The organism is Streptomyces sp. AC550_RSS872 (assembly GCF_019049285.1).
In the GTDB taxonomy this organism is placed as follows: Bacteria; Actinomycetota; Actinomycetes; order Streptomycetales; family Streptomycetaceae; genus Streptomyces.
In genome coordinates this window covers 57,672-113,373 of sequence record NZ_JAGMUL010000018.1, presented here as the reverse complement: position 1 = coordinate 113,373, position 55,702 = coordinate 57,672, and the positions used below count along the sequence as shown (strand labels likewise).

Here is a 55,702-nt window from a genome sequence, read left to right as displayed (position 1 = left end):
GGGCCCCGGCGGCAGCTCGGCGAGCCGGTCCAGGCAGGCGTCGGCGAGGTCGAGAGCGTTGTGGGTCTGCTCCAGCAGGCACTCGAACCGGGCGAGGCAGTCACTCTCCTCGCGGGTCACCACCTTCAGGACGTCCCCCAGCTCGCCGTACGCGAGATAGGGCTCGTCGCGGCGCAGGTCGAAGTCGACGCCGGAGGCGCGCGCGATCGGCCCGCTCACGCCGTACGCGTGCACGGCCTGCGGCGTGAGGGCGCCCACGCCCCGGGTGCGCCCCCGGAAGATCTCGTTGCCGAGGACCAGGTCGTCGAAGCGGTCCATGCGGGAGCGCACGTCGGCGACGGCGCTACGCGCGCGCGTGGTCCATCCGGCCGGCAGGTCCTCCTTCAGGCCGCCGACCCGGTTGAACATGTAGTGCATGCGCCCACCGGAGACCTCCTCCATGACGTGCTGGAGTTCCTCGCGCTCGGTGAAGGCGTAGAAGATCGGCGTGATCCCGCCCAGCTCCAGCGGGTACGACCCCAGGAACATCAGGTGGTTGAGGACCCGGTTGAGCTCCGCGAGCAGCGTCCGCGTCCACACGGCCCGCTCGGGCACCTCCATGCCGAGCATGCGCTCCACGGCGAGGACGACGCCCAGCTCGTTGGAGAAGGCCGACAGCCAGTCGTGACGGTTGGCGAGCATGATGATCTGGCGGTAGTCGCGGGCCTCGAAGAGCTTCTCCGCGCCGCGGTGCATATAGCCGATCACCGGCTCCGCGTGCTGGATGCGCTCGCCGTCCAGGACGAGCTTGAGGCGCAGCACGCCGTGCGTGGACGGGTGCTGCGGGCCGATGTTGAGCACCATGTCGGTGCTCTCCGCGGCGCCGCCGATACCGACCATGGTCTCCGTCGTAGGAGTCATGGACACAGTCTCTCCTACGTACGCTGGCCTCATGGAGACGGGGAGCCCACAGAACACGGGGACAGCGGGGGACGATCAGGCGGCGGCCGAGCCGGGGTGGACCGGGCTGCCACCGGGGCTGCTCCGGATGCGCCGACTGCTGCTGGTGGTGTGGCTGGGGCTGCTGACGGTCGGGCTCGGCCTGCTGCTCGGTCTGCTCGTCGGCCCGGCCTGGGCCGCCTTCGCGCTGCTGCCGCTGGCGCTGATCGCCTGGGGCTGGGTGATGCTGGGCCGCAACTGGCGTTCGTGGCGGTACGCCGAGCGCGCCGACGACCTGCTGATCAGCCGGGGCGTGCTGTGGCGCGAGGAGACGGTCGTACCGTACGGCCGGATGCAGCTGGTCGAGGTCACGTCAGGCCCCGTCGAGCGGCACTTCGGGCTGGCCAGCGTGCAGCTGCACACGGCCGCCGCCGCGACCGACGCCACGATCCCCGGCCTCGACCCGGCGGAGGCGGAGCGGCTGCGCGACCGGCTCGCCGAGCTGGGCGAGGCCCGATCGGCGGGCCTGTGACGACGCCGGGCGTCGACGACGCCGTACGCGAGAAGCGAACCGTGACGGATCGGCGGCTGCACCCCGTGACGCCGCTCAGGCGGGCGTGGGCGCCGGTCGCCGTGCTCATCGGGTGGGCGGTGCACGACCCCGACCAGGCGCAGCGCCAGCTGACCCGGCTGACCACGACCACGATCCTGATCGCCCTCGCCGTGCTCATCCCCGCGGCGGCCCTGTACGGCTTCCTGACCTGGTGGTTCACGCACTTCGCGGTGACCGACGGCGAACTGCGCATCCGTACCGGACTGGTGTTCCGGCGCACCGCGCACATCCGGCTGGAACGCATCCAGGCCATCGACATCACCCAGCCGCTGCTCGCGCGCGTGGCGGGCGTCGCGAAGCTCAAACTCGACGTCATAGGCACGGACAAGAAGGACGAACTGGCATTCCTGGGCCAGGACGAGGCACGTGCGCTCCGCGCGGAACTCCTCGCGCGCGCCGCCGGTTTCGCGCCCGAGACGGCGCACGAGGTGGGCGAGGCGCCGTCCCAGGAGCTGCTGCGCGTACCGCCGGGCGTCCTGGCCCTCTCCCTGGTCCTGACCGGCGCCACCTGGGGAACGCTGGCCGCCGCGGTCGTCGTGCCGACCATCCTCTGGCTGATGACGGAGAGCGTCTGGACGGTCCTCGCGACCGCCGTGCCGCTGTTCGGCGCGGCGGGGGCGAGCAGCGTGGGGCGGTTCGTGGCGGAGTACGACTGGACGGTGGGCGAGTCCCCGGACGGGCTGCGTCTCGACCACGGCCTGCTCGACCGGGCGCACGAGACGGTCCCGCCCGGCCGTGTCCAGACCGTGCGCATCGTCGAGCCGCTGCTGTGGCGGCGACGCGGCTGGGTGCGGGTGGAACTGGACGTGGCCGGCTCGTCCAACTCGGTCCTGCTGCCGGTCGCCCCGCGCGAGATCGCCGCATCGGTCGTCGCGCGCGTGCTGCCCGGAGCGACCGTCCCGCCCCGCGCCGCCCTGTCGCGTCCGCCGCGGCGGGCGGGCCGGTGCGTGCCGGTGTGGTGGCGCGGGTACGGTCTCGCCGTCACGGACGCGGTCTTCGCCGCCCGGACGGGCCTCCTGCGCAGAAGCCTGGCCCTCGTACCGCACGCGAAGGTCCAGAGCGTCCGGCTGGCCCAGGGGCCGTGGGAGCGGCTGTGGGGCGTCGCCGACGTCCACCTGGACACGGGGGCCAACAAGACCGTGACCGCGCGCCTGAGGGACGCCCAGGAGGCCGCGGAGCTGCTGGAGGCGCAGGTGGAGAGGTCCCGAACGGGCCGCAGGGACGCACGGCCGGACCGGTGGATGGCCTAGGGGTGCTGTCCGGGGACGTCAGGAAACCGCGCTGCGCAGCCCCTGGACGTCGATCTGTTCCGTCTCGTCGTGCGCCGTCAGATCGATGACCTGGCCGATGCCCCGGGCCTCCTCGTCCGCCGGCTTGAACTCCGCCTCGGACTCCGCCTTGTGCAGGGCGAGGGCCTCCTGGCCCACGACGTCGGCGAGGTCCTCGTTCTGGACGGACTCCAACGCGGAGGGCGCCGCCCCCCTCTTCGTGCCGAAGAAGTCGAAGTCACCCTCGATCGCCGCACGCCGTGCGGGCGTCGCCGGTACGACGGCCACGGCGGTCGGCGCGATGAAGTGCCCCGACGGCTGCTGGGCCGGAGGCAGGGCGGGCTGGGTGGCCGGGGCGACCGTGCCTGCGGGGGTGAGGGCGGCCGCGCGCTCGTGCCCGTCGACCGCCTCGGGCTTCCCCTGGGCGTCGTCCTCCAGTGCGGGTGCCTTCTCGGAGTCACCGGAGTCGGCGGGCTCGGTGGCGCGGACCTCGGTGGCGCCTGAACCGGCCTGCACGGACTCGCCGTCGGAGGGGGCGTCGCCCTTCGGGGGGTCGTTCTTGGGAGGGTCGTCCTTCGGGAACTCGCCCTTGGGGGCCTCGGATGCCTCGGTTGCCTTGGAGTCCTTGGCGCCCTTCGCGCCCTTCGCGTCCTTCGCGTCCTTCGCGTCCTTCGCGCTCTCGGGCGCCTTCGGCTCGTTCGACTCCTCCGGCTCGTTCGTGTCCTTCGGCTCGTTCGTGTCCTTCGGCTCGTCCGAGGACTCGTCGTCCTGCTCAGAACCGTCACCCTCCGGCGTCACCGAGGCCTCGTCGCCGTCGAACCGCGCCAGCGCCTCCTTCGCCCGCAGGAACAGCCGGGACCCCTCCGGCGAGAAGACCTCCGGAGCCGCCGGCTTCTCCTCGGCGCCCTCGTCCCCCTTGGCCGCCGGCGGGGCCGAAGCCTCGGCAGCGACCGGAACTGGCGGCAACGCGCGCGTGGGCGTGGCCGCCTCAATCTCCAGGACCCGGCGCTCCTCCAGGACGCTCGCCCGCTCGGTCTCCGCGGTGGCGTACCGGCGCAGCAGCGACGCGTGCTCGTTGCGCAGCCCGGCGAGCTCCGTCCGCTTGGCCCGCAGCCGCTGCTCCAGCTTCACCCGCAGCTCGCGCGACTCGTCGAGGTCGCTCTCCAGTTCCGCGACCCGCTCCTCGTGCCGCCACTCGTCGCTCGCACGCGCGCGCGTAAGGTCGGCGACCTGCTTGCCGGCCTGCGTGTCCCAGCGACGCATGACGACCGCGCCGACGACCGCCGTCGCCGCGGCGGCCGCGGCGAGGCCGCGCAGCACCACGGGCTCGGTGAACACCCACGGCGCAAGGGCGCAGACGACGGATACGCCTGCTATCGCCGACGGGGGCAGCAGCCTGTGCAAGGGCGGTGAATGACGGTGACGTCCACGTGGCATGGCCAGAAACTTACCGCGCGTAGGCGAATCTTGGCGCCCCGCCCCGTAAAAACACAGCCATCCCGAGTCGTTCATCCGGCATCAGGAATCAGATCTGTCACCGAATTGACCAAGAACCAAGATCAAAAGGCCTCGCGGCCCGGGTCACCTGCCGCCCAGCCGCCCGCTCATCCACTCCAGCGTCCCCGGAATCTCGCGGCGCCAGGTGTTGAAGTTGTGCCCTCCGTTTTCGAGGATGATCGACGAGATCCGCGTAACGCCGTTCGCCTTCACCCGCTCAATGAACTTCAGCGTGCGCTTGTAGTTGGGTTCTCCGACTTTGCTGCTGCTGACGAGCAGTGAGGTGTCCGGCGCGGGCATGTGCTTGAGGTACCACCCCAGGTTCGCGCGATTGCGCAGGTCCTCGTCACCGTGGAAGAGATCGCCCGTCGTGGGGTCGATCGGCGCGTTGTAGTACGCGGAGAGCCCCGCCCCGGCGGCGTACACCCTGGGATGGTGCATGGCGAGCTTGAGCGCGCAGTAGCCACCCGTGGAGTTCCCGATGATGCCCCAACCGCCCTGCTTCCGGCTCACCCTGTAGTGGCCGCTCACTGCATCGGGCAGGTCCTTCGCGAAGAACGTCTCGGTCTGCGGGCCCCCGGGGATGTCCACGCACTCCGTGTCCCTCGGCGGTGCCACCGTCGGCCGCAGCATCACCAGGATCATCGGCTGCATACGACCTTCCTTGGCAAGCGTGGAGGCCGTACGCGGATAGTTGAGCTTGTCAATCAGCTTCTCCGCCGTACCCGGGTAGCCGGTCAGAACGACAGCGGCAGGGAACGCGCGCTTGCGGTACTGCGGCTGAAAGTATTCGGCCGGCAGATAGACGTACGCGGGCGTGGCGATGTGCGTCGTACGACCCACGATGTCGACCTTCTGGATCTGCCCGCTCACCTCCGGCCGGGCACTGGCCGCCCCCGGCACCCGCCGCGTGTCGACGACTCCCAGCGGGCCACGCCCCGGCGTGTGGTCCACGACGACGCCCTGGCCCTTCTCCTGCCCGAAGAGGTCGGCCCAGCTGGCGTAGAACCCGAAGGACTGGTTGGCGCCGAGACCGACCGCGGCGAAGAGCATCAACTGAGTGGCGAGCAGCAACCCGACCCTGCCCGTCACAGCCCGCCAGCCGCGCCGTGCCAGCCGTGGCCACAGCCACACCGTGCAGACGAACAGCCCTACGGCTGCCAGCACCGCCAACGCCAGCACCTTGTTGCTCGTGAGACCCATCGATGGTTACCTGTCCGCACTTTCCGTCCGGCGCCTCGGCCGCGCGGACACATGCTCCCCGCACTGCCTCCCCCACTCTTTCGCAAGGGCTTGCCCCGGACTTTCCTTGGCTTTTGAAACGGTTTTGGGGAGCCGAGTGAACCTCTCCCCTCGAGACACCGTCCTAGAGGGCGCAATGTCGCCGGATGCCCGAATCGGCACCGGATCCAAGGTCTCTCGCGGAACTATGGGATGCGATGTCTGTCAGGACAGATGTGGAAATGTCGGGCAAGGTTCCTGAACGATCGAGTCAGGTGGGGCGTCTGTCCGGCCGGGTACGGCACGTGCTGCGGGGCCCGCGCCCCGAAGCCGTGCCCGTCCTCGTCGGCAGGGCCGGCGCTCTGGTGGGCCTGCTGAACATCGCCGCAGGCGTCTTCCCGCGCTTCCGGCACAGCCGTATGCACGCCATCGCCGAGGTACTGCCGGGCTCGGTGGGCCCGTTCGCGGCCGCGCTGGCCCTCGCCACGGGCGTGCTGTTGCTGCTGCTCGCCCACGGCCTCAAGCGCGGCAAGCGGCGGGCGTGGCGCGCCGCCGTCGTCCTGCTGCCGGCCGGAGCTGTGGCGCAGTTCACGTACCGCCACTCCCTGGTGGGCGCCCTCATCTCCGTCGCGCTGTTCGTGTTCCTGCTGCGTCACCGCGACCAGTTCGCGGCGCTGCCCGACCCCCGCAGCAGGTGGCGCGCGCTGGCCAACTTCGTGCTCATGGGCGCCGGTTCCCTCGCCCTCGGGCTGGTCATCGTCAACGCCCACCCGAACACTCTGGTCGGCGACCCGAGCCTGGCCGACCGCATCACCCACGTCCTGTACGGCCTCTTCGGCTTCGAAGGCCCGGTCGCCTACCAGGGCAACACCTCCTGGACGGTCGCCTTCTCCCTGGGCGCCCTCGGCTGGATCACCGCGGTCACGACGATCTACCTCGCCTTCCGCCCCGAACACCCCGCGGCACGCCTCACCGAGGACGACGAGGCACGCCTGCGTGGCCTGCTGGAGAAGCACGGCGCCCGCGACTCCCTCGGCCACTTCGCGCTGCGCCGCGACAAGGCCGTCGTCTTCTCCCCCAGCGGCAAGGCCGCAGTGACGTACCGCGTCGTCTCCGGCGTGATGCTCGCCAGCGGCGACCCGATCGGCGACGTCGAGGCCTGGCCCGGCGCCATCGAGCGCTTCATGGACGAGGCCAAGGCCCACTCCTGGACCCCGGCCGTCATGGGCTGCTCCGAGACCGGCGCCGAGGTGTGGACCCGCGAGACCGGGCTCGACGCCCTCGAACTGGGCGACGAGGCGGTGGTGGACGTCCCGGATTTCTCGCTCGCCGGCCGCGCGATGCGCAACGTACGTCAGATGGTCAAGCGCATCGAGCGCGCCGGTTACGAGACCCGGGTACGCCGTGTCCGTGACCTCGGCGAGACCGAGCTGGAGCGCATTCGGCAGGCCGCCGAGGACTGGCGCGGCACCGACACCGAGCGCGGGTTCTCCATGGCGCTCGGCCGCGTCGGCGACCCGGCCGACGGCGACTGTCTCATCGCCACCGCCCACAAGGCCGACGAGGAGCCGGGACCGTACGGCGACCTCAAGGCGATCCTCCACTTCGTGCCGTGGGGCACCGACGGGGCCTCCCTGGACCTGATGCGCCGCGACCGCTCGGCCGACCCCGGCATGAACGAACTGCTGATCGTGGCCGCCCTCCAGGCCGCTCCGAAGTTCGGCATCGCGCGCGTGTCCCTCAACTTCGCCATGTTCCGCTCTGCCCTGGCGCGCGGCGAGAAGATCGGGGCGGGCCCCGTGCTGCGTGCCTGGAGGGGCCTGCTGGTCTTCCTCTCCCGCTGGTTCCAGATCGAGTCCCTGTACAAGTTCAACGCCAAGTTCCAGCCGCGCTGGGAGCCCCGCTTCGTCGTCTACCGCGCCTCCGCCGACCTGCCCCGCCTCGGCTTCGCCGCCATGCAGGCGGAGGGCTTCGTGAACCTGGCGCTGCCGCTGCCGCGCTTCCTGCGCCGCCGCACGACCACCCCACGCCCGTGCGCCCACGCGGTGGCGGAACGGGACGTCCGCGCGGCCTGACACGGCCACCAAGGACAGGCCCGAGCGGGAGCCCCACCCACGCCCCCATCCCGGAGGCTCCCGCTCGGGCCACCGCACGTCGCGGCATCCCCTGGGCCTACGCTGAACGTATGAGCAAGCAGAGCGGACGCGGGCGCGTCACCGGCCTTCCGCAGTGGGACCGCTGCGCGGTCATGGGAGTCGTGAACGTCACTCCCGACTCCTTCTCCGACGGCGGCCGCTGGTTTGACACGACGTCCGCCGTCAAGCACGGCCTCGCCCTGGTCGAGGAGGGCGCCGACCTGGTCGACGTCGGCGGCGAGTCCACCCGCCCCGGCGCCACCCGGGTCGACGAGGACGAGGAACTGCGCCGTGTCGTCCCCGTCGTCCGCGGCCTCGCCGCCGAGGGCGTCACGATCTCCGTCGACACCATGCGCGCCTCCGTCGCCGAGCAGGCCCTCGCCGCCGGCGCCGCCCTCGTCAACGACGTCAGCGGCGGCCTGGCCGACCCCGCGATGATCCCGGTCGTCGCGGACGCCGGGGCCCCCTTCGTCGTCATGCACTGGCGCGGATTCCTCGCGGGCGGGAACGTCAGGGGCGCCTACGCCGACGTCGTCGCCGAGGTCGTCGACGAACTGCACGCGCGCGTGGAGGCCGTGCTGGCCGGCGGCATCGCCCCCGACCGCGTCGTCGTCGACCCCGGACTCGGCTTCTCCAAGGACGCCGAGCACGACCTCGTCCTCCTCGCCCACCTCGACCGCCTCCTCGCCCTCGGCCACCCCCTGCTCGTCGCCGCCTCCCGCAAGCGGTTCCTCGGCCGTGTCCTCGCCGGACCGCAGGGCGCGCCTCCGCCCGCCCGCGAGCGCGACGCCGCCACGGCCGCCGTCTCGGCGCTCGCCGCGCACGCCGGGGCGTGGGCGGTGCGCGTGCACGAGGTGCGCGCCACGGCGGACGCGGTGCGCGTCGCGCGCGCCATCGAGGAGGCGCGCTCCTTCGAGAACGCGCCCGGCTCGGACATCGCGGAAGGAACCCGGTGAGCGCCCCCCACACCGACGTCGAGCAGGTGGAGGCCGCCAACACCGCCTTCTACGAGGCGCTGGAGCGCGGCGACTTCGAGGAACTCTCCTCGCTCTGGCTCACCCCGTCCGACCTGGGCATCGACGAGACGTACCACGACCCGGCCGACGCCGGCGTGATCTCCTGTGTGCACCCCGGCTGGCCGGTGCTCACCGGACGCGGCGAGGTCCTGCGGTCGTACGCGCTGATCATGGCGAACACCGACTACATCCAGTTCTTCCTCACCGACGTACATGTCTCCGTCACCGGCGACACCGCCCTGGTGAACTGCACCGAGAACATCCTCAGCGGCGGCCCCGCACCCGACGGCGACGGGGAGCTCGGCCCGCTCGTGGGCCAACTCGTGGTCGCCACGAACGTGTACCGGCGCACGCCCGACGGCTGGAAGCTCTGGTCGCACCACGCCTCACCGGTTCTGGCCGAAAACGACGAGGCCGAGGACGACGACACCCCGTCCTGAGTGGGTAGGCGACGGACAGGGACGACGCGAGGGACGACGCGCGGGAGCCACCCGCAAGGGGGCCCGCGGGACCCCGCCGGGACCAAGGAGTGGTTGGAATCACGCCTCCCCGGGTAGGGGCGGCTACCAACCCATGAGGCGCCGGGTTCCCCAGGGGAAACACGCGATGAATCCTCCGGCCCCGGCCGGGACCCACGCCCCCGTGGCCCGGCCCTGTCAGTGCCCGCAGGTAGATTCGTTCGAGGCCGGTGTGCCGCCCGCACACGGCATCGACCGGCCGTCACCGACGATTGCAGGAGTGATTCGCGTGGATCGTGTCGCGCTGAGCGGCCTGAAGGCCCGCGGGTACCACGGCGTGTTCCCCGAGGAGCGCGAGGAGGGCCAGACCTTCGTCGTGGACCTCGTCCTGGGCCTGGACACCCGACCGGCCGCCGCCGACGACGACCTGGCGAAGACCGTGCACTACGGCGTCGTGGCGGAGGAGGTCGTGGCCGTCGTCGAGGGCGAACCGGTCAACCTCATCGAGACGCTCGCCGAGCGCATCGCCCAGGCCTGTCTGAAGCACGAAGGGGTCCAGGAGGTCGAGGTCCGCGTCCACAAGCCGAACGCGCCGATCACGGTCCCCTTCGACGACGTGACCGTCACCATCACCCGGAGCCGAGTATGACTGCACCCTTCATCAAGGGCCCCAGCGACCCGACCGTTCAGCCGGTACCCGCCTCCGTCGTCGAGCAGGTCGACGCCGCCGACACCACACTCCACAACCCGAAACGGGCCGTGATCTCCCTCGGCGCCAACCTCGGCAACCGCCTGGAGACCCTGCAAGGCGCCATCGACGCCCTGGAGGACACCCCGGGCGTCCGCGTCAAGGGCGTCTCACCGGTGTACGAGACGGAGCCGTGGGGCGTGGAGCCGGGCAGCCAGCCCTCCTACTTCAACGCGATCGTGGTCCTCAAGACCACCCTCCCCCCGTCCTCCCTCCTGGAGCGGGCGCACGCGGTCGAGGAAGCCTTCCACCGCGTACGGGACGAGCGCTGGGGCGCGCGCACCCTCGACGTCGACATCGTCGCGTACGCCGACGTCGTCTCCGACGACCCCACGCTGACGCTCCCCCACCCCCGCGCCCACGAACGGGCCTTCGTCCTCGCCCCCTGGCACGACCTGGAGCCCGAGGCCCAGCTGCCCGGCATCGGCGCGGTCGCCGACCTGCTCGCCACCGTCACCCGTGTCGGCGTCACCCCGCGCAGGGACCTGGAACTCCAGCTCCCCGAATAGTCGTTAAGGTCAAGACGACCCACACTCCGTGGGGACCCGGGGGAGCCGAAGGGACACCGTGAGAGAGCTGCGCATCAGGATGCTGGCCGGCGTGTTCGTCGTCGCCGGCGTCCTGTCCTGGGCGGGCGCCCGCCTGTGGAACTCCGTCGGGACCCTGCCCAGCGTCCCCCTGGCCGCGCCCATCGTCCTGGCGGTCATCGCCGTGGTCCTGCTGGCCACGGCCCTGTCGATCCGGGCCCGTCTGAGGGCCCAGCGCGAACGCCGCCCCGAGGCCAAGGGCGTCGACCCCCTGATGGCCGCCCGCGCGGTCGTCTTCGGCCACGCCAGCGCCCTGGTCGCCGCCCTGGTCGCCGGTATGTACGGCGGCACAGGCGTCTTCCTCCTGGAGTCCCTCGACATCCCGGCCCGCCGGGATCAGGCCATCTACGCCGGTTTCTCCGTCCTGGCGGGCATCGGCGTGATAGCGGCGGCGATGTTCCTGGAGCGCGTGTGCAAGCTGCCGGAGGACGACGAGCACAATGGCGCGGGGACGGCGCCGACCGTCTAAGCGGCCTGAAGGGCCTGGAGTCGGCCTGGAGTCGACCTGGGGCAGGATCACCGCCGGCCCGTGCCCGCCGTTTCAGCGGGCCATGATCAGGCTCATCGCCTCGTTGCGGGTCGCCGCGTCCCGCAGCTGGCCGCGCACCGCCGACGTTATGGTCTTCGCGCCCGGCTTGCGGATACCGCGCATCGACATGCACATGTGCTCGCACTCCACGACCACGATCACGCCACGCGGCTCCAGGATCTCCATCAGGGAGTCCGCGATCTGCGTGGTGAGACGCTCCTGCACCTGTGGCCGACGGGCATAGACATCCACCAGCCGGGCCAGCTTGGACAGTCCGGTGATCTTGCCGGATGTGGCCGGAATGTATCCGACGTGAGCGACACCACGAAATGGCACCAGATGATGCTCACAGGTCGAGTACACCTCGATGTCCTTCACGAGCACCATCTCGTCGTGCCCGATGTCGAACGTCGTGGTCAGCACGTCCTCGGGCTTCTGCCACAGCCCCGCGAAGATCTCCTTGTAGGCCCGCGCCACCCGCCCCGGCGTCTCCCGGAGGCCCTCGCGGTCCGGGTCCTCTCCGACCGCGATCAGCAGTTCGCGTACGGCGTTCTCGGCACGCTTCTCATCGAACTCTCCGATGCGTCCCTCGCCGTCCAGCGTCACGGGGTCGGTCATGTGGTGCCTCGTTCCATCGCGGGTGGCGCGTGTGGGTCACGCGTCTGAACTGCGGGCATACGAAAATGCCGCGCCCCCCAGGCTAAAACCTGGGGGGCACGGCATCCATTCCGGGCCTGGTGGGGGCACCAGGGCCTGGCGTCAGCTCTCGGGACGGTCCTCGGGGGCCGGCTCGGCCGCCGGGGCGGGCTCCGTGAGCGTCGACTTGGCGGTGGAGATCGCCGGGGTCGCGCCGTTGGCACCGTTCGTCAGTGCGAGCTCCTTCGGGGAGAGCACCGGCGGACGGGTGGACGGCGTGCGGCGGGAAGAGCCGGTCCAGGCGGGACGCGGCGGACGCTTGACGATCGGAGCGAAGATCTCGGCGATCTCCTCCTTGCCCAGCGTCTCCCTCTCCAGCAGCTGAAGCACCAGGTTGTCGAGGACGTCGCGGTTCTCGACCAGGATCTCCCAGGCTTCGTTATGCGCGTTCTCGATGAGCTTCTTCACTTCTTCGTCCACCAGCGCGGCGACCTCTTCCGAGTAGTCGCGCTGGTGAGCCATCTCACGTCCGAGGAACGGCTCGGTGTTGTCGCCGCCGAACTTGATGGCGCCGAGACGCTCGGTCATGCCGTACTGCGTGACCATCGCGCGGGCCGTGGCCGTGGCCTTCTCGATGTCGTTCGCCGCACCCGTGGTCGGGTCGTGGAAGACCAGCTCCTCGGCCGCGCGCCCGCCCAGCATGTAGGCCAGCTGGTCCAGCATCTCGTTGCGGGTCGTGGAGTACTTGTCCTCGTCCGGCAGGACCATCGTGTAGCCCAGGGCGCGGCCTCTCGAGAGGATCGTGATCTTGTGGACCGGGTCGGAGTTCGGGGAGGCCGCCGCGACCAGGGCGTGTCCGCCCTCGTGGTACGCGGTGATCTTCTTTTCCTTGTCCGACATGATCCGGGTCCGCTTCTGCGGGCCCGCCACGACGCGGTCGATGGCCTCGTCCAGCATGTGGTTGTCGATGAGCTTCTTGTCCGAGCGGGCGGTGAGCAGCGCGGCCTCGTTGAGGACGTTGCTCAGGTCTGCGCCGGTGAAGCCCGGGGTGCGGCGGGCGACCGCCGACAGGTCGACGTCCGGAGCGACCGGCTTGCCCTTCTGGTGGACCTTGAGGATCTCCAGACGGCCCTGCATGTCCGGGCGGTCGACCGCGATCTGGCGGTCGAAGCGGCCGGGGCGCAGGAGGGCCGGGTCGAGGATGTCGGGCCGGTTCGTCGCGGCGATGAGGATCACGCCGCCCTTGACGTCGAAGCCGTCCATCTCGACGAGCAGCTGGTTCAGGGTCTGCTCGCGCTCGTCGTGACCGCCGCCGAGGCCGGCGCCGCGGTGGCGGCCGACCGCGTCGATCTCGTCGACGAAGACGATCGCCGGGGCGTTCGCCTTGGCCTGCTCGAACAGGTCACGGACTCGGGAGGCACCGACACCGACGAACATCTCGACGAAGTCGGAACCGGAGATCGAGTAGAAGGGGACGCCCGCCTCGCCGGCGACGGCGCGCGCGAGGAGTGTCTTACCGGTGCCAGGAGGCCCGTAGAGCAGGACGCCCTTGGGGATCTTGGCACCGACGGCCTGGAACTTCGCCGGTTCCTGGAGGAACTCCTTGATCTCCTGGAGCTCCTCGACGGCCTCGTCCGAGCCGGCGACGTCCGAGAACGTCGTCTTCGGGGTGTCCTTGGTGATGAGCTTCGCCTTGGACTTCCCGAAGTTCATGACCCGGGAGCCGCCGCCCTGCATCTGATTCATCAGGAACAGGAACACGACCACGATGAGAACGAACGGCAGCAGGGAGAGCAGGATGCCGACGAACGGGTTCTGCTTCGACGGCGAGACCGTGTAGCCGTCGGGGATCTGCTTCTGCTGGTACTTGTTCTGCAATGTGTTGGCGATGTCGACGCCCTGGTCGCCGATGTAGCTCGCCTGGATCTTGGTGGCGCCCTCGACCTTTTCGCCGTCCTTGAGCTGCGCCTTGACGATCTGTTCGTCGCCGGTGGTCAGCTTGACCGACTCGACCTTGTTCTCATTGATCGCTTGAACGACCTGGCCTGTGTCCACCGTCTTGTAGCCGCCGGACGAGCCGACGACCTGCATCAACACGACCACGGCAAGGACGGCCAGCACGATCCACATGACCGGCCCACGGAAGTATCGCTTCACGTCCATCCATACGGAGCGGTGTCGCCCCGTCCCTCCTGCCATAGTGAGTTTGATAAGACAGTTCTTCTGACGGTACCCCAGCTTCGGCGACCGTAGCCGCACGGGAGGGCTGGCAAGCCCGTCTGCATGCTCCAACGGCGCGAGGCCCGCCGGGGTTCCCGATCTTCGTACGGTGCTTGGGCCCTTCGGGTCCGGTTGCCCGGACCGGCGGACTCAGCCTCCGTAGACGTGGGGCGCGAGCGTACCGACGAACGGGAGGTTGCGGTACTTCTCGGCGTAGTCGAGGCCGTAGCCGACGACGAACTCGTTGGGGATGTCGAAGCCGACCCACTCCACGTCGATGGCGACCTTTGCGGCGTCCGGCTTGCGCAGGAGCGTGCACACCTTCAGGGAGGCGGGCTCGCGGGAGCCGAGGTTGTTGATCAGCCAGGACAGGGTCAGGCCGGAGTCGATGATGTCCTCGACGATCAGGACGTGCCGGCCCTTGATGTCGGTGTCGAGGTCCTTGAGGATCCGCACGACCCCGGAGGACTGGGTGCCGGCGCCGTACGACGACACTGCCATCCAGTCCATGGTGGCGGGGGTGGACAGCGCCCGGGCGAGGTCCGCCATGACCATCACCGCGCCCTTGAGGACGCCGACGATGAGCAGATCCTTGCCCGCGTACTCCGCGTCGATCTTCGCAGCCAGCTCGACCAGCTTGGCGTCGATCTCTTCCTTGGTGATGAGTACCTCTTGGAGGTCGGCACCCATGTCTTTCGCGTCCACCCGCATCACTTTCGGTCGTCCCACCGGCCGGTCCGGCCGCTCACGCGACCCCGCTTGAGGGGGCCGGTGGGAGGTCCGGTTTCAGCCTTGCCGAATCACCAGTCTGCCACCCTGACGCTGGGCGACGACTTTGCCGGGGAGATTGATGGCTCCCTGGCCGCGCCAGCCGGTGATGAGGCGGTCGACTTCCTCGATGTGGCGGGCGAACAGCGCACCCGCGGGCGCCCCGGCCTCGATGGCGGCGCGGCGCAGGATCCGGCGGCGTACGGCGGGCGGCAGCGCGTAGAGCTTGGCGCACTCCAGGAGTCCGGCCGAGTCGCGTACGGCGGCCTCGGCCTGGCGGGCCCAGGCGTCGAGGGCGTCGGCGTCGTCGCGGGAGAGCTGGGCCGTACGCGCGAGGGCCTCGACGACGCCCTTGCCGAGTGCCTTCTCCAGGGCGGGCAGGCCCTCTTGGCGCAGCCGCGAGCGGGTGTACGCGGGGTCGGCGTTGTGGGGGTCGTCCCAGACGGGCAGGGACTGGACCATGCAGGCCTTGCGGGCGGTCTGCCGGTCGAGTCCGAGGAAGGGGCGGCGATAACGGCCGCCGGCCCCCGAGACCGCGGCCATTCCGGACAGGGAGCGGATGCCGGAGCCGCGGGCGAGGCCGAGCAGGACGGTCTCGGCCTGGTCGTCGCGGGTGTGGCCGAGCAGGACGGCGGTGGCGCCGTGGCGGACGGCCGCGTCGTCGAGGGCGGCGTAGCGGGCGTCGCGGGCGGCGGCCTCGGGTCCGCCCGCGCGGCCGACGGTGACGGCGACGGACTCGGCCGGTTCGAGGCCGAGTTCGCGCATGCGCAGGACGACTTCCTCGGCACGCAGGTCGGAGCCGGGCTGAAGACCGTGGTCGACGGTGATGCCACCGGCGCGGATGCCGAGTTTGCGGGCCTCGAAGGCGAGAGCGGAGGCGAGGGCCATGGAGTCGGCGCCGCCGGAGCACGCCACGAGCACGAGCGGGGAGGGGGGTCGCTCGTGCGGGGCAGCGCGCGGGGGCTCCTGCGGAGTGGCATCGGGGAGCCCGTACGGCGGTTCGAGCGCCGTGTCGTACGCGGCGGGTGTGGCGCCGGTCGAGGACGCGGGCAGCACCGCGGGCGGCGTCGCGTGCGCGAACTCGTACGAGGTCGCGCGCGTGCGGCCGGGCGCGGGGGCGTCGGTGGTGCGGCTGTGTTCGGTGAGGATGTCGTGGAGGACGCGGCGGACCGCCAGGCGTATCGCCGCGACCGCAGGATGGGGACCCATGTCCGGTTCCCTTCATGAAATTGTCGGGGGGTGAGCCCGAGTTCGGTCACTCAGAGTGTGTAGATGGTGACAGAACCGGGCCGTTCCCCGAGCATTGCACGCCTACCCATGGCTCACGGTCCCTCGGACGGGTGATTGGAGGGGCGTTCGCCTGCCGTCGGCCGGATTCGGTTCACGACGTTCGTATGAGATGCACGCCTCGGCGCGTATTTCACGACTCCGCCTTGCGGTGCACCCGCGCGATCCAGTCCGCGGGTTTGGCGATCTCCGCCTTGGTCGGAAGGGTGTTGGGGGAGGTCCACACGCGGTTGAAGCCATCCATGCCGACCTGGTCGTGGACGGCTCGTACGAAGCGTTCGCCGTCGCGGTACTGCCTGAGTTTGGCGTCGAGGCCGAGCAGCTTGCGCAGGGCCATGTCCAGCCTCGAGGCCCCCTTGGCGCGTCGCTGCTGGAATTTCTCGCGGATCTCGGCGACGGTCGGGACGACCTGGGGGCCGACGCCGTCCATCACGAAGTCGGCGTGGCCCTCCAGGAGGGACATCACGGCGGTGAGGCGGCCGAGGATCTCCCGCTGGGCCGGGGTCTGCACCAGTTCGACGAAGGAACGTCCGCCGTCGTCCTCCTCGGCCTCGGGCCGGCCGCCCGCAAGGGACTGCGCGGCCTCGCGGATGCGTTCGAGGACGGTCATGGGGTCGACGTCGGTCTCCCCCAAGAACGACTGGATTTCGCCCTCCAGGTGGTCCCTCAGCCACGGCACGGCGCTGAACTGGGTGCGGTGCGTCTCCTCGTGCAGGCACACCCACAGGCGGAAGTCATGGGGCTGTACGTCGAGTTCGCGCTCCACGTGCACGATGTTCGGGGCGACCAGCAGGAGTCGGCCGCCGCCGTTCTCCCCAGCAGGGAGTTCGCGGGTGGCCGGGGCGAAGGTCTCGTACTGGCCGAGGACGCGGGAGGCCAGGAAGGACAGCAGCATCCCGAGTTCTACGCCGGTGACCTTGCCGCCGACGGCGCCGAGGACCGCGCCGCCGGTGCTGCTGCCGCGGCGCTCCTGCATCTTTTCGAGCAGGGGCTTGAGGATCTGGCGGAACCCGGCGACGTTCGCCCGCACCCAGCCGGGGCGGTCGACGACGAGGACGGGGGTGTCGTGGGTGTCCTCCGTGCCCATACGAGTGAAGCCCCGGACGTGTTCCTCCGAGGCCTTGGCATGTCGGCGCAGCTCGGCGACGACGGCCCTGGCCTCGTCGCGGCTCACCTCGGGGCCCGGCCGCACGAGCCGGGTCGCGGTCGCCACCGCGAGATTCCAGTCGACCATCTCGGCACCACCGATGCTCGTCATGTGTCAACCGTACGTGAGCGTTACCACTTGGGGCAGGCCGTGGGGGTTGGTGGGGGCACGGGGTGTTTGACGGGGCTCGGCGTCCGGGCCGGCGTGGCGGGTCGGCAGGGGCCGGGGTCTGCTCGGTCGGTGCCGGCGCTGGCGGCCGTGCCCACCCGTTCCGCCCTGCGGAACGACTGCCCGCGGCGGAGGCGGGGTGGAGGGCGGGGTGGCTGTGGTCAGGCGCAGCCGCAGGACGCCAGCGCCGTTGCCGTCCGGTCCAGGGCCGCTCGGGCCGCTTCCGTGTCGGCGCCTGTGGACAGGAAGGCGAAGGCGAGGAGGTGGCCGTCCTGGTCGACGACTGTGCCGGCCAGCGAGTTCACGCCGTTCAGGGTGCCTGTTTTCGCTCGGACCAGGCCGGCCGCACCGTCTGTGTAGCGGGTGGTGAGGGTGCCGGTGAAGCCGGCCACGGGGAGGCCGGTCAGGACGGGGCGGAGTTCGGGGTGGGTGGGGTCGGCGGCCTTGGCCAGGAGGGCGGTGAGGAGGTCGGCGGTGAGTCTGTCGGCTCGGTCGAGGCCGCTGCCGTCCTTGAAGTCGGTGCCCGTCATCGGCAGCCCGAGCTTCTTCAGCCGGTCCCCGATCGCCTTGCCCGCGCCGTCGAAGTCGGCGCGGGCGCCGCTCGCCACGGCCGTCTGGCGGGCGAGGTGCTCTGCAATGTCGTTGTCGCTGTTGGTGAGCATCCGCTCGACCAGGGAGGACATCGGCGGTGAGGTGACCTCGGCCAGCGGCTCCGACCGGTTCGTCGCCTTCGACGGGCCCGGCGCGGTGGTCTTGACGCCGCGGTCCGCGAGGAGCGCCGCGAACTGGGCCGCCGCGTCCTCGGCCGGGTCCTCGACCCGCTTCACCGGCCCGCTGGTGGAGTCGTTCGTGCGGGCCTCGTCGACCATGAGGGCGCTGACCCGGGCCAGGTTGGCGTTGTCGCCGATGGGGTGCAGCTCAGGACCGGCGTAGAGCGTCTTGTCGTACGAAAGGGTGACCTCGTGTACGTCCCTTTTCTTCAGGGACGTGGCAGTGCGGTCGGCCAGATCGCGCAGGCTCGCCCAGCCGTCGGCGTCCTTGCGGGCCGTCAGCGTGGGGTCGCCGCCGCCGACCAGGACGAGTTCCTTGGTGTCGGGTTCCAGGACCGTGCGGGTGGTGAGGCGGTGGTCGGGGCCCACCGCGGTGAGGACGGCCACCGCGGTGGCGATCTTCGTCGTGGAGGCGGGGGTGAGGGGCTCGGCGGCGGCCTCGCCGTAGAGACGCTTGCCGGTGGCCACGTCGACGACGGCCGCCGTTCTGCGGGCACCGAGCTCCGGGGCGTCCAGGAGCGGGCCGAGGAGGCCTGCCAGGGCCTTGGCGCTCGGGGCGGCCTGCGCGGTGCCGACGCCGCCGCCCAGGCCGGGCAGGACGGAGGCCGCGCTGGGGGCGGGGCGGGGCGCCTGGGCGGCCGTATCGGACGTATCGGAATCACGGCCGTGATCTGCGCCACCCGTGCGCTCCTGGACGGCCGCCCGGTCCCGCTCGGCCGTACGCTGACCGGTGGAGTCCCAGGGGCCGGCGGCGGTCACCACTCCGGCGGCCAGCGCCAGTCCGGCGGTGGCGGCGCCCGCGGTGTACTGCCAGGTCTTCGGCCTCGTCATCCGCGCGGCCTGGGGGGAGACGGCTCGCGCGAGCCGTACGACCCGCGGCTTCGCGGCCGTCGCGGCGCGTGCGAGACGTGGCCGTACGGCGTCCGCAGCCCGTGCCAGACGGGGTCGTACGGCGCCCGCGACCCGCGTCACATGCGGTCTCGCGGCTCGCCACGGCCTCAGCTCTGGCACGACCACCAGCCCCTTTCGCGATCACACACCTGCGTGAGGGACACTTAACCACCAGAACTATGTGCTGATCATGGAGGAGCCACCGGTGGAGTTCGACGTCACGATCGAGATTCCGAAGGGTTCGCGGAACAAGTACGAGGTGGACCACGAGACCGGTCGGATCCGCCTGGACCGTCGACTCTTCACCTCGACCGCCTACCCGACCGACTACGGCTTCGTCGAGAACACCCTCGGCGAGGACGGCGACCCGCTGGACGCGCTGGTCATCCTGGATGAGCCGACCTTCCCGGGCTGCCTCATCAAGTGCCGCGCGATCGGCATGTTCCGAATGACGGACGAGGCCGGCGGCGACGACAAGCTGCTGTGCGTCCCGGCGACGGACCCGCGGGTGGAGCACCTGCGTGACATCCACCACGTCTCCGAGTTCGACCGCCTGGAGATCCAGCACTTCTTCGAGGTCTACAAGGACCTGGAGCCCGGCAAGTCCGTCGAGGGCGCCAACTGGGTGGGCCGCCAGGACGCCGAGATCGAGATCGAGCGGTCCTACAAGCGCTTCAAGGAGCAGGGCGGCCACTGAGCCGTGCTCTCGGCCACGGTCTGAGTGACCGTCGGCTCTCAGCCATGTGAACAGGCTGCACGCGTGCGCGTGCAGCCTGTTCGCGTGTGTGTGCGCATACTGAGTGCGGCAGGAGGTGTCGTACAGGGAGTGCTGCGCACGTGACGGACGCGGAGGACCGCAAGCCGCAGTCGGACGAGGCGAGGATGGCGTTCATCCCGCCCGCCGGCGTCGAGGTGGGAGACAGCGAGTCGGAGACCACGTCCGAGTTCGCCCTCCCCCAAGGGCTGGACGTGCCGCATCCGCCTGTCCAGGAACCCGAGGGGTCGGCGTTCAGGACGCCGAGCGGCTACAGCGTCGAGGACGCCTCGCCCGCGTTCACGCCCGCCGGTGGCATACCGCGGATCAGTCTGACCAAGGACCTGCCCTGGCAGGACCGGATGCGCACGATGCTGCGCATGCCGGTGGCCGAGCGGCCGGCGCCGGAGCGGATGCCGAGGGCGGAGGAAGAGGGCCCGGCCGTCCCGCGCGTGCTCGACCTGACGCTGCGTATCGGCGAGCTGCTGTTGGCGGGCGGCGAGGGCGCGGAGGACGTGGAGGCCGCGATGTTCGCGGTGTGCCGGTCCTACGGGCTGGACCGCTGCGAGCCGAACGTCACCTTCACGCTGCTGTCGATCTCGTACCAGCCCTCGCTGGTGGACGATCCGGTGACGGCCTCGCGCACGGTACGGCGGCGCGGCACCGACTACACGCGGCTGGCCGCCGTGTACCGGCTCGTCGACGACCTCAGCGACCCGGAGAGCCACATCTCCCTGGAGGAGGCCTACGGGCGGCTCGCGGAGATCCGCCGCAACCGGCACCCGTACCCGACCTGGGTGCTGACCTCGGCGAGCGGGCTGCTCGCGGGCGCGGCCTCCGTACTGGTCGGCGGCGATCTGATCGTGTTCGTCGCGGCCGCGCTGGGCGCGATGCTCGGCGACCGGCTGGCCTGGCTGTGCGCGGGGCGCGGGCTGCCGGAGTTCTACCAGTTCACGGTGGCCGCGATGCCGCCGGCCGCGATCGGGGTCGCGCTGACGCTGGCGCACGTCGATGTGAAGGCGTCCGCGGTCATCACCGGCGGGCTGTTCGCGCTGCTGCCCGGGCGGGCCCTGGTGGCGGGCGTGCAGGACGGGCTGACCGGGTTCTACATCACCGCGGCGGCGCGCCTGCTGGAGGTCATGTACTTCTTCGTCGGCATCGTCATCGGAGTGCTGGTGATCCTGTACTTCGGTGTGAACCTCGGCGCCAAGCTCACCCCGGACGAAGCACTGCACGCCTCAGAGCGGCCGTACTGGCAGATCGCCGCGTCGATGGTGCTGTCGCTGACCTTCGCCGTGCTGCTCCAGCAGGATCGGTCCACCGTGCTCGCCGTGACCCTCAACGGGGGCGTCGCGTGGGTGGTGTACGGGGCGATGCACGATGTCGGTGAGTTCTCGCCGGTTGCCTCCACGGCCGTCGCGGCGGGGCTGGTGGGGTTGTTCGGGCAGTTGATGGCGCGGTATCGGTTCGCGTCCGCGTTGCCGTACACGACTGCGGCGATCGGGCCTCTGCTGCCGGGTTCCGCTACGTATTTCGGGCTGTTGGCGATCGCGCAGAACGATGTGGACAAGGGGCTGGGGCTGGTGTCGTTGGCCACGGCCGCGTCTTTGGCCATGGCCATCGCCATTGGGGTGAACCTCGGTGCGGAGATCTCGCGGATGTTCTTGCGGATCGGGTCGCCGGAGAAGCGGCGGGCCGCCAAGAGGACGCGGGGGTTCTGAGCGCCGGACGCCTACTGACTCGGTCCTGCTGGATGTACGGCGGCTACAGGTGGTTCGTGGCTTGTCACGCAGTTCCCCGCGCCCCTGGGGGGTTCAGTAGCCCTCGTTGTAGGGGTACTGCTGGTTCTGCTGGGCGTTGTACTGCTGCTGGTTGCCGTAGCCCTGGGGATACTGCTGGGCGTACGGCTGCTGCTGGTACTGCTGGTCGTAGCCGTACTGCTGCTGGCCGCCCTGCTGGGGCTGGTTGCCGTACTGCTGCTGGGGCTGGGGCTGGTCGTCGGACGGGATGCGGCGGAGCTGGGTCGTCGCGTCGTCCAGCATCATGTGCTGGTGCTGAGCCGGGGTCGGGGCCGCCGGGGCCTCGGCCGCCGCGCGCTTCTTCTTGGCCCGCTCGCGCAGGTACTCGATGATGATCGGGACCACGGAGACGAAGACGATCAGGACGAGGATCGCCTCGACGTTCTTGTTGATGAACTCGATCTGGCCGAGCCAGTAGCCCGCGAGGGTGACGCCGGTGCCCCAGGCGATGCCGCCGATGACGTTGTACGTGAGGAACGTGGCGTACTTCATGCGGCCGGCGCCCGCCACGATGGGGGCGAAGGTGCGCACGATCGGCACGAAACGGGCGAGGACGATCGCCTTGGGGCCGTACTTCTCCATGAACTCGTGGGCCTTGTCCAGGTTCTCCTGTTTGAAGAGCTTGGAGTTCGGGCGGTTGAAGAGCCTCGGGCCGAAGAACTTGCCGATCATGTAGCCCACCTGGTCGCCGATGACGGCGGCCAGCACGATCAGGGTGCACACCAGCCACAGCGGCTGGGTGATGTAGTTCCCCTCGGCCACGAACAGACCCGCCGTGAACAGCAGGGAGTCCCCGGGCAGGAAGGCGAAGAGGCCGGACTCCGCGAAGACGATCAGCAGGATGCCAGGGAGGCTGAACGTCTCGATCAGATAGTCCGGGCTGAGCCACTCGGGGCCGAGCGCAAGCGTGGTCACGGGATCGTGGCTCCTGCGGGGAGGGGGCGGGGGGTTGAAGCTGGCTGCTCAAATTATCAACGCTGCACCGGCCGCCCAGGTTCCATGGACCCCCTCAGGATGCACTGTGCCCCGGCTGGGACAAAGCTGTGGTTCATGGGCATCGAAGAGTACGGCGGCGGACAGGGACCCCGACCCGACGTTCTGGTCGTGACCACGAACGACGTCCCCGGCCACCGCGTCACAGAGGTCATCGGCGAGGTCTTCGGGCTGACCGTGCGCTCCCGGCACGTCGGCAGCCAGATCGGCGCCGGGCTGAAGTCGCTGGTCGGCGGTGAGCTCAAGGGGCTCACCAAGACGCTCGTGGAGACCCGGAACCAGGCCATGGACCGCCTCGTGGAGCAGGCACGCGCGCGTGGCGCGAACGGCGTGCTGGCCTTCCGCTTCGACGTGACCGAGGCGGCCGACGTGGGCACCGAGGTGTGTGCCTACGGGACGGCGGTGGTCCTGGCCCGGGAGTGACCCGTACGGGGTCCCGGGCCAGGGTGCTACGCGGCGTGCCGGGCCGCGTTCGCGAGGATGGCCTCCCTGAGGTGTTCCGCGAGGCCCTCGTGCATCGAGTCGTAGTACGCCTTGAAGCGCTCGTCGGAGACGTACATCTCGGCGAGACCTTTGTGCATCTCGTACGGGCACTCGTAGTACCACGTGCCGATGTGCCCGCGGTGTTCCTCGGCCATGTCCATGGCCCGCTCGCCGGTGGGTGACTCACCGGCGGCCACAAGGGCCGAGTAGCGCTCGCCCCAGTCGTTGACCTCGGCCTGGATGCGCTTCCAGTCCTCCTTGGTGTAGCGGGCCGTGCGGCGCTGTGACTCGGCGTACGCCTCGGTGCCGCCCCAGCGCTGCTCCGCCTCCTCGGCGTACTGCTCGGGGTCCTTGTCCCCGAACACCTCGAACTTCTCCTCCGGCGTCAGATTGATCCCCATCGTGCGTGCCTCCATGGCGTGCTCCACGGCCGCCGCCATCTTCTGGAGCTTCTCGATCCGGGCGGTCAGCAGCCCGTGCTGCCGGCGCAGGTGCGCGCGCGGGTCCGCGGCCGGGTCGTCGAGCAGGGCGGCGACCTCCTCGAGCGGGAAGCCGAGCTCGCGGTAGAACAGGATCTGCTGCAACCGGTCGAGGTCGGCGTCGCTGTATCGCCGGTGGCCCGCGTGGCTGCGCTCGCTGGGTACGAGCAGGCCGATGTCGTCGTAGTGGTGCAGGGTGCGCACCGTCACCGCGGCGAAGCCGGCGACCTGTCCCACGGAGTAGCTCACTTCCGCTCCCTTCTGTCTTACGCACTCCACGGTGAGTCCTCACGTGGCGTGAGGTGCAAGCCCGGCGGCCCGGACCTACCGTCGTATGCATGCCACTGCATCCTGGGAACAGCGAGGCACCCGACGACAAGGGCGGCGGACGCAGGCTCGCCGTCAACCCCTTCTACGGCGAGGCGAATCCGGTCGGCGGTATGACCCAGGCTCCGCCCACGCATCGGCTGCCCGACGCTCCCCTGTCGCCGTCGACGGCGTACCAGCTGGTGCACGACGAGCTGATGCTGGACGGCAACTCGCGGCTCAATCTGGCCACCTTCGTCACCACCTGGATGGAGCCGCAGGCCGGGGTGCTGATGGCGGAGTGCCGGGACAAGAACATGATCGACAAGGACGAGTATCCGCGCACCGCCGAGCTGGAACGGCGCTGTGTGGCGATGCTCGCCGATCTGTGGAACGCGCCGGATCCGTCGGCGGCCGTGGGCTGTTCGACGACCGGGTCGAGCGAGGCGTGCATGCTCGCCGGGATGGCGCTGAAGCGGCGCTGGGCGAAGCGCAACGCCGACCGGTACCCGGGCGCCCGGCCGAACCTGGTGATGGGGGTCAACGTCCAGGTCTGCTGGGAGAAGTTCTGCAACTTCTGGGAGGTCGAGCCCCGCCTGGTCCCGATGGAGGGCGAGCGGTTCCATCTCGATCCGCGGGCGGCGGCGGAGCTGTGCGACGAGAACACCATCGGGGTCGTGGGGATCCTGGGCTCCACCTTCGACGGTTCGTACGAGCCGATCGCGGACCTGTGCGCCGCTCTCGACGCCCTCCAGGAGCGCACCGGGCTCGACGTCCCGGTGCATGTCGACGGCGCGTCCGGCGCCATGGTGGCGCCCTTCCTCGACGAGGACCTGGTGTGGGACTTCCGGCTGCCGAGGGTCGCCTCGATCAACACCTCGGGGCACAAGTACGGACTGGTGTACCCGGGGGTCGGCTGGGCGCTGTGGCGTGACGGTGCGGCGCTGCCCGAGGAGCTCGTCTTCCGCGTCAACTACCTGGGCGGCGACATGCCGACCTTCGCGCTGAACTTCTCCCGGCCGGGCGCGCAGGTCGTGGCGCAGTACTACTCGTTCCTGCGGCTGGGCCGGGAGGGGTACCGGGCGGTGCAGCAGGCCTCCCGGGACGTGGCGCTCAGGGTCGCCGACGCCGTGGCGAAGCTGGGCGACTTCCGGCTGCTGACCAGGGGCGACGAACTGCCGGTCTTCGCCTTCACGACGGCGCCGGACGTGCGGGCGTACGACGTCTTCGACGTCTCGCGGCGGCTGCGCGAGAAGGGCTGGCTGGTCCCGGCGTACACCTTCCCGCCGAACCGTGAGGATCTGTCGGTGCTGCGGGTCGTCTGCCGCAACGGGTTCTCCGAGGACCTCGGCGAGCTGTTCCTGGAGGACCTGAGCCGGGTGCTGCCGGAGCTGCGCCGGCAGCCGCACCCCTCCACCCAGGACAAGGGGGCGGCCACCGGCTTCCATCACTAGGGGGTGTTTCGAAAGTCCTGTGCGGCGCCCGCGGTGTCCGGTGCGTGCTCTCGGCGCGCCGGACGAAAGCCCTCGTACTGGACGTACTTGGGGTTTCGGCCGGTGTGGCGAGAGTGCGTGCCGGGCGCCGTGGGTGCTGTGCGGGACTTTCGAAACACCCCCTAGGCGGCAGTTGGGCGGCTGCTAACGGCTCAGGCGGGCGAACCGCCGTACCGCCAGCGGGAAGAACACCGCGAGCAGCGCCAGCGGCCAGACGATCGCGGCCCCCACGGTGTCCGCGGCCGTGGCGCCGAACAGGTCCCGTACGGCCGTCGCCGTCTGGGACATCGGGTTCCACTCGACGACCGTGCCCAGCCAGCCGGGCATGGAACCGGGCAGGGCGAGGGCGTTGGAGAGGAAGCCGACCGGCCAGACGAGGATCTGCACGGCCTGCACCATCTCCGGCTTGCCGGCGACCAGCGCCAGATGGATGCCGATCCACAGCATGGCGAAGCGGAACAGCAGCAGCAGGCCCACGGCGCCCAGGAAGGCCCCGGGACCGCCGTCCGCGCGCCAGCCCAGCGCGTGTCCGACGCCCATGAGAACGAACAGGGCGAGTGCCGACTGGAGCATGTCGGCCGCCGAACGGCCCACCAGGACCGCCCCGTTGGCCATCGGCAGGGACCGGAAGCGGTCGACGACGCCCTTGTTGAGGTCCTGGGTGACCGCGATCATCGTGCCCTCCAGGCCGAAGGCCATGGTGAGCGCGAGCATGCCGGGCAGGAGATAGTCGATGTAGGAGCCCTGGACGCCCCGGCCGCCGCCGACGAGGTAGCCGAACATCAGCAGCAGCATCACGGGGAAGACCAGGTTGAACACGACCTGCACGGGTTGCCGTGCCCAGTGGGCGAGTTCACGGCGGGTCATGGTCCAGGAGTCGGTCAGAGCGTGGGCGCTCATGCTCATGCGGGCTCCTTCACTCGGTTCTCGTCCCCCGTCAGGTGCAGGAAGACCTCGTCGAGCGTCGGCCGGCGCACTGCGATGTCCTCCGCCTCGATTCCGGCGGCCTCCAGGACACGTACGACACCGGAGAGCGCCGCCATCCGGTCGGTGACCGGGGCGCTGAGGAGGCGCCGGTCGGGGTCGACGCAGACGCCGTCCTTCGGTACGGGCAGCAGGGCGACGGCCGCGCCGAGCTGTCCGGCGTCGCGCAGGACGACGTCGATGCGGGAGCCGCCGGTCAGCGCCTTGAGCTGGTCCGCCGTGCCGTCGGCGATCACGCGGCCGGCGTCGACGACCGAGATGCGGTCGGCGAGTTGGTCGGCCTCCTCCAGGTACTGGGTGGTGAGCAGGACCGTGGTGCCGCCGCCGACCAGGGAGCGGACCGCGGACCAGACCTCGGTACGGCCGCGAGGGTCGAGGCCGGTGGTGGGTTCGTCCAGGAAGAGCACCTCCGGGTCGGTGATGAGTGACGCCGCCAGATCCAGTCGCCGGCGCATGCCGCCGCTGTACTGCTTCACCGCCTTGCGGCCGGTGTCGGCGAGGCCGAAGCGCTCCAGCAGTTCGCCTGCGCGCACGCGCGCGTGGCGGGCGCCGAGGTGGTGGAGGCGGCCGAACATCTCCAGGTTCTGCCGGCCGCCCAACTCCTCGTCCACGGCCGCGTGCTGGCCGAGCAGTCCGATGCGCAGGCGCACCTCGTACGCCTGGCGCAACACGTCGTGCCCGGCCACCTCGACACGGCCGCTGTCCGGCCGCAGCAGGGTGGACAGGATCCGGACCAGGGTCGTCTTGCCCGCGCCGTTCGGGCCGAGGACTGCGTGCACGGTGCCACGCGCGACGGTGAGGTCGAGCCCGTCCAGTGCGTACCCGCCTGCTTTGCCGCCGTACTTCTTGCGCGCCTTTTCGACGGTGATCGCCGCGTCGGCCACTGAGACCTCCTCGCTAGTCAAACTTGACTACACGCTCAAAGTAGACCGGCGCCTGGAGTTAGTCAAACTTGATTAGAGGGCGTCCCCGGGATGGGACTCCCCCGTCGCGTACGGGTTCTCCTCATCCTCGGCCAGCACGCCGACGAACGGGTCCCCCTCGTCGACGAACGTGTACGCGCCGCCTTCGAGCCGCTCGATCAGCTCGCTGGTCCAGTCCCGCTCGGAGTCCGCCGTGTGGACCCACATGTTCATGATCTCGCCGATGTGACCGAGTTGCCCGGGCCCGTCCTCGGGCACGTAGTGGGCCACGACGGAGGCCCGCCACTCCTCGATCCGCCGGGTCCGCTCCTTCAGCAGCGTCACGGCCTCGGCCCTCGGCAGGTCGACCATGAAACCGAGGGCCGCCGTCTTCATGTCTCCCCGCTGGTCGTACGTGACCAGCGCGTCGCGCAGCAGCGTGAAGTACTCCTCGGTGCCCGCGTCCGTGAGTTCGTACTCCGTGCGCGGAGGGCCACCCGCCGTGGACGGCGCGATCTCGTGGGCGTGCAGCAGGCCCTGCTTCGCCATCTGCTTGAGCGCGTGGTAGATCGAGCCGGGCTTGGCGTTGGACCACTCGTGCGCGCCCCAGTACTCCAGGTCGTTGCGTACCTGGTAGCCGTGGGCGCGGCCGTGCATACGGACCGCGCCGAGCACGAGGAGACGGATCGCTGACATGCGGTCCAGGTTATGACCTCGGATTCCGGCGGGAGCAGCCAGGAAGCCTCAGAACGGGAACCCGCTCCGGCCGTGCTGCACCGAGATCCACTTGATCGTCGTGAACGCGTCCAGCATCGTCTCGCCGTTCAGGCGGCCGAGGCCGGAATGCTTCTCGCCGCCGAAGGGGACGATCGGCTCGTCGTGGACCGTGCCGTCGTTCACATGGAACATGCCGGTGTCGATCTGCTTGGCGAAGTTCACGCCCCGCTCGATGTTCCCCGTGTGGACGGCGCCGCTCAGGCCGTACGGGGTGTCGTTGACGAGGCGTACGGCCTCCTCCTCGCCGTCGAACGGGATGAGGAAGGCGACCGGGCCGAAGACCTCCTGCTGGAGCAGGGGGGAGCCGGCGGGGACGCCGGTGAGGACCGAGGGCTCGACCAGGTTGTCCGTCGTCGTGCCGTGCACCAGGGCCGTCGCGCCCTCGGCGATGGCCTGCTCGACGGTGGCCGAAACGGCGTCCGCCTGGGAGGCGTTGATCACCGGGCCGATGACGGTCTCGGGGTCGCGCGGGTCGCCCGCCTTGAGGGTCTTCACCTTGGCGACGAACTTCTCCGTGAACTCCTCCGCGACCGAGCGGTCCACGAGGACCCGGTTCGCGGCCATGCAGACCTGGCCCTGGTGGACGTAGCGGCTGAAGACCGCCGCGTCGACCGCGTAGTCGATGTCGGCGTCGTCCAGGACCACGATCGCGCTGTTGCCGCCGAGTTCGAGGACCGAGCGCTTGAAGAGGGAGGCGCAGACGGTGGCGACGTGGCGGCCGACCTTGTCGGAGCCGGTGAAGGAGATGACCTTCGGGACCGGGTGCTCGATGAAGGCGTCGCCGATCTCCGCGATGTCCGTGACGACGACGTTCAGCAGGCCGGCCGGGAGGCCCGCGTCCTCGAAGATCTTCGCGACCAGCGTGCCGCCGCAGACCGGGGTGTTCTGGTGCGGCTTGAGGACCACGCCGTTGCCGAGCGCGAGGGCCGGGGCGACGGACTTGATCGAGAGGAGGAAGGGGAAGTTGAAGGGGCTGATGACGCCCACCACGCCGACCGGGACCCGGTAGACACGGTTCTCCTTGCCGTCCACCGGCGACGGGATGATCCTGCCCTCGGGGCGCAGCGCCAGGTGCACCGCCTCGCGCAGGAACTCCTTGGCGAGGTGGAGCTCGAAGGCCGCCTTCAGCCGGGTGCCGCCGAGCTCGGCGATGATCGCCTCGGTGATCTCCTGCTCGCGGTCCTCGATCAGCCGCAGCGCCTTCTCGAAGACGGCGCGACGGGCGTACGGGTTGGTCGCGCCCCACTGCTTCTGCGCGCGGGCCGCCGCCTGGTAGGCGTCGTCGACCTCGTCGACCGTGGCTATGGTGATCGACGCCAGCTTCTCGCCGTCGTACGGGTTGAAGTCGATGATGTCCCAGGAACCTGAGCCCGGGCGCCACTCACCGTCGATGTACTGCTGGGCCAGGTCGGTGAAGCAGGACGACATGTGATCCCTCAATCCCTAGCAGACCCGCGATCGGCACGGTCGCCATCGCGCTCGTCTTCACGGTCTGATCACACGTCATCGTACTTGCGTATCAAGAGAGTTGAAGGAGCCCTCGCAGAAGATCACGGCTCTCGTCCGGACCGGGGCTGTCCTGCTGAAGCTCCTTCAGCGCCTTCTCGTACTGGATGACGTCCTCGTGCTTGTCGAGATAGAGCGCGCTGGTGAGCTGCTCCAGATAGACGACGTCGGAGAGGTCGGACTCGGGGAAGCTGAGGATCGTGAAGGCGCCGGACTCGCCGGAGTGGCCGCCGAAGCTGAACGGCATGATCTGGAGCCGTACGTTGGGGCGCTGGGAGATCTCGATGAGATGGTGGAGCTGGCCGCGCATCACCTCGCGGTCGCCGTACGGGCGGCGCAGGGCGGCCTCGTCCAGGACGATGTGGAACTCGGGGGCTCCGCCCTCGTCGAGCAGGTACTTCTGCCGCTCCAGGCGCAGCGCCACGCGCTTGTCGATGTCGGCCGCGCTCGCGCCCCTCATGCCGCGTTTCACGACCGCGCGGGCGTACGCCTCCGTCTGCAACAGGCCATGCACGAACTGCACTTCGTACGCCCTGATGAGGCTGGCGGCGCCCTCCAGGCCGACGTAGGTGGGGAACCAGCTCGGCAGGACGTCGGAGTAACTGTGCCACCAGCCCGCCACGTTGGCCTCGCGGGCGAGAGAGAGGAGCGAGGCGCGCTCCTGCTCGTCCGTGATGCCGTAGAGCGTCAGCAGGTCCTCGACGTCTCGCGTCTTGAAGCTCACCCGGCCCAGCTCCATCCGGCTGATCTTCGACTCGGAGGCGCGGATGGAGTAGCCCGCCGCCTCGCGCGTGATCCCGCGCGCTTCCCGAAGTCGCCTCAGTTGCGAGCCGAGCAGCATGCGCCGCACCACCGATCCTGGCTCTCCCGCGCTCACGTTCGCCAGCCTCCCCAACCGTCTTCAGGGCCCGCAGTCTGCCACTAAATCACTTCGAGCAGTACTCGTCCGATTACAGAGATGGAAAGAAGACAAGGGTTACTGGGCAGGAAGAGGCCAGGCAGAGGGAAGGAGAAGGCAAGGAGTGGACTTGAGTTGGCGGAAAAAATGGCCAACAAGCGGTACGGGAGCGTCCAATTCGGTCACGTGCACGTGCATCTGCCCTTGCATCTGCTCTGCGCATCGGAAACCATGGTCCCGCGCAACCGCTGCATCGCAACGACCGCGAACTCCCGGGAGTGCCTCGCATGGGGACGAATGGATCGACCATGCTCGAGCCGTTACGGCAGGGCCTTCCGCCGCTGGATCCCGCAGCCGTCTCCAACGCCGCCTCCTGTGCGCTGCCCGCTCGCTATGAAGCGGTGCGCGAGGCGCGGAAGTTCACACGTCGCACGCTGGATCAGTGGGAACTGGGCGACCGGTTCGACGATGTGTGTCTCGTCGTCTCCGAGTTGGTGACCAACGCGTTGCGGCATGCGTTGCCGGCGGGGGCGCAGCGGGAGTGCGAGCAGGTGCCGCCGGTGCGGCTGCATTTGATGCGGTGGACCGAGCGGCTGGTGTGTGCGGTGCGGGATCCCAGCCATGACAGTCCGGTCGCGCGCGATTCCGACGACTTCTCCGCGGAGTCCGGGCGGGGGTTGTTCCTCGTCGACTCCTTCAGTGACAGCTGGGGGTGGCAGCCGTTGGCCGGGGCGCTCAGCGGGAAGGTCGTCTGGGCGTTGTTCCTGCTTCCGGCGCGGGGAGCTGTCGTGGGGGCGTCGGGGAAATAGGGGCAGGCGCCCGGCGTTCGCCTGTGCCGGGGGTCGCGGGGGTCGTGTTCTACGCGCGTTGCCAGGTGGATGAGCGCTGGTCGGGCGGGGGCTGAGGGACCGCTCAGCCCGCGACCAAGTGGTCGAACTCGCCGTCCTTGATGCCCAGGAGCATTGCCTCGATTTCGGCCCGGGTGTAGACGAGCGCGGGGCCGTCGGGGAAGCGCGAGTTGCGTACCGCCACGTCTCCGCCGGGCAGGCGCGCGAACTCGACGCAGGAGCCCTGCGAGTTGCTGTGCCTGCTCTTCTGCCAGGCCACCCCGTTCAGATCTGTGGCTGCCATGCCGTTGTACACGTCGTGGTCCACAGATCGCTCCCCGGTGGTGCGGCGGTCAACTGCCTCCGGATCATAGCTGTGTTTCACGTGCACGTGCATGAGCGAATGCACGTGCACGGGGGGTGTTCCTGTGGTTACTCCTGTGACGTATGGGGGCGTGTCCGGGTTCCGGGGTATGAGGGCCGCGCCGCCCGGGGTCAGCGGCTGACGTACGGGAGGAGGGCCATTTCCCTGGCGTTCTTGATGGCCTTGGCCAGTTGGCGCTGCTGCTGGGCCGTCACTCGGGTGACGCGGCGGCTGCGGATCTTGCCTCGGTCGGAGATGAACCGGCGCAGCAGGTCGGTGTCCTTGTAGTCGATGTAGGTGATTCCCGCCTGGTCCAGGGGGTTGGGGCGGGACTTGGCGGGCTTGCGGTCGAACTTGCGGGGCATGGGGGGTCAGACCTCCAGGAGGGTGTCGAAGGCGGGTGGGAGTTGCTTCCAGGCATCGCGTCCGGCGGCGTACTCGGCGTCGGTCAGGAGGCAGGACTCCAGGAGTTGCTCCAGGCCGTCGCGGTCGAGGGCGGGGGACGTGAAGACCAGGTGCTGGCAGCAGTCGCCGTGCTCGGGGTGCCAGTCCAGCGCGGCGGCGGCGCGGCGGATCGGCGGGACCATGTCCCAGGCCGCGTCGGGGAGCGAGGCGAGCCAGGGACCCGCGCTCTCCACGCACAGGGCGCCGCCCGCGGCGTCCCAGTGGAGCAGGACGTCCGGTTTGTCGGCCAGCCAGAAGCGGCCGCGGCTGCGGGCCGCCGCGCAGGTCAGGTCCTCCAGGGCCGCGTAGAGCCGCTCCGGATGGAAGGGGCGACGGCGGTGCCAGACGAGGGTGGTGACGCCGTGGGCGTCGGCCTCGGCGGGGAGCAGGGCGCAGGCGGGGTGCTGGGCCGCGCCGGCCGACTCGACGTCGAAACCGGACAGGGCCGAGCTTGCGAGGAGGGACTGGGGCCGGTTGCGCGGTGGCGGCACCGTCAGGTCGTCCGTGGGGATCGGGACCTGGCGGGCCGTCGGGTGGAGCTGGGCGAGCAGCTCGCGGTCCTCGTCGTCGGCCTCCGGGGAGTCGGCGACGGCGAGGACGGGAGCGTATTCGAGCTGGCGGGCGAAGGTGTCGGCGACCGTGCGCTGGTCGGTCGCCGCGGCCGCGAGGCCCCGTTCGGCGAGGTCGTCGCCGTTGCCCAGGTACGGCAGGACCAGCGCCGGGTCGACCGCGGTGATCACGCCGGTGAGCGTCAGCCCCCCGGCCGTGACCACCTCGGCCATCGCCTTCGGTTCCACCGAGTCCCAGAGTTCGACGACTGCCATGCGGGTCCCGCCGGCTTCCTGGATTCTCAGCAGTTCCGGCACCAGGTCCTCGCGCAGGGCGCAGCAGGCGCAGTCGTTGACGAGGGGGGCCTCGCCGGTGCTGACGAGGCCGGTGGCGTCGCGGATCGTGCGGACGACCGTGCCCGCGGTGGCCGTCGCCAGGTCGTGGTGGAGTACGACGCTGTCGGGGAGGTCGGCGAGCAGCCGGTCGACTGTCGCCCTGCGGGCGTCCACGTGCAGGCCGGCGACGATGACGACGGAGAGCATCAGCCCTTCTTCCCGTAGCGGCGCTCGAAGCGCTCCACGCGGCCGGCAGTGTCCAGGACGCGGGCCGTGCCGGTGTAGAAGGGGTGGCTCACGTTCGAGATCTCGACGTCGACGACCGGGTAGGTGTTGCCGTCCTCCCACTCGATCGTCTTGTCGGTGGGAACGGCGGCGAGCGTCGAGCGGGTGAGGAAGGCGTGGCCCGCGGCTCGGTCGCGGAAGACGACGGGGCCGTAGGAGGGGTGGATTCCGTTGCGCATGCGGTGGCTCAGCGCTCCTCTCGGAAGTCGACGTGGCGGCCGGCGACCGGGTCGTACTTGCGCAGGGTCATGCGGTCCGGGTCGTTGCGGCGGTTCTTTCGGGTCACGTAGGTGTAGCCGGTGCCGGCGGTGGACCGGAGCTTGATGACCGGACGGAGTTCGTTGCGTGCCATGCTGCTATCTTACTGAAAATGAATTCCATTAACAGCAGCCACCGAGGAGAGGTTCGTCACCTGTGTCCGCCCACTGCATGCTGACCGGCGCCCAGCCCGGGTTCGGCAACTCCATTTCCTTCTCGCATCGGCGGACCTCCCGCCGGTTCGACCCCAACATCCAGAACAAGCGCTACTGGCTGCCCAGCGAGGGCCGGTATGTGCGGCTGCGGCTGAGCGCCAGGGGGATCAAGACCGTCGACGTCATCGGCGTCGAGGCCGCCGTCGCCAGGATCCGCGCCCGGGGAGTGAAGGTCTGATGGCCAAGAAGAGCAAGATCGCGAAGAACGAGCAGCGGCAGGAGATCGTCGCTCGGTACGCCGCCCGGCGGGCCGAGCTGAAGGAGATCATCCGCCGGCCGTCGTCCACCGATGCCGAACGGCTGGCCGCGCAGCGTGAGCTGAGCAGGCAGCCGCGGGACGCGAGCGCTACTCGGGTGCGCAACCGAGACCAGGTGGACGGGCGGCCCCGCGGCTACTTCCGTGCCTTCGGTCTGTCCCGGGTGTCGCTGCGGGAGCAGGCCCACGCGGGGTATCTGCCGGGGGTGCGCAAGTCGTCCTGGTAGAGGCGGCGGGCCGGTGGCGCTCGTGAGCCCAGCCGTGGAACGGACTCCCTGGTAACTTGCTGCGGTCGTTTCGGCCACCATGGCCGACTCGGCCGTATGCCGACCGCTACAGCTTGGGAGCCTCCAGTGACCTCGGCGACTTTCTCCCGTACGCGCACGATGCCGGGCCGGCGGATGCGGGCCGTGGCCGTTGCCGCGTCCCTGGCGGGCGCGCTCGCCCTGACCGCGTGCAGCGGCGACGGCGGCTCCGATGCCAAGCCCACGGTCGGCTCCTCGGCCGATTCCTCCGCGACCGCCAGTGCCGACACGGGCGGCGGTACGGGCGGGTCGGCCTCGGCCCCCGGCGAGTTGGAGGGCAGCTGGCTGGCCACGACCGACGGCAAGGCGGTCGTGCTGGTCGTCACCGGCGCCAAGGCCGCGCTCTTCACGACCGGCGGGACCGTGTGCAGCGGGACCGCGGGCGAGCAGGACGGGATGCGGATGATCCGCCTCAAGTGCCCGGACGCCGGCAAGGACCGGGCCGTCGGGATGGTCGACTCCGTCGGCAAGGCGCAGCTGAAGGTCACCTGGGAGGGCGGGCTCGGCGCGGAGACGTACACCAGGGCGGAGGGCGGGAAGCTGCCGACGGGGCTGCCCACGGGCGGCCTCGGTTCGTGATGTTTGATCGGTTACTGTCCGACCCGCCTGTGCGGTGATCGCCACCCGGTCGCCGACGTCTCCTCCAGAGGACCCATGCGCGCCACTTCCCTCACCGTCGCCGCCCTCGCCGCGGCCCTCCTCCTGACCGCCTGCGACGACGGGGACAAGGGCCAGGACAGCAAGGCCGGTTCCGCCTGTGCCGACGAGATGTCGGTGAAGTTCGGGCCCGGCAACGCCGCCCCCGCCGCCGGGGACACCGGCAACGTGCCCGTCACGATCACCAACGCAAGTGGCGCCGAGTGCGTCCTGGACGGGCTGCCCGCCATCGAGTTCGACTCGGGCGACGCCGTGACCGCCGTCGGGGCGGACGAGGCCGCGGGAGTGAAGAAGACGACCCTCGCGAAGGAGGCCTCCACCTCCCTCACCCTCACCTATGTCCGGGGCGAGGGCGGCGGCACCAAGAGCCTCGGCGTGCAGCGGGTGAAGATCCATCTGCCCGGGGCCGGCGAGACGCGCGACTTCAAGTGGTCCTACGGCGATGTCGCGCTGAAGAGCGACGGGCGGACGCCGGACGCCTCGGTGAGCGGGTTCCAGCAGTCCGGCGACTGAGGTCCTTCGGGGATCAGCGCAGGGGGCGGCGAGGGGCTACTTGTGCCCGGTCCGCCGCCTCCGAGCCCTCCACCCAGCCCGCCTCGTCGCTGACGCCGCGCAGGCGGGTCGTGGTCGTCTCCGGGAACATGCCGTCCAGGCGTTCGGTGACGGCCACCTCGCGGGAGGCGAGGACCGGGAGCAGGTCCTGGGTGACCTGGGTCTGCGCCGCCTCGGCCAGGCGCGTGCCGATGCGGTGGGCGTAGGCCGCGAGGAACGACTGCCGGAAGGTCTTCGTACGCTTGCGGCCGCCCGCCCGCTGGGCCGCCTCCGCCCTGGTCATCGCGGTCTGCGCCTGCACGAGGAGCGAGGTGTGGAGGAGTTCGACCACCTCCAGGTCGGCCTCGAAGCCGACGACCGTGGAGAAGGCGAAGGGTTCGTTCCACACGGCACGGCAGTGGTTGGCGGTCGCCACCGCGTCCAGCAGGACGGCCTTCGCCTGTTCGTACGGCGGTTCGACGCCGATCCGCCAGGCGCCGGGCACGTCCTTCGTGGCGTGCGACGCGTGCGTACGGCTCGCGAGGAGGGCGTCGTCGATGCTGTGCCGGGCCATCAGTTCCTGTGCCTTGGCGCTGAGCGCCTCCGCCTCCTGAGGAAAGCCGGTCGCCTCCGCCTTCGCCAGCAGCGCCCGGATACGGCCGAGCATGCGGGACTCGGGGCGGGGCTGCCCGGTGGCGGTCGTGACCGGCTCGTCCAAGGGCTCCAGCGCGGGCAGGCGCAGCAGCAGACGGTACAGCTCCAGGACGGCGGTCGCGTGCGAGAAGCGGTCCGTGCGGGGTGGCGCTTCGGTGGGCAGGTCGTCGAGCTGCGCGGTCCAGCGGGGGCCGCGGGGGCGGTCGTCCGGCCGCTGCGCCCGGATCAGCGCCGAGAGCAGTCGTACGTGCGCGTCGTCCAGCTCCCGCCGCACGAGCCGTACGACATCGGCGGGCTGCCAGCCGCGCCGCCAGGCCGCCGCCACGAACTCCCGCCCGCGCCGGTCGAGTTCCTCGTCCGCCTCGGGGGCGACGGCGAGGAGGGAGGCGCCCGTGTCGAGGGCGGCGTCGGTGTCGGCGTAGAGGGCGTGCTGGAAGGCCCGGTCGACGGGGCCGGGGGTGTCGCTCGGACTGTTCGTGCTGCTCACTCGGTGATGGTGCCACGGGGTGGGCGCGGTCCTGCGGGGCCACCGGGAAAGCCGGTTGTGCGTGGGGTGGGGGCGTGCCTAGTTTCCGGGGGCATGGATGGGATTAGAGCCGTACGTTTTGATCACCCCGACGCCGTGAAGCTCTCCGCCCTCGTGCAGGCCGAGTATGTGCGGCGCTTCGGCTACGACGACATGACCCCGCTGCGTCCGGGCCACTTCGACCCGCCGGGTGGGCTGTTCCTGATCGCGTATCTCGCGGGTGAGGCCGTGGGGTGTGGGGGCTGGCGGGTGCAGGAGGCGGAGGACGAGGGGTATGCGGCCGGGGACGCCGAGCTCAAGCGGATGTTCGTGGTGCCCGAGGCGCGAGGGCGGGGGATCGCCCGGAGGATTCTGCGGTCACTGGAGGACAGTGCGCGGGCGGCCGGGCGGGTGCGGATGGTGCTGGAGACGGGGACTCAGCTGCACGAGGCCGTGGGGTTGTACGTGGCCTGCGGGTATGTGCCGACGGCCGAGTTCGGTCCCTACCGGGGGTACTCCGACAGTCGTTGGTTTGCCAAGGCACTGCGGGAACAGGTGTCAACTGAAGGTTGACAGCCTCGGGGTGTCAACTTACGGTTGACACATGTCGACGAACCCGAGCATCACGTCATCCGTACGTCTCGACGAACTCATCGCGGCCATCAAGAAGGTCCACGAAGAGCCCCTCGACCAGCTCCAGGACGCGGTGATCGCCGCCGATCACCTGGGTGAGGTGGCCGACCACCTGATCGGTCACTTCGTGGACCAGGCCCGGCGGTCCGGTGCCTCCTGGACCGACATCGGCAAGAGCATGGGCGTCACCCGGCAGGCCGCGCAGAAGCGGTTCGTGCCCAAGGAGTCGGCCGACCTCGACCCTCAGCAGGGTTTCGGCCGGTACACGCCGCGTGCGCGCAACACGGTGATGGCCGCCCACAACGAGGCCGTCGCGGCCCGTAACGCCGAGGGGCGGCCCGAGCATCTGGTCCTCGGTCTGCTGGCCGAACCGGACGGGCTGGCCGCGAAGGCGATCACGGCGCAGGGCGTCCTGCTGGACTCGGTGCGCCAGGCCGCCACCGCCGCCCTGCCGCCGGCCGCCGACAACGTCCCCGAACTCGTCCCCTACGGCTCCGACGCCAAGAAGGTGCTGGAACTGACCTTCCGCGAGGCCCTGCGTCTCGGCCACAACTACATCGGCACCGAGCACATCCTGCTCGCCCTGCTGGAGTTCGAGAACGGCACCGGTGTGCTGTACGGGCTCGGGCTCACCAAGGACGCGGTGGAGGAGTACCTCGTCGAGATGCTCTCCCAGTTCCTGAACAGCGGTGTGCAGACGGTCAAGGAGGCCGGCGAGGGCGGTGGCGAGGAAGGCGCGGCGCGGAGCTGAGGGCGTTGTCAGACCCGGGTGCCACACTCGCTGCATGACCGACCGGTGGGCGCTCGCTCCGGCCGAGGACGGTGGCGTGGAGATCGCCCCCCTCGGCCCGGACGGGCTGCCCACGGGGCCGGTGCGCCGGGAGGCGGACCTGGGTGAGGCCGTGCGCGGACGGCCGGAGGTCGCGCGGTGGGTGTGGCGGTCCACCGCCGAGGTCTATCCGCGCCTGCTCGCCACGGGGGTGCGAGTGGAGCGGTGCTACGACATCGAGGACGCCGAGACCCTCCTCCTCGGCCACGAGGGGCGGCACGGAGAACCGAGGTCGGCCGCCGCAGCCCTCGCCCGGCTGCGCCGCCTCCCGGTGCCACCCGATCCGCCCCAGCGGGCGGCCGAACCGGGCTCGCAGTCCCCCCTGTTCGAGCCACAGGCGGTCCATCTGCCGCTGGCCGACCTCGTCGAGGTCTACGCCGACCAGCAGCGCCGGCACGACGCCACCGCCCACCCGGAGCGGATGCGGCTGCTCACAGCGGCCGAGTCCGCGGGGATGCTCGTCGCCGCCGAGATGAACCGGGCCGGGCTGCCGTGGAGCGCCGAGGCGCACCGAGGGGTCCTGCACGAACTGCTCGGCGAGCGGTACGCCGGGGGCGGGGAGCCCCGGCGGCTCGCCGAGTTGGCGGACGAGGTGTCGGCCGCGTTCGGGCGCCGGGTGCGGCCCGATCTGCCGGCCGATGTGATCAAGGCCTTCGCGCAGGCCGGGATCAAGATCAGATCGACCCGGCGCTGGGAGATCGAGTCCCTCGACCATCCGGCGGTGAAGCCGCTGGTCGAGTACAAGAAGCTGTACCGGATCTGGGTGGCCCACGGCTGGTCCTGGCTCCAGGACTGGGTGCGCGACGGGCGGTTCCGACCGGAGTTCCTCGCGGGCGGGACGGTCACCGGGAGGTGGGTGACCAACGGCGGGGGCGGGCTCCAGATCCCGAAGGTCATCCGGCGTGCCGTGGTCGCCGACCCCGGCTGGCGGCTCGTCGTGGCCGACGCCGACCAGATGGAACCCCGGGTGCTGGCGGCGATCTCCCGTGACCCCGGGCTGATGGAGGTGGCCGGCCGGGAGACCGACCTCTACCAGTCCGTCTCCGACCGCGCCTTCTCCGGCGACCGCGCCCAGGCCAAGCTCGCCGTGCTGGGCGCCGTGTACGGCCAGACGTCGGGCGACGGGCTCAAGAACCTCGCCGCGCTCAGACGGCGGTTCCCCCGGGCAGTGGCGTACGTCGACGAGGCGGCGCGGGCCGGCGAGGAGGGGCGGCTCGTGCGGACCTGGCTGGGGCGGACGTGTCCGCCGGCGGCCGGGGCGAGCGACGCCGCCGAGGAGGCGGGCATTCCGGTGCCGGACGCGGAGGACGAACCGGCCGGGGGCGCCGGTCCGCAGGAGTGGGTGCCGGGCTACGCCTCCACCAACGCCCGCGCCCGGGGCCGCTTCGCCCGCAACTTCGTCGTCCAGGGCAGCGCCGCCGACTGGGCGCTGCTGCTGCTCGCCGCGCTGCGGCGCACCTGCGCGGACATGGCGGCGGAACTGGTCTTCTTCCAGCACGACGAGGTGATCGTGCACTGTCCCGAGGAGGAGTCCGAAGCGGTCGTGACGGCGATCCGGGAGGCGGCGGAGCTGGCGGGGCGGCTGACGTTCGGGGAGACGCCGGTGCGGTTTCCGTTCACCACGGCGGTGGTGGAGAGCTATGCCGACGCGAAGTGACCAGCGCCGGACGGCGCCGGACGGTCGTCCAACGACGACTTCGCCGACCGGACTGCGCCGGAGCGGATCACCAATGGCCGGATGTCAGCGGTCTGTTGGCATGGCTTATTGTGATCACTTCATCGGATCCGGCCGACGGCGCGCGCGTACGACGCGCAACTCGGGGGAGTGTCGCCGCCGCGCCGGATCCGGGGATGCCGGGTCCCGGTCGGCGGAGGTGACCGACCGGGACCCGCGTCCCCTCCCCGGCCCCCTCTCAGATGACCGGCGGCCGGCCCAGCCGGCACAGTCCCCACACCGTGCGCCAGCGCATGGGACGCCGCTCGCCCGCCGGTTCCCGCAGCCCCTCCAGGAAGCCGCCGAACCACGCGCGCAGGCCGGCCGGCGAGCTCCGGTTGCGGACGAGGGTGAGGAGCACCCACACCCCGAGGTGCACCGGAATCAGCGCGAGCGGCAGTCGGCGGCGGGTCAGCCAGACGCGGTTGCGGGCGTTCACCCGGAAGTAGATGGCGTGCCGGGCGGGCGAGGTCTTCGGGTGCTGGAGGAGCAGTTCGGGCGCGTAGAGGATGCGCCAGCCGGCGTCGGCGGCCCGCCAGGCCAGGTCGGTCTCCTCGTGGGCGAAGAAGAACTCGGCGGGCCAGTCCCCGGTCTCCGCCAGCATCGCCATGCTCAGCGCGTGCCCGCCACCGAGGAAGCCGGTGACGTACCCGCCCCGCAGGGGGTCGGACCTGCCGATCCTCGGCACGTGCCGCTGCTGGGTCTCGCCCTGTTCGTCGGCGATGCGGAAGCCGACGATGCCGAGCCGGTCGTCGGCCGCGTACAGGTCCCGTACGCGGCGCAGGACGTCGGCGTCGACGAGGAGTCCGTCGTCGTCCAGCTCGACCACGACGTCGACGTCCCCGAAGGCGCGCAGTCGCGCGAGGGCCACGTTCCGGCCACCCGGACAGCCCAGGTTCTCGTCGAGCTCGATCGGCGTGACCTCGCCGGGCAGCCCCAGCCGCTCGGCGAACTCGGGGAGCGGACAGCCGTTGCCGACGACGACGATCCGGACGGGGGCGAGGTCCTGCTTGGCCACGGACTCGAGCAGCGCGTCGACCTCGGCGGGGCGGTTCCCCATGGTCACCACGGCGACAGCGATCCTCGGTTCCGTCATACCCTGCCCTGCCCTCACCTCGTACCGGCTGCGATTACCGCCGCGATGCTAGTGGTTCACGGTAAGGACTTCTTAAGTTCGCCGTACTGCGCGGGGGCCGACCAGGGGCAGGCCCACCCTCCTCACCCATGTCCCGCCCATATTCATGCACAGGAATCCGACTTGTCCCATTCTCTCGCGACGCGCACGCTGGAATCGTGTGGTCACCAGATGCCGCTACGGCCACCATCAGCCTTCAGGGCATCGTCACGGGGTGGAGCGAGGGTGCCCGGCGGCTGCTGGGATACGCCGCCGCCGAGGTCGTGGGGCGGGCCGCGGCCGATCTGCTCGTGGACCGGGAGGCGACCGGCTTCTCCCCCGTCGGCTCCGAGGAATGGAGCGGCACGGCGGCTCTCAGGCACCGCGACGGACACCGCGTCGAACTGACCCTGCATGCGCATCCCTCCCTGGACGGCGGCGGCGCCACCCAGGCGTTCGTCGTCACCGCGACCACGGGAACGGCCGCGTCCGACCGTGACCGGCGGATGGTGGAGTGGGCCTTCGCCCAGTCCTCGATCGCCCTGTCCACCTACAGCGCCTCGTCGGGTTCGTGGCGGCTGAACGCGGGCTCGGAGACCGACCCGCTGGGTGAGGCCCGTTCCGACGAGGGGTTCCTCAGGTGTGTGCGGCGGGTCGCCGAGGAGGCCATGCCGATGCGGTACGAGGGGTTCGCCCCGGCACCGCCCACCCCCACGACCCGGCAGCGCTCCTGGATCGTCGAGCTGTGGCCCGTCCGGAACCCCGTGTCCGGCGACGTGGCCGGGGTCGGCACCGCCGCCTTCGACAGCAGCGAGCAGTACGCCGCCCGGCAGCGGCTGGCCCTGCTGAACGAGGCGGGCTCCCGCGTCGGCACCACCCTGGACGTCGCCCGCACCGCGCAGGAGCTCGCCGATCTGGCCGTTCCGCGGCTGGCCGACTTCGTCAGCGTGGACCTGCTCGACTCGGTCATGCGCGGGGAGGAGCCGGTGCCGGGGATGGTCGACGCCGCCGTGATGCTGCGCCGGGTCGCCCACCAGTCGACGGCCGAGGGCGGGGGCGTGCCCGAGGCGGCCGTCGTACTCGGCGGGATCGACACCTATCCGTCGTTCTCACCGCCGGCCCGCTCCCTGACCAGCGGGCGGCCGGTGCTCAGCGGGACGGAGGACCCCGACTTCGCCCGCTGGGTCGGCGAGCACGAGGCACGGGCCGCCGTAGTCCGGGAGCACGGCTTCCACTCGGTCATGGCGACCCCGCTGCGGGCGCGGGGCATCACCCTCGGCGTCGCGGTCTTCGTCCGCGGCAAGGGCTCCCCGCCCTTCCAGCAGGACGACCTGATCCTCGCCGAGGAACTCGCGGGCCGGGCCGCCGTCGGTGTGGACAACGCCCGCCGCTACACCCGCGAGCGCACCAACGCGCTCACTCTCCAGCGCAGCCTGCTCCCCCGCGACCTGCCGAAACAGGCGGCCGTCGAGGTGGCGTACCGCTATCTGCCCGCCGGTACGGGCGCCGGCGTCGGCGGCGACTGGTTCGACGTCGTCCCGCTGTCCGGCACCCGGGTCGCCCTGGTCGTCGGCGATGTCGTCGGGCACGGCATCCACGCCTCCGCGACGATGGGGCGGCTGCGCACCGCCGTACGCACCCTCGCCGACGTGGACCTGCCCCCGGACGAGCTGCTCACCCACCTCGACGACCTGGTCAGCCATCTCACCTCGGACGACGACAGCGCCGTCCGTGATCTGCCGTACACCGGCGGGATCGGCGCGACCTGTCTGTACGCCGTCTACGACCCGGTCTCCCGGATCTGCACCCTGGCCAGCGCCGGCCATGTCCCGCCCGTGCTGCTGCTGCCCGACGGCACGGTCGACGTCGTACGGCTCACGCCCGGACCGCTGCTCGGCGTCGGCGGGCTGCCCTTCGAGGCGACCGAGCTGGAGCTGCCCGAGGGCAGTCTGCTCGCCTTCTACACGGACGGCCTCATCGCCCGCGACCGCGACATCGGCCTCGGCCTCGAACGGCTCTGCGAGGCCATGTCCTCCCCGGTGGCCTCGCTGGAGATCACCTGCGACGCCGTCCTGCGGGCCATGCTCCCCGAGAGCCCCGCCGATGACGTGGCCCTTCTGATCGCCCGCACCCGCGCCCTGCACGCCGACCAGGTCGCCGCCTGGGCCCTGCCGTCCGACCCCGCGATCGTGGCCGACGCCCGCGCGCAGGCCACCCGCCAGCTCGCGGCATGGGGCCTGGAAGAGGCGGCGTTCGTGACCGAGCTGGTGGTGAGCGAGCTGGTCACCAACGCCATCCGCTACGGCGACGTACCGATCGGCCTGCGTCTGATCCGGGACCGCACCCTGATCTGCGAGGTGTCCGACGCCAGCAGTACCGCCCCGCATCTGCGCCGGGCCCGTACCTACGACGAGGGCGGCCGCGGGCTGCACATGGTCGCCCAGCTCACCCAGGGCTGGGGCACCCGCCAGACGCCCACCGGCAAGACGATCTGGGCCGAGCAGCCCCTACCGGTCGGCTGACCATGACGGGGGAGGTCAGGTGCCGTCGCCGACCGGTGTTTCAGGCCCGCAGCGGGTTGGCGCGCACGGCCGCCATCAGATACCAGGCGGTCGCCCCGAGGTGCCGGTAGGGGTAGTAGCCGAACCCGAACCCGGTGTCGAGCGGGCTGCTGGCCGACACGACCCCGGACCGCTCGGGAAGCGCCCGCCCGCCGACGGTCTGACCGCCCCCGAGCAGATCCTGCGCCCGCTCGATGGAGCCGAGCAGCCGCCGCGCCCGCGCCTCGTCCCCGCGTCCGTGCCGCTCCCGCAGGGCGAGCGCGAGATGAGCCGTCCCCTCGAACCACACGCCGTTGCGGTCGGGCTTGGGCCGGCCTTCGGCGATCGGGGCGTCCTCGTTCGCGACGAGACCGGCCGAGCTGAAGGTGACACCCTCGTACGACTGCCCCGCCGGCACCGTGCTGTTGCGCCGCTCGGCGTGATCGAGGGCGGCCAGCTCCCGCGCGGCCCAGTCCAGCGACCGGGCATGGGTGCGGGAGCCGAGGGCCAGGTAGGTCCAGGTCTGGGTGTCGGCGGGAATCGGCGACTTGTTGACGGTCACCCCGTCATTGGTCCCGGTGTAGAAGAAGCCGCCGTCCGCCTCACACATGTTCTGGAGGAACCCCCGGGCACGAGCACGCCGCTCCAGCCAGACCCCGTCCCCCGTGAGACGGGCAAGCCGCCCGAAGAGGCAGACGAGGTCGGTGTTGTGCTCGGTGGAGGTGAAAGGCAGCTTCTGATTGGCCCCGTCGACCCCGAACTTGTACCCGCCGAGGGGTTCGTCGGTACGCCCGTTCCGCTCGATCCACTCCCCGATCCGCACGGCACCCGCGAGGAACCGCCGCTGCCCGGTCCGCCCCGCGAGGGCGCTCAGCGCGATCCCGGCCCAGGCCATGTCCCCCACGGCCGTCCCCGTGAACCCGAACTGCGTCCCCACGTTGGCGCTGCCGTCCGCCCGCACGAACCCGTCCGGCTGGAGCGAGCCGTCATAGAAGGTGTACGGCCCGACGTTGTACGCCTGCCGCAGCCGGCCGTCGTCGTGCGCCGGGTCGTGCTCCTGCGCGTACAGCAGCGCGTCCCCGAGTGCCACGGCGCGGGCGCGCCCGTCGGCGGTGCGGGCGGCGAGGTGGGCGAGGACCGCGAGGGCGTTGTCGTAGGTGAAGGCGGTGCTGAACAGGCCGGCCTGGTCGGCGTAGCTCTGGGCGAGGCGGATGCCGCCGTGGTCCGGGTAGGCGTCCATGGCGGCGGCGAGGAAGGCGTGGCCGCGGCGCTGGGCGGAGGCCGCGCGGGCATGGGCACCGACTTCGCCCGCCCCGGCCCCGTCGGCATGGGCCGGCCCCACTCCGGCCGCGGTGAGCACGGCGGCGCCGAGACCGGCCCCCAGGAGCGCACGGCGACTGAGCGCCGGGCCTCGCCCTCGTCCCTGTCCGTCGGTCGTGCGGGTCACGCCGGTCATGCCGTTCATGGGTCTCCCTTGCCGGGCCTTGAGAGCGCTCTCACGAGTGCGGGGTCATTCTGCTGGGACGGGTGGGGTGGGTCAACGTTCGTGCGGTGCCGAGCAGTTGACGGGAGGATCGAAGGGCGAGCTCGCCCTCCGGCACCTGGCGGAAGATCCTTGTAGACGATCCTTGTCACAGTCACAGTCACAGTCACAGTCACCGGGACCGGGACCGGGACCGGCAGCACTCCTGGGCCACCGTGACGAAGGCATGCTTCGCGCTTTTCAGTTCGTCCGGCCTCTCATGCCGGCGCAGACAGTCGACGAGGTGTTGTGCCGCCGCGGCGGCGTCAGGCGGGCCTTCCAGGAGCACCCCGCCCAGGGCGCGTTGCAGCAGGACGTCGTCGTCGGCCTGCCCGCGGCCGGTCCGCTCGGTGAGGATCCTGGCCTCCGCGGCTCCGAGGAACTCCGCATAGACCTGACGGCGGCGGGCGAACTCACGGTGGCCGGACTCGGCGCTGAGCGTCATGCGAACCGACTCGAGCAGCGCCTCCGCCTGACGGTCACCCGCGTGCCGTGCCGCCTCGGCCTGCCGGATACCGGCACCGCGGGCGTACCAGCCGGTCACCACACTGCCCGCGATCGCCGATCCCGCGGCGATCAGGGCGATTCCCCAGTCACTCATGCCGCCATCCTCGCGACCGGTCCGACAGACCACCCCGCCCTTGCTCGATGTGCGGCGTGGATCACTCTCGGCTACCCGTGAACAGCGCGCGATAGGATCGGATCATGTCGCCCGCCGACGTGAACGAGCCCGCCCCGACCTGCGGAAACAGCACTTCCCGTCCGCCGGTTCCCAGTAAACTGGGCGACGGGCGACGGGCGACGGGCGACGGGCGACGGGCGACGGGCGACGGGCGACGGGCGACGGGCGACGGGCGGGCGGTTCTGTTCGTGGCTCGGTCGGCGGTGGCTCTGTACCGGCTGCTGGACGTCGTCCCCGTATTCTCCGGTGATGGCCGGATCACGCGCCTGTTCACCCTCGCCCCGGGTTCGGACTTCGGAGCCGACGCGCTCTCCGCGATCGACGCCGTCGGAGGCCGTACGGTGCCGTGGAGCGAAGCGTGCGGTCGTACCCACGACCTGGTCGTCGCCGCGAGCCCGAAGGGCGACCTGAGGCTGCTGCGCGGCCCCCACGTCCTCCTGCCGCACGGCGCGGGCTTCAACAAGTCGCTCCCCGGCGAAGGTTCGGCCGACTCGGCATCCGGGCTGGACCCGGCGTATCTGCGACGAACCGAACCCGACGCTCCGATAGCACTGCACGCCCTGGCCCATCCCGACCAGGTCGCCAGGCTCGCCGCCACGAGTCCGCAAGCAGCCCGGTGCGCGAAGGTGATCGGCGACCTCACTCTGGAACGCGTCCTCGCTTCCGTCCCCCTGCGCGACCGTTACCGGGCCGCGTTGGGCACCGGGGCCCGCAAGCTGCTCGTCATGGTCTCCACGTGGGGTCCCGACTCCCTCCTCCGGCAACGCCCCGGCCTGCCGGCCCGGCTCGCGGCCCAGCTGCCGTACGACGAGTACCAGTTGGCGCTTGTGGTCCATCCCAACGAACGCAGCCTGCTCGGCACGTACGAGCTGACCGAGCGCCTGGCGCCGGCCCTCGACGCGGGGATGGTCCTCCCGGATCCCTGCGAGGAGTGGGCCTCGGTCCTGATCGCCGCCGACGCCCTCGTGACCGACCACGGATCGGCGGCCCTGTACTACTGCGCGGTCCAGGACCGCCCCCTCGTGAGCGTCCACCCGGGCGGCGGCGAGCTGATCCCGGGCAGTCCCATGGACGTACTACTGGGCCGCATACCGCGGTTGGAACACGGCGCGGACATCACCGAAGCACTGCGGGCGTACCGGCCGGGACCCGGGCACGCCGCAGCTCAGGCCGCGTTCGCACCGCCCGGCGATGCCGTGGAGCGCCTGCGCACCGAGGTCTACGCCCTGCTCGGTCTCGCGCCGCCCGCCCAACGCCTCACTCCCCGACTGCTGCCCGCGCCCGTGCCCGCCACGCGCATCCCCGCGGCGTTCGACGTCCGCATCGACACCACCGCGGCGGGTGTCCGGATCACCCGGCACCCGGCCGGCACCGGACCGCCTGGCCACCACCTCGCTGTGGAGCACGGCGCCGCGGACGAGCGGTACACCCGTTCGGCAGGCCTGTTGTACCGTCGTCCGCTGCCGCCGTCCCAAGCCCCCGTGGACCTCGCCTGGACCTCCGACGGCTGGACCCGGCACGCGTTGTCCGCCTACCCGGGCTGCCGTTCGGCCGCGGCGCTGCTGCCGTCCGGCGGCTGCCTGATCAGAGCCCGCGGCCATGAGCAGCCGTACACCGTCCGGATCGACCCTCGGCCCGAGTCAGGCCGGGTCGCACGACTCGACCCGGCCGTCGCCCTGTCGGCCGTGTACGCCCGGCTGCTCTCCCCGCAGCCCGCTCCGGACAGCCACACCGAGCTGAACTGCCTCGTCGGGGACCGGACGTTCCGCATCACCCTCCGCCCGGCCACGGACACCGAGGCGGCGCAGGTGATCTAGGGCCTGCTGTTCGGACGCCGGCACGATCCAGGCGACCGGCCCTAGACGAGGCCGTTGCGCCGACGCAGGGCCCGGGCCGCCGTACGGTGTTCCTCGGCTTCCGCCAAGTTCCCTTCGCCCGTGTCCAGTTCGGCCAGAGCCTCGTGGACGCGTGCCCGGTCCACACCGGCGCGTCGTCGGTCGGCACGCGCCAGGGACTGCTCGTACAGCTCCCTGGCCTCGACCGTACGGCCGAGCTGGTGCAGGACACCGGCGAGGGCGGACGCCGAGCGCCCGATCAGCCTCTCGCGCCGCTTCGCCACGAACCCGGTGTGCGCCTCGGACAACAGCCGACACGCTGTCTCAAGATCCCCCACCTTGGCGCTCGCCTCTCCCATCCGGTACGTCTGGAGGAGGACGCCGTAGGGGTTGGGGATCGCGCGATGCAGGTCGCGGGAGCCGGCGAAGTCGGCCAGAGCGGCACTCCACTCACCCCGTGCGCCCTTGAGCATGCCGCGGGCCTCCACGGCCGAGGCGGCGAGCTTACGGTCCCGGTCGGACTCCCCCAGCAGCTCACCGGCGGACATCGCGCCGTCGAGCTGGGCCGCGGCCTCCTCGTACTCTCCCGACTCCCACAACGGTCTGGCCAGCTGGCAGCGGGTGCGCACCAACCACCCGGCGTTCCCGCCATGCCGGACCGCCGAGTCGACGGCGAGCCGGAAGACCTCGACGACCTCGGACTGGTGGGGATGGTCCAGGGCATGCGTCCACACCGGCTCGGACAGGGCGACGACCTCGGTGTCCAGCCCCCGGCCGTGGGCCAGGCGGGCGCAGGCGAACAGCACATGGCGTTCCTCGGCCAGCCAGCGGGCCGCGCGTTCGGCACGCTGGGCCCGGGCCTCGTCGCTCGTGGCCGCTTCCGGATCCTCCAGCGCGACATCCGGCACACCGGGAACACCGTCGAGCCGATCCACGACGGTCAGCCGGGCGCCGGCGGCGAACCGGTCGGCCAGCTGAGCCTGCCGGACGAGCCAGCGCACCAGCCTCACCTGCGCCTCGGCCACCTCCCCGTCCGCCGTCTCCCGTCGGCAGCGCCGCATCGCATGCGCACGCAGCGGTCCCGGCAGCCTCATCTGGCCGGACTCCGTCAGCGACAACGGACGCAGGTCCAGTAACCCAGCCCGGTCCAGCTCCTCCAGGGCGTCCTGGCAGTCCTCCGGCCCCAGTCCTGACAGAGCGGTGGCGGAGGGGAGCGTGAACGTCTCGCCGGGGTGGTGCGGCAGCAACCGGTAGAGCAGGGCCGCCGGGCGGGACAGATCGGCGTAAGCCGTGTCCCAGACGCGCTCCACGTCGGACACGCCCTTCTCGTCCAACTCGGTCCGGAGATCGGCGAGGAGACGAGAGAGGGGGCGCAGGCGGTGCGTACGCACCCATCGGCCCGCCACGTGCAGCGCCGCGGGCAGCCCGTCGCACAACCGGATCACGGCCCGCGCCGCCTCGGGGTCCGCGGCCAGCCGCTGGTCGGGGACGATCAGCTCCAGCAGTTCCGTCGCGGCCCGCTCCTCCAGTGGCGGGAGCGCCAGATCCACCGCGGCACCTGCCTCGAACTCACGGAGCGGACCGTGGCTCGTGACGATCACCACGCTGTCGCCCGACGCCGGAAGCAGGGGAACGACCTCCGAGGCGTAGCGCACGTTGTCCAGAACGAGGACCAGTTTCGCCTCGGACGTCCTGTTCCAGTACTGCCTGCACCGGGCCGCGTAGGCGGCCTGCACCTGCCCCGGCTCCACGTCGAGCGAGCCCAGCAACCGGGTGAGCACATCACCGGGATCCAGCGCGTCACCGTCCCGGAAGTCATCGAGATCGACGGACAGCACACCGTCGGTCATGGGGTAGCGGTCGAGCAGAGTCCGGGCGATCAGACCGGCCAGCTCCGTCTTCCCCAGCCCGGCGGGCCCGCTCAGCGCGAGAACCAACGGACGGGAACGGCTCCGCCATTCCGCCACGGCACGCAGGGCACGCTCCAGCTCCTCGTCACGGTTGACGAAGTGCACCGGCTCCGGCGGAAGTTCAACCTTCACAACAGTCCCCTCGACCCTCCGCAGCGCACTGCGCGCACTGCACGCACTGCACGCACAGCACGCACTGCCCAACGATCATGCACTCTAGAGACTTTCAGGGTGGGGCGTCCGGTGCAGGCGAAGACCGGAAATGCGCGGCCCCATGCTCGCCGGAGGCTGCTCGGGTCGGCCATGCCCACGAGCGTGGAAATCCATCGGCACATGCGGAGAGTCAGACCCGCCGGTACGTGAGCAGATGAGTCAGCCCCGCCGGTACGTGAAGGGCCGATCTCGCCCTCGACCCCGATTCCAGGCCCCACTGAGACCAGAGCTGAGGCCGCCGGCACCCGCACGGCGCGCGCCGAGCGTCGTCGCCGTGTCCGGCCTCAGGTCCGGGGTCACGCCGATCCGACTGAACGGCCCTCTCACGCAATCGCTCACGCACGCTCCTGCCTGAGGGCCGTAGCGGCCTTCGCCCACAACTCCCCACGGGCGCCAGGCACAGCCGACCCGGATCCAGTAGCCGAGGGCACCGATGATCTCCCGCCGCGGATGCTCGGGTGGGCGCCCCCGGCTTCGGAGGCAGCGCCAGCGACGCCAGCGCTGCCCAACCCGCGAGTGGCAGATCGCCGGGCACACGTTTCGCGCCCCTTCATCCCAGCCTCCACCAGCACAGGGACTACCAAACTCGCCTGCCTTGAAGGGGACTTCTCAGACGCCCTCTATCGTTGCGACGACTCATCAGCGGCCTCGCGGCGGCGGAGACGCAGCAGTATCCCGCCCACAGCCAGCGTCCCCACGGCGCCCGAGGCGATGCCGAGCGCCAAGCCGCCGCCGTAGCCCGGTCCGTCGCCCGATGCCGGGGCCTCGTCCGGAGCCGAGACCTTTACCTCTTCACGCAGGACGATCGCGGGGTAGTTGCACACATAGTCCCGGTCCTTTTCCGTCACGCAGTCGGCGTCCTTGTGGCGCAGCGTGAACGTCACGGGATACGTGCCGGGCTTCAGGTTCTCTCTTATTCGACCCGCACCCACCCAGGCGCGCTCGGTGTCGCCCAGGGTGGTGTCGCCGGCCAGCGCCGGGCTGGAGACCTCCACCGCCGTCGGGTGTGGATTGCCAGGGCGCTCCTTGACCGTGAGTTCCACTGCCGCGCCGGGTTCTGCCGGACCGCTGACGGAGACATATCCCCTTCCGGGGAAGGGGAGTTGATCGGCGTGAGCCGTCCCGGCGGGCCCGAGCAGCATCAGAGGCACAGCAAACGCGGCAAGTCCGCTCTGCACGGACGAGCGTGTGAAGTGGGTCATATGCGCTTCCCCCGTATGAAGTGGTCATACGATCATGACCAACCATGACGCACTCACGCCAGGCGGCATGACGCACGTCTCAAATAGTCCGGCACAGGACCGACTCACGCCCCGGCGGCAAGAATCACCCCTCGTCGCCGCGCGAACTGATGCGAAAGCCGAAGGGAAGAGTCCCGGGGTCCAGCGCGGTCGCGCCCCCGTCCACGGTCAGCACCGTACCGTTGACGAAGGACGCAGCCGGCGACAGCAGCCAGGCGATGGCCTCGGCGACCTCACGGGGCTCGCCGGGGCGGCGTGCCGGCAGCAGCCGGGTGGCCTCCTCGTATGCTCCGTCCACCCCGGCGGAGGCCAGTCCGGCCTCCTCGGCGAACCGGGCCATGCGGCGGTCGGCCATCTCCGTGCGCACCCAGCTGGGGCAGACGGTGTTGGCCCGCAGACCCTGAGGCCCGTAGTCCACAGCCAGCGACCGGCACAACTGGAGCAGTGCCGCCTTGGACGTGGCGTAAGCGGCATTGCGCACCCCGTTACGCAGGGCAGCGACCGAAGCGACCGCGACGACAGATCCCCGGGCTCGGAGCAAGTGCGGCAAGGCCGCCCGCATCAGAAGGAAGGGGCCGGTGAGATTTGTACCAAGCACTGTCTCCCAGTCCTCGTCGGACAGTTCTCCGACACCCCCGCTGCGTGCCACTCCCGCATTGACGACCAACCCGTCGAGTCGACCGAATCGCGAGACGGCAGTTTCGACGAGGTGGACAACAGCGTCCGGGTCGGCGGTATCAGCCGGGCAGGCCAAGGCTCCGGTTTCCTCAGCGACGCGGTGCAGGGGCTCCGGTCGTCGCCCGGAGACGACAACGTCGTGCCCGCCGGCCCGAAGCAGCCGTGCTGTTGCCGCACCGATCCCCGTTCCGCCCCCAGTCACGACCACAACACGCTGATCTGCCATGGGTATTCGGCCTCCTGTCACGATCGGGGTCGGGCAACGTGATCTTACGAGGCTGTGGACTGGCGACCGGAGTCAGTGCGGCCAACGCGACTGCACCAAGCCGAAGCTGAAACCTGCACCTACGGGCCCGGCCAACGGCGCCGGCTCAACGTGCGACGCCCTGCGCGGTTCGACTGCGAGACTGCGAGAGGGCCTCGGTCCGGAGTTCAGCCGAGCACCTTGCGGGGAACCCACAGAGGCTTCTGACCTCCGCATCTTCTCCGATGAAGGATCCAGGGCGGCCACAGCCGGGAAGTAAGCTCCGCGCTCACGGCTTCTCGCCTGTCCGGAAAACGCAACATGATCGAACGACTTATTCGCTAGACTAAGTCGGTATAGTGTCTCCATGGCTCATGTTTCTGCGGCAGAGCGCCGTCCTCAGCTGATCAAGGCCGCCATCGACCTCATGACGAGGGAGGGTGTGGCTGCCGGAAGCACCCGCGCCATCGCGGCCGAGCTGGGCGTGGCACAGGCGACGGTGCACTACACCTTCGGCACCAAGGAAGATCTGTACCGGGCCGTCATGGAACAGCTCACCCATGATCTGATCGCACAGGTCGAACGGGCGGCGCCCGCGGACGCCGGCTTCGAGGAGACGGTCGCGGCACTCGCCGCCGCCCTGTGGCAGACCCTTCGCGAGCAGCCGACCACCCACCAACTGCTCACCGAACTGTCCATGTTCGCGCTCCGGACACCACGGCTCCAGGAGGCCCTTGAGGGCCACTACCGCGAGGTGACGGTCGTGACGACGAGGCTGGTGACCGAGGCGGCTGAGCGCACCGGTCACCAGCTCGCCCAGCCGGCGGAGACCCTCGCCCGGTTCTTCCTGGCCGGCTTCGACGGCCTCTCGGCGCAGCATCTCTCATTGCCCGACGAGGAGGCCGAGCTCACCTGTCTACAGGCCCTGGTCTCCGCTGTCGTCGCTTTCGCGGGAGGCCGAATGGAGCTCGTGCCCCTGCCGATGAGCTGACGGCAAGGGGGAACAGGCCGGCCTCGCCCTTGTCGCCGTCGCAGAGCCATGAGCTCTCGCAGAGCGGTGAGCTGTCGCAGAGCCATGAGCTCTCGCAGAGCGGTGAGCTGTCGCAGAGCCATGAGCTCTCGCAGAGCGGTGAGCTGTCGCAAAGCGATGAGCTCCGGGCGTTGACCGGCCGGAAGGTGCCCGGATCCGCGGCGAGGGTCCGGTCGTAGACCTCCAGATTCCGGCGGCGTCATCTCCGCCCTGGAGCAGCGTCTGCGCCCCGTTGCCAAGACAACCGGTCCTCAACGCCCAAGCGGCCGCTGCCCCTGACATCCATCAAGGGCAGCGGCCGTTCCGCGAGGTCGGGACGATGTCTTCAGACCGTCGGCGCCCGCCCGCGCTGCGGTTCGTTGGTGGCCTTCCCACTGGCCACCGTCATCCTCAGCAGCGGCAGTGAGGCGAGGAAGGTGCCGGTCGCCAGAACGAGGCCGAGTACGCCGGCTCCGGCGCCGTCGAGGAGGGCGCCGACGGCCAGGGGTCCGATGCCGGTGCCCAGGGCTCCCGCGCCGCTGAGGGAGGCGACCAGGCGTCCGGTCGGGTCGATGAGCGCCGCGGCGGCGAGCATCTGTACCAGGACGGCCAGCTGGCAGGTCTGCCAGAGGACGGCCGCGACGGTGAAGAGCACGGGGTCGTGGGTGAGGACCAGGGCCGCCATGGCGAGGGCCTGTGCCGTGACGAAGACGGCCATGGACCGCATGCGTCCGAAGCGCCGCGCGGCGATGGGTCCCACCACCGCGCCGACGAGTGCGACGACGCTGGAGACCGCGAGGACGGCGGACACGGCGGAGTGGGACAGGCCGGTGTGCTGGCGGCCCAGGACCGAGGCGTAGGACCACGCGCCCTGGGTGACGGCCCACAGGAGTCCGGTGCCGACGAGCAGCACGACCGACGGTTTCGCCGAGGCCGTCTCTGCCGTGCCGGGGGTTTCGGAGGCCGGAACTGCCGGGCCGTCGGGGAGGCGGCGGGTCAGTGGCCAGGCGGCGAGGCAGCACAGTGCCATGAGCAGGAAGCCGGTGCCCTCGCCCAGGTCGTGGTTGGCCGCGGGGACACCCATGATCAGCAGTGCGGTCACGCCGACCACGCCGCAGATGGTGACGGCGGAGGCCTTGTCGGCGTCGTCGGTGGCGGCGAGCGCGGCCGTGGCCGCGGCGTAGACCGCGCCGAGTCCCGCGCCGAGGACCAGGTTGGCCAGGACCAGGGTCACCGGGCCGGTGGCCGCCGTCGCTCCCAGGAAGCCGGCTCCCGCAACGGCCAGGCCGAAGCGGGTCATCAGCACCCGCCCCGGCCGCGCGGCCCGCTTGGCCAGCAGCAGGGTGACGATGGCGGTCGCCATCAGCTGGGTCGCGGCGACGAGTCCGGCGCCGGAGTCCGACAGCCCGAAGCGCGAGGCGAAGTCGTCGACGAAGACGGGCATCACGTTCGCTCCGCCGTTGCCCAGGGTCACTCCGGCGATGAGCGCGACCGCGACGCCGAAGGTCAGGGCGGTCCCGCTGCGCGCGTTCACCGGCTGCTCCTGTGCGAGGAGTTGGGTACTGGCGCGGTTCCTCGGCGGTGCGCCGAGTGTGCGACAAGCATGAGGGCCTCACGAGTTCAGAAGGGGGGACACGTAGCGAAGGAGAAGGAGACAGGGCCACGGACGTGGGGGGGGAGGGGCGTCCGTGGCCCTGTCGGTCAGCGGGCCCGGCGGGCTCGGCCGGCTCGGCCGGCTCGGCCGGCTCGGCCGGCTCGGCCGGCTCGGCCGGCTCGGCCGGCTCGGCCGGCTCGGCCGGCTCGGCCGGCTCGGCGGGCTCGGCGGGCCCTGGGCTTGGCGGGCCCGGCGGGCTTGGCGGGCCCGGCGGGCTTGGCGGGCTTGGCGGGCCCTGGGCTTGGCCGGCTCGGCCGGCTTGGCGGGCTCGGCGGGCTCGGCGGGCTCGGCCGGCTGCGGGTGTGTGGTGGTGTCGGCCACCGGCAGCCTGGCGGGTCAGCCGGCCCAGACGTCTTCCACGTAGCGGCCGGACTCGATCAGGGCCGCCAGCCAGGCGCTCGCCTCGTCGTCACCGCTGCCGGTGCGGTCGCGGTAGATCTTCATGAACGCCTCCCGCACCGCCGGGGCCATACGGCGGCCGTCGCCGCAGATGTAGACGCGTCCGCCGGCTTCCAGGACCGCCCAGACCTCGTCGCTCTCCTTCGCGATGCGGTCCTGGACGAAGCAGGCGCCGTCCTCGGGGGCGCGGGCGAAGGTGGGGCGCATGCTGACGGCTCCGGCTGCCTCGGCCGCCTCGAATTCCGTGCGGTGGAGGTAGTCGACCTCGGGGTGGTCGCAGCCGAAGTAGCACAGCAGGGTGCCGGTCGAGCGGGTGTGGTGGCGGTCGAGGACCGCGCCGCGGAAGGGCGCCAGACCGGTGCCCGCGCTGACCAGGATCACCGGCACCGACTCGTCCTGCGGCAGACGGAAGGCCTCACTACAGGGCAGCACCCGGGCCTGGACGGTGTCACCGGCCTGCACGGTCTGCAGGTAGTGCGAGCCGATGCCGTTGAAGGTGCCCTCGCCGGAGCGGTGGGGCGCGGCGAGCAGCGACACCATCAGGTCCACCTCGCCGGGAGAGGCCTCGGCGGACGAGGAGATCGAGTAGTGGCGCGGGCGCAGCACGGGCAGCAGTTCCAGGAAGACCTCGAAGGGCAGTTCGCAGGCGCGGTAGCGCTCCAGCAGGTCCAGGACGCTGTGTCCGGTGGCGGTCACCTGCTCGCGGAAGGTCTGCGGGTCCGCCGCCGCGAGTTCGGCCAGGGGCCGCTTCTCGGGCGGGCAGGCGGTGTGCTCGGCGAGCACGGCGACCTGCTCCTGGGTGGCGGCATCCTGCAATTCGACGAAGTCGGTCAGCAGGCGGCGCAGGGTCAGTGGCCGGTCGACGGGCAGGGCGCTGCGGCTGCGGCGACGGGCACGCAGCCGGACAGTGCGGTCCAGTTCGAGGCCGAAGCGGTCGGCCACCCGCTGGACGAGGGAGTCGGGGTTGCTCGGCAGGACGGCCAGGTGGTCGCCGGTGCGGTAGGTGACGCCGTCGGGCAGCCGCAGCTTGAGGAAACGCTTGGAGCGGC

54 protein-coding genes (2 of these 54 only partly in view) are annotated in these 55,702 nt (G+C 71.0%); 24 read left to right on the top strand and 30 right to left on the bottom strand.

Going from position 1 to position 55,702, the window contains the following annotated elements:
- A protein-coding gene (locus KUM44_RS08575) for an NADH-quinone oxidoreductase subunit D (protein ID WP_217207179.1) crosses the window boundary here: on the bottom strand, positions 1-900 show its 5' portion. It extends 252 nt beyond the left edge of the window; the window shows 900 of its 1,152 coding nt (coding positions 1-900); the start codon lies at positions 898-900; its stop codon lies off the left edge, out of view.
- 31 nt (positions 901-931) lie between these two features.
- Here KUM44_RS08575 and KUM44_RS08570 point away from each other — a divergent pair, with 31 nt between their 5' ends.
- Complete coding sequence (locus KUM44_RS08570) at positions 932-1,450, top strand: PH domain-containing protein (protein WP_217207178.1); 519 nt, start codon at positions 932-934, stop codon at positions 1,448-1,450.
- Complete coding sequence (locus KUM44_RS08565; RefSeq protein ID WP_217207177.1) at positions 1,447-2,781, top strand: PH domain-containing protein; 1,335 nt, start codon at positions 1,447-1,449, stop codon at positions 2,779-2,781. Before KUM44_RS08570 ends, KUM44_RS08565 begins: the two co-directional genes overlap by 4 nt.
- An 18-nt stretch (positions 2,782-2,799) precedes the next feature.
- On the opposite strand, the gene KUM44_RS08560 is transcribed toward KUM44_RS08565, so the two are convergent.
- Both KUM44_RS08560 and KUM44_RS08555 read right to left on the bottom strand, forming a co-directional pair.
- Positions 2,800-4,236, bottom strand: coding sequence for a hypothetical protein (locus KUM44_RS08560; RefSeq protein WP_217207176.1), 1,437 nt, complete (start codon positions 4,234-4,236; stop codon positions 2,800-2,802).
- Positions 4,237-4,380: 144 nt separating this feature from the next.
- Entirely contained in the window at positions 4,381-5,499 is a 1,119-nt protein-coding gene (locus KUM44_RS08555) for an esterase family protein (protein WP_217207175.1), read from the bottom strand.
- Positions 5,500-5,759: 260 nt separating this feature from the next.
- On the opposite strand from KUM44_RS08555, the gene KUM44_RS08550 reads away from it, so the two are divergent.
- From KUM44_RS08550 to KUM44_RS08525, 6 genes are all read left to right on the top strand, one after another.
- A complete protein-coding gene (locus KUM44_RS08550; RefSeq protein WP_217207174.1) occupies positions 5,760-7,592 on the top strand; it encodes a phosphatidylglycerol lysyltransferase domain-containing protein in 1,833 nt (610 codons plus the stop codon).
- Positions 7,593-7,702: 110 nt separating this feature from the next.
- Positions 7,703-8,608, top strand: a complete 906-nt coding sequence (gene folP, locus KUM44_RS08545; protein WP_217207173.1) for a dihydropteroate synthase — start codon at positions 7,703-7,705, stop codon at positions 8,606-8,608.
- On the top strand, positions 8,605-9,108 hold the full coding sequence (locus KUM44_RS08540) for a nuclear transport factor 2 family protein (protein ID WP_217207172.1): 504 nt from the start codon (positions 8,605-8,607) through the stop codon (positions 9,106-9,108). Before folP ends, KUM44_RS08540 begins: the two co-directional genes overlap by 4 nt.
- 307 nt (positions 9,109-9,415) lie before the next feature.
- Positions 9,416-9,775, top strand: a complete 360-nt coding sequence (gene folB, locus KUM44_RS08535; RefSeq protein ID WP_217207171.1) for a dihydroneopterin aldolase — start codon at positions 9,416-9,418, stop codon at positions 9,773-9,775.
- Entirely contained in the window at positions 9,772-10,383 is a 612-nt protein-coding gene (folK, locus tag KUM44_RS08530) for a 2-amino-4-hydroxy-6-hydroxymethyldihydropteridine diphosphokinase (RefSeq protein ID WP_217207170.1), read from the top strand. The genes folB and folK overlap by 4 nt, the downstream gene beginning before the upstream one ends.
- Positions 10,384-10,441: 58 nt before the next feature.
- Positions 10,442-10,930, top strand: a complete 489-nt coding sequence (locus tag KUM44_RS08525; RefSeq protein WP_217207169.1) for a DUF3180 domain-containing protein — start codon at positions 10,442-10,444, stop codon at positions 10,928-10,930.
- A gap of 72 nt (positions 10,931-11,002) precedes the next feature.
- On the opposite strand, the gene folE is transcribed toward KUM44_RS08525, so the two are convergent.
- The 6 genes from folE to dacB all read right to left on the bottom strand — a co-directional run bounded on the left by folE (position 11,003) and on the right by dacB (position 19,003).
- Positions 11,003-11,608 (bottom strand): GTP cyclohydrolase I FolE, encoded by a 606-nt coding sequence (folE, locus tag KUM44_RS08520; protein WP_062723369.1) that lies wholly within the window; start codon positions 11,606-11,608, stop codon positions 11,003-11,005.
- Positions 11,609-11,749: 141 nt separating this feature from the next.
- Positions 11,750-13,789: an ATP-dependent zinc metalloprotease FtsH gene (gene ftsH / locus KUM44_RS08515; protein ID WP_217207168.1), complete on the bottom strand. Its 2,040-nt coding sequence runs from the start codon at positions 13,787-13,789 to the stop codon at positions 11,750-11,752.
- A 207-nt stretch (positions 13,790-13,996) separates the two neighbouring features.
- A complete protein-coding gene (gene hpt / locus KUM44_RS08510) occupies positions 13,997-14,557 on the bottom strand; it encodes a hypoxanthine phosphoribosyltransferase (protein WP_217207199.1) in 561 nt (186 codons plus the stop codon).
- Positions 14,558-14,632: 75 nt separating this feature from the next.
- Positions 14,633-15,823: a tRNA lysidine(34) synthetase TilS gene (gene tilS / locus KUM44_RS08505; RefSeq protein ID WP_217207167.1), complete on the bottom strand. Its 1,191-nt coding sequence runs from the start codon at positions 15,821-15,823 to the stop codon at positions 14,633-14,635.
- A gap of 211 nt (positions 15,824-16,034) precedes the next feature.
- Positions 16,035-17,159, bottom strand: coding sequence for a zinc-dependent metalloprotease (locus KUM44_RS08500; protein ID WP_217207166.1), 1,125 nt, complete (start codon positions 17,157-17,159; stop codon positions 16,035-16,037).
- A 218-nt stretch (positions 17,160-17,377) separates the two neighbouring features.
- Positions 17,378-19,003 carry a D-alanyl-D-alanine carboxypeptidase/D-alanyl-D-alanine-endopeptidase gene (gene dacB / locus KUM44_RS08495; RefSeq protein WP_217207165.1) on the bottom strand — a complete coding sequence of 542 codons (1,626 nt, stop codon included), beginning with the start codon at positions 19,001-19,003 and terminating at the stop codon, positions 17,378-17,380.
- A gap of 79 nt (positions 19,004-19,082) precedes the next feature.
- On the opposite strand from dacB, the gene KUM44_RS08490 reads away from it, so the two are divergent.
- Together KUM44_RS08490 and KUM44_RS08485 are read left to right on the top strand one after the other, a co-directional pair.
- Positions 19,083-19,574 carry an inorganic diphosphatase gene (locus tag KUM44_RS08490; RefSeq protein ID WP_217207198.1) on the top strand — a complete coding sequence of 164 codons (492 nt, stop codon included), beginning with the start codon at positions 19,083-19,085 and terminating at the stop codon, positions 19,572-19,574.
- 140 nt (positions 19,575-19,714) lie between these two features.
- Positions 19,715-21,352, top strand: coding sequence for a threonine/serine exporter ThrE family protein (locus KUM44_RS08485; RefSeq protein ID WP_217207164.1), 1,638 nt, complete (start codon positions 19,715-19,717; stop codon positions 21,350-21,352).
- 93 nt (positions 21,353-21,445) lie between these two features.
- Here KUM44_RS08485 and KUM44_RS08480 read toward each other — a convergent pair whose 3' ends face one another.
- Positions 21,446-22,345 carry a DedA family protein gene (locus KUM44_RS08480; protein ID WP_217207163.1) on the bottom strand — a complete coding sequence of 300 codons (900 nt, stop codon included), beginning with the start codon at positions 22,343-22,345 and terminating at the stop codon, positions 21,446-21,448.
- Between the two features lie 135 nt (positions 22,346-22,480).
- On the opposite strand from KUM44_RS08480, the gene KUM44_RS08475 reads away from it, so the two are divergent.
- The gene (locus KUM44_RS08475) at positions 22,481-22,846 is read left to right on the top strand and encodes a YbjQ family protein (RefSeq protein WP_217207162.1); all 366 of its coding nucleotides are present in this window, start codon (positions 22,481-22,483) and stop codon (positions 22,844-22,846) included.
- Positions 22,847-22,872: 26 nt separating this feature from the next.
- Here the strand turns inward: KUM44_RS08475 and KUM44_RS08470 are convergent, their stop codons facing one another.
- On the bottom strand, positions 22,873-23,634 hold the full coding sequence (locus KUM44_RS08470) for a MerR family transcriptional regulator (protein WP_217207161.1): 762 nt from the start codon (positions 23,632-23,634) through the stop codon (positions 22,873-22,875).
- An 89-nt stretch (positions 23,635-23,723) separates the two neighbouring features.
- On the opposite strand from KUM44_RS08470, the gene KUM44_RS08465 reads away from it, so the two are divergent.
- Entirely contained in the window at positions 23,724-25,145 is a 1,422-nt protein-coding gene (locus KUM44_RS08465) for a glutamate decarboxylase (RefSeq protein ID WP_217207160.1), read from the top strand.
- A 183-nt stretch (positions 25,146-25,328) separates the two neighbouring features.
- Here KUM44_RS08465 and KUM44_RS08460 read toward each other — a convergent pair whose 3' ends face one another.
- From KUM44_RS08460 to KUM44_RS08440, 5 genes are all read right to left on the bottom strand, one after another.
- Positions 25,329-26,084, bottom strand: a complete 756-nt coding sequence (locus KUM44_RS08460; protein ID WP_217207159.1) for an ABC transporter permease — start codon at positions 26,082-26,084, stop codon at positions 25,329-25,331.
- A 2-nt stretch (positions 26,085-26,086) separates the two neighbouring features.
- Positions 26,087-27,052 (bottom strand): ATP-binding cassette domain-containing protein, encoded by a 966-nt coding sequence (locus KUM44_RS08455; protein ID WP_217207158.1) that lies wholly within the window; start codon positions 27,050-27,052, stop codon positions 26,087-26,089.
- 72 nt (positions 27,053-27,124) lie between these two features.
- Positions 27,125-27,766: a PadR family transcriptional regulator gene (locus tag KUM44_RS08450; RefSeq protein WP_217207157.1), complete on the bottom strand. Its 642-nt coding sequence runs from the start codon at positions 27,764-27,766 to the stop codon at positions 27,125-27,127.
- A 48-nt stretch (positions 27,767-27,814) separates the two neighbouring features.
- Positions 27,815-29,275: an aldehyde dehydrogenase family protein gene (locus tag KUM44_RS08445; protein ID WP_217207156.1), complete on the bottom strand. Its 1,461-nt coding sequence runs from the start codon at positions 29,273-29,275 to the stop codon at positions 27,815-27,817.
- Positions 29,276-29,366: 91 nt separating this feature from the next.
- The gene (locus tag KUM44_RS08440) at positions 29,367-30,194 is read right to left on the bottom strand and encodes a helix-turn-helix transcriptional regulator (protein ID WP_217207197.1); all 828 of its coding nucleotides are present in this window, start codon (positions 30,192-30,194) and stop codon (positions 29,367-29,369) included.
- A 344-nt stretch (positions 30,195-30,538) separates the two neighbouring features.
- Between KUM44_RS08440 and KUM44_RS08435 the strand changes: the two genes are divergently transcribed.
- Positions 30,539-31,060 (top strand): ATP-binding protein, encoded by a 522-nt coding sequence (locus tag KUM44_RS08435; RefSeq protein WP_217207155.1) that lies wholly within the window; start codon positions 30,539-30,541, stop codon positions 31,058-31,060.
- A gap of 103 nt (positions 31,061-31,163) precedes the next feature.
- Here KUM44_RS08435 and KUM44_RS08430 read toward each other — a convergent pair whose 3' ends face one another.
- The 5 genes from KUM44_RS08430 to rpmG form a co-directional block, all read right to left on the bottom strand.
- Positions 31,164-31,382: a DUF397 domain-containing protein gene (locus tag KUM44_RS08430; RefSeq protein WP_217207196.1), complete on the bottom strand. Its 219-nt coding sequence runs from the start codon at positions 31,380-31,382 to the stop codon at positions 31,164-31,166.
- 191 nt (positions 31,383-31,573) lie between these two features.
- Positions 31,574-31,807: a 30S ribosomal protein S18 gene (gene rpsR, locus KUM44_RS08425; protein WP_217207154.1), complete on the bottom strand. Its 234-nt coding sequence runs from the start codon at positions 31,805-31,807 to the stop codon at positions 31,574-31,576.
- Between the two features lie 6 nt (positions 31,808-31,813).
- The gene (locus tag KUM44_RS08420) at positions 31,814-32,977 is read right to left on the bottom strand and encodes a GTP-binding protein (protein WP_217207153.1); all 1,164 of its coding nucleotides are present in this window, start codon (positions 32,975-32,977) and stop codon (positions 31,814-31,816) included.
- Positions 32,977-33,234 (bottom strand): type B 50S ribosomal protein L31, encoded by a 258-nt coding sequence (locus KUM44_RS08415; protein WP_217207152.1) that lies wholly within the window; start codon positions 33,232-33,234, stop codon positions 32,977-32,979. The genes KUM44_RS08420 and KUM44_RS08415 overlap by 1 nt, the downstream gene beginning before the upstream one ends.
- A gap of 8 nt (positions 33,235-33,242) precedes the next feature.
- Positions 33,243-33,407 carry a 50S ribosomal protein L33 gene (gene rpmG, locus KUM44_RS08410; protein WP_030573688.1) on the bottom strand — a complete coding sequence of 55 codons (165 nt, stop codon included), beginning with the start codon at positions 33,405-33,407 and terminating at the stop codon, positions 33,243-33,245.
- Positions 33,408-33,469: 62 nt separating this feature from the next.
- On the opposite strand from rpmG, the gene rpmB reads away from it, so the two are divergent.
- The 4 genes from rpmB (at position 33,470) to KUM44_RS08390 (ending at position 35,259) form a co-directional block, all read left to right on the top strand.
- Complete coding sequence (rpmB, locus tag KUM44_RS08405; protein ID WP_217207151.1) at positions 33,470-33,706, top strand: 50S ribosomal protein L28; 237 nt, start codon at positions 33,470-33,472, stop codon at positions 33,704-33,706.
- Positions 33,706-34,011, top strand: coding sequence for a 30S ribosomal protein S14 (rpsN, locus tag KUM44_RS08400; protein WP_217207150.1), 306 nt, complete (start codon positions 33,706-33,708; stop codon positions 34,009-34,011). Before rpmB ends, rpsN begins: the two co-directional genes overlap by 1 nt.
- A gap of 174 nt (positions 34,012-34,185) precedes the next feature.
- The gene (locus tag KUM44_RS08395; RefSeq protein WP_217207195.1) at positions 34,186-34,668 is read left to right on the top strand and encodes a hypothetical protein; all 483 of its coding nucleotides are present in this window, start codon (positions 34,186-34,188) and stop codon (positions 34,666-34,668) included.
- Between the two features lie 123 nt (positions 34,669-34,791).
- Complete coding sequence (locus KUM44_RS08390; RefSeq protein WP_374202022.1) at positions 34,792-35,259, top strand: DUF4232 domain-containing protein; 468 nt, start codon at positions 34,792-34,794, stop codon at positions 35,257-35,259.
- A 13-nt stretch (positions 35,260-35,272) separates the two neighbouring features.
- On the opposite strand, the gene KUM44_RS08385 is transcribed toward KUM44_RS08390, so the two are convergent.
- Positions 35,273-36,418 carry a DUF2786 domain-containing protein gene (locus tag KUM44_RS08385; protein ID WP_217207148.1) on the bottom strand — a complete coding sequence of 382 codons (1,146 nt, stop codon included), beginning with the start codon at positions 36,416-36,418 and terminating at the stop codon, positions 35,273-35,275.
- A 93-nt stretch (positions 36,419-36,511) separates the two neighbouring features.
- Between KUM44_RS08385 and KUM44_RS08380 the strand changes: the two genes are divergently transcribed.
- From KUM44_RS08380 to KUM44_RS08370, 3 genes are read left to right on the top strand one after another with little or no spacing between them, the layout of a single operon-like run.
- Positions 36,512-37,009, top strand: coding sequence for a GNAT family N-acetyltransferase (locus KUM44_RS08380; protein WP_217207147.1), 498 nt, complete (start codon positions 36,512-36,514; stop codon positions 37,007-37,009).
- 31 nt (positions 37,010-37,040) lie between these two features.
- Positions 37,041-37,820: a Clp protease N-terminal domain-containing protein gene (locus KUM44_RS08375; RefSeq protein WP_254389231.1), complete on the top strand. Its 780-nt coding sequence runs from the start codon at positions 37,041-37,043 to the stop codon at positions 37,818-37,820.
- Positions 37,821-37,854: 34 nt separating this feature from the next.
- The gene (locus tag KUM44_RS08370) at positions 37,855-39,555 is read left to right on the top strand and encodes a bifunctional 3'-5' exonuclease/DNA polymerase (RefSeq protein ID WP_217207146.1); all 1,701 of its coding nucleotides are present in this window, start codon (positions 37,855-37,857) and stop codon (positions 39,553-39,555) included.
- 256 nt (positions 39,556-39,811) lie between these two features.
- Here the strand turns inward: KUM44_RS08370 and KUM44_RS08365 are convergent, their stop codons facing one another.
- The gene (locus tag KUM44_RS08365; RefSeq protein WP_217207145.1) at positions 39,812-40,708 is read right to left on the bottom strand and encodes a glycosyltransferase family 2 protein; all 897 of its coding nucleotides are present in this window, start codon (positions 40,706-40,708) and stop codon (positions 39,812-39,814) included.
- A 128-nt stretch (positions 40,709-40,836) separates the two neighbouring features.
- Between KUM44_RS08365 and KUM44_RS08360 the strand changes: the two genes are divergently transcribed.
- On the top strand, positions 40,837-43,248 hold the full coding sequence (locus KUM44_RS08360) for a SpoIIE family protein phosphatase (protein ID WP_217207144.1): 2,412 nt from the start codon (positions 40,837-40,839) through the stop codon (positions 43,246-43,248).
- 40 nt (positions 43,249-43,288) lie between these two features.
- Here the strand turns inward: KUM44_RS08360 and KUM44_RS08355 are convergent, their stop codons facing one another.
- Positions 43,289-44,731 (bottom strand): Tat pathway signal sequence domain protein, encoded by a 1,443-nt coding sequence (locus KUM44_RS08355; RefSeq protein WP_217207143.1) that lies wholly within the window; start codon positions 44,729-44,731, stop codon positions 43,289-43,291.
- A 190-nt stretch (positions 44,732-44,921) separates the two neighbouring features.
- Positions 44,922-45,389: a hypothetical protein gene (locus KUM44_RS08350; RefSeq protein ID WP_217207142.1), complete on the bottom strand. Its 468-nt coding sequence runs from the start codon at positions 45,387-45,389 to the stop codon at positions 44,922-44,924.
- A gap of 104 nt (positions 45,390-45,493) precedes the next feature.
- Here KUM44_RS08350 and KUM44_RS08345 point away from each other — a divergent pair, with 104 nt between their 5' ends.
- Entirely contained in the window at positions 45,494-47,287 is a 1,794-nt protein-coding gene (locus KUM44_RS08345; RefSeq protein ID WP_254389230.1) for a translation initiation factor 2, read from the top strand.
- A 41-nt stretch (positions 47,288-47,328) separates the two neighbouring features.
- Here KUM44_RS08345 and KUM44_RS08340 read toward each other — a convergent pair whose 3' ends face one another.
- From KUM44_RS08340 to KUM44_RS08330, 3 genes are all read right to left on the bottom strand, one after another.
- Complete coding sequence (locus tag KUM44_RS08340) at positions 47,329-49,347, bottom strand: NB-ARC domain-containing protein (protein WP_217207141.1); 2,019 nt, start codon at positions 49,345-49,347, stop codon at positions 47,329-47,331.
- A gap of 701 nt (positions 49,348-50,048) precedes the next feature.
- Complete coding sequence (locus tag KUM44_RS08335) at positions 50,049-50,471, bottom strand: hypothetical protein (RefSeq protein WP_217207140.1); 423 nt, start codon at positions 50,469-50,471, stop codon at positions 50,049-50,051.
- Between the two features lie 283 nt (positions 50,472-50,754).
- A complete protein-coding gene (locus KUM44_RS08330) occupies positions 50,755-51,573 on the bottom strand; it encodes an SDR family NAD(P)-dependent oxidoreductase (protein ID WP_217207139.1) in 819 nt (272 codons plus the stop codon).
- Between the two features lie 385 nt (positions 51,574-51,958).
- Here KUM44_RS08330 and KUM44_RS08325 point away from each other — a divergent pair, with 385 nt between their 5' ends.
- Entirely contained in the window at positions 51,959-52,582 is a 624-nt protein-coding gene (locus KUM44_RS08325; RefSeq protein ID WP_217207138.1) for a TetR/AcrR family transcriptional regulator, read from the top strand.
- Between the two features lie 364 nt (positions 52,583-52,946).
- On the opposite strand, the gene KUM44_RS08320 is transcribed toward KUM44_RS08325, so the two are convergent.
- Entirely contained in the window at positions 52,947-54,134 is a 1,188-nt protein-coding gene (locus tag KUM44_RS08320; protein ID WP_217207137.1) for an MFS transporter, read from the bottom strand.
- A 154-nt stretch (positions 54,135-54,288) separates the two neighbouring features.
- Between KUM44_RS08320 and KUM44_RS46735 the strand changes: the two genes are divergently transcribed.
- On the top strand, positions 54,289-54,618 hold the full coding sequence (locus KUM44_RS46735; RefSeq protein WP_217207136.1) for a hypothetical protein: 330 nt from the start codon (positions 54,289-54,291) through the stop codon (positions 54,616-54,618).
- On the opposite strand, the gene KUM44_RS08310 is transcribed toward KUM44_RS46735, so the two are convergent.
- Positions 54,591-55,702: the end of a bifunctional cytochrome P450/NADPH--P450 reductase gene (locus tag KUM44_RS08310; RefSeq protein WP_217207135.1), read on the bottom strand. It continues 2,110 nt past the right edge of the window; the window shows 1,112 of its 3,222 coding nt (coding positions 2,111-3,222); the start codon falls outside the window, past its right edge; its stop codon occupies positions 54,591-54,593. The genes KUM44_RS46735 and KUM44_RS08310 overlap by 28 nt on opposite strands.

What these genes read in the sequence shown, in the direction of transcription:
- KUM44_RS08570 (WP_217207178.1), top strand. Translation starts at nt 932, where the DNA reads ATGGAGACGGGGAGCCCACAGAACACGGGGACAGCGGGGGACGATCAG.
- KUM44_RS08560 (WP_217207176.1), bottom strand. Translation starts at nt 4,236, where the DNA reads ATGCCACGTGGACGTCACCGTCATTCACCGCCCTTGCACAGGCTGCTG.
- KUM44_RS08555 (WP_217207175.1), bottom strand. Translation starts at nt 5,499, where the DNA reads ATGGGTCTCACGAGCAACAAGGTGCTGGCGTTGGCGGTGCTGGCAGCC.
- KUM44_RS08550 (WP_217207174.1), top strand. Translation starts at nt 5,760, where the DNA reads ATGTCGGGCAAGGTTCCTGAACGATCGAGTCAGGTGGGGCGTCTGTCC.
- folP (WP_217207173.1), top strand. Translation starts at nt 7,703, where the DNA reads ATGAGCAAGCAGAGCGGACGCGGGCGCGTCACCGGCCTTCCGCAGTGG.
- folK (WP_217207170.1), top strand. Translation starts at nt 9,772, where the DNA reads ATGACTGCACCCTTCATCAAGGGCCCCAGCGACCCGACCGTTCAGCCG.
- folE (WP_062723369.1), bottom strand. Translation starts at nt 11,608, where the DNA reads ATGACCGACCCCGTGACGCTGGACGGCGAGGGACGCATCGGAGAGTTC.
- ftsH (WP_217207168.1), bottom strand. Translation starts at nt 13,789, where the DNA reads ATGGACGTGAAGCGATACTTCCGTGGGCCGGTCATGTGGATCGTGCTG.
- hpt (WP_217207199.1), bottom strand. Translation starts at nt 14,557, where the DNA reads ATGCGGGTGGACGCGAAAGACATGGGTGCCGACCTCCAAGAGGTACTC.
- tilS (WP_217207167.1), bottom strand. Translation starts at nt 15,823, where the DNA reads ATGGGTCCCCATCCTGCGGTCGCGGCGATACGCCTGGCGGTCCGCCGC.
- KUM44_RS08500 (WP_217207166.1), bottom strand. Translation starts at nt 17,159, where the DNA reads ATGACGAGCATCGGTGGTGCCGAGATGGTCGACTGGAATCTCGCGGTG.
- KUM44_RS08475 (WP_217207162.1), top strand. Translation starts at nt 22,481, where the DNA reads ATGGGCATCGAAGAGTACGGCGGCGGACAGGGACCCCGACCCGACGTT.
- KUM44_RS08465 (WP_217207160.1), top strand. Translation starts at nt 23,724, where the DNA reads ATGCCACTGCATCCTGGGAACAGCGAGGCACCCGACGACAAGGGCGGC.
- KUM44_RS08460 (WP_217207159.1), bottom strand. Translation starts at nt 26,084, where the DNA reads ATGAGCGCCCACGCTCTGACCGACTCCTGGACCATGACCCGCCGTGAA.
- KUM44_RS08450 (WP_217207157.1), bottom strand. Translation starts at nt 27,766, where the DNA reads ATGTCAGCGATCCGTCTCCTCGTGCTCGGCGCGGTCCGTATGCACGGC.
- KUM44_RS08445 (WP_217207156.1), bottom strand. Translation starts at nt 29,275, where the DNA reads ATGTCGTCCTGCTTCACCGACCTGGCCCAGCAGTACATCGACGGTGAG.
- KUM44_RS08440 (WP_217207197.1), bottom strand. Translation starts at nt 30,194, where the DNA reads ATGCTGCTCGGCTCGCAACTGAGGCGACTTCGGGAAGCGCGCGGGATC.
- KUM44_RS08435 (WP_217207155.1), top strand. Translation starts at nt 30,539, where the DNA reads ATGGGGACGAATGGATCGACCATGCTCGAGCCGTTACGGCAGGGCCTT.
- KUM44_RS08430 (WP_217207196.1), bottom strand. Translation starts at nt 31,382, where the DNA reads ATGGCAGCCACAGATCTGAACGGGGTGGCCTGGCAGAAGAGCAGGCAC.
- rpsR (WP_217207154.1), bottom strand. Translation starts at nt 31,807, where the DNA reads ATGCCCCGCAAGTTCGACCGCAAGCCCGCCAAGTCCCGCCCCAACCCC.
- KUM44_RS08420 (WP_217207153.1), bottom strand. Translation starts at nt 32,977, where the DNA reads ATGCTCTCCGTCGTCATCGTCGCCGGCCTGCACGTGGACGCCCGCAGG.
- KUM44_RS08415 (WP_217207152.1), bottom strand. Translation starts at nt 33,234, where the DNA reads ATGCGCAACGGAATCCACCCCTCCTACGGCCCCGTCGTCTTCCGCGAC.
- rpmG (WP_030573688.1), bottom strand. Translation starts at nt 33,407, where the DNA reads ATGGCACGCAACGAACTCCGTCCGGTCATCAAGCTCCGGTCCACCGCC.
- rpsN (WP_217207150.1), top strand. Translation starts at nt 33,706, where the DNA reads ATGGCCAAGAAGAGCAAGATCGCGAAGAACGAGCAGCGGCAGGAGATC.
- KUM44_RS08395 (WP_217207195.1), top strand. Translation starts at nt 34,186, where the DNA reads ATGCGGGCCGTGGCCGTTGCCGCGTCCCTGGCGGGCGCGCTCGCCCTG.
- KUM44_RS08380 (WP_217207147.1), top strand. Translation starts at nt 36,512, where the DNA reads ATGGATGGGATTAGAGCCGTACGTTTTGATCACCCCGACGCCGTGAAG.
- KUM44_RS08375 (WP_254389231.1), top strand. Translation starts at nt 37,041, where the DNA reads ATGTCGACGAACCCGAGCATCACGTCATCCGTACGTCTCGACGAACTC.
- KUM44_RS08370 (WP_217207146.1), top strand. Translation starts at nt 37,855, where the DNA reads ATGACCGACCGGTGGGCGCTCGCTCCGGCCGAGGACGGTGGCGTGGAG.
- KUM44_RS08365 (WP_217207145.1), bottom strand. Translation starts at nt 40,708, where the DNA reads ATGACGGAACCGAGGATCGCTGTCGCCGTGGTGACCATGGGGAACCGC.
- KUM44_RS08360 (WP_217207144.1), top strand. Translation starts at nt 40,837, where the DNA reads ATGTCCCGCCCATATTCATGCACAGGAATCCGACTTGTCCCATTCTCT.
- KUM44_RS08355 (WP_217207143.1), bottom strand. Translation starts at nt 44,731, where the DNA reads ATGAACGGCATGACCGGCGTGACCCGCACGACCGACGGACAGGGACGA.
- KUM44_RS08350 (WP_217207142.1), bottom strand. Translation starts at nt 45,389, where the DNA reads ATGAGTGACTGGGGAATCGCCCTGATCGCCGCGGGATCGGCGATCGCG.
- KUM44_RS08345 (WP_254389230.1), top strand. Translation starts at nt 45,494, where the DNA reads ATGTCGCCCGCCGACGTGAACGAGCCCGCCCCGACCTGCGGAAACAGC.
- KUM44_RS08330 (WP_217207139.1), bottom strand. Translation starts at nt 51,573, where the DNA reads ATGGCAGATCAGCGTGTTGTGGTCGTGACTGGGGGCGGAACGGGGATC.
- KUM44_RS08325 (WP_217207138.1), top strand. Translation starts at nt 51,959, where the DNA reads ATGGCTCATGTTTCTGCGGCAGAGCGCCGTCCTCAGCTGATCAAGGCC.